The organism is Klenkia sp. AC732, from assembly GCF_979256525.1.
Window position 1 is genome coordinate 1 of record NZ_CEEDOS010000005.1, and the last position, 57,671, is coordinate 57,671.

Below are 57,671 nucleotides of genomic sequence, written 5' to 3' on the forward strand. Positions count from 1 at the left end.
GCCCCGGCCCTGGCTGCCGCGCCGGTCACCCGGCCGGCTCCCCACTCCCCCCGCCGACCGGTCGCCGCCCTCGCGACGGCAGCGGTGGCCCTCGTCGTCGCGGCCGGCACGCTGGCGGTGCTGACCGACCACGGTGGCCGGCGCGACGACCGGGGCCGGGACGAGGGCCGCCCCGCAGCGGCGGCCACGACCCGGACTGTGCCGACGACCGCGTCCTCGACACCGACCACCACGCGCGCACCGCTCACCGCCGCGGCGGCCGGTGACCTGGCCTCGACCAGCGTCGACCCCGGCCGGGACGGTTTCACCGCCCGGGCCGCGTTCGAGGGCATCGTGCTGGAGCCCCGCGCAGTGGGCGCGACCGTCAGCTACCCGCGTCTGGACGTCAGCAGCGACGGCACCACGGGGGTCGCCCACCTGGAGCTCACGACCTGGAACTGCATCACCGCCACTCCCCCGGTGGACCCGGCGGCGGCCGGCTGCACGGCGTCGCTCACCGAGTACGCCGACCTGCCCACCCCCGCGCTGCAGCTGCGCGAGGTGGCGGGCGAGTTCGAGCTCAGCGGTGACTTCGAGACCTACACCCGACCCAACGGGTCCTCGCCGGTGTACACCGGGCGCAGCTACCCCATCACCGTGGAGGCCGGACCCGACGGCCGCGCGGAGGACGGGACGGCGCCGCTGGTGGGCGACCTGGAGCTGGGCACGTCGACCGCCGTTACGACGGCCGACCGGACGGCGAACACGGTCACCGCCGGCGGCTGAGGCCCGCCGAGGAGGCGGTCAGCGACACCAGGGGCCGCCCCGGGGCCTCATCGAGCCCGCCGACCTCCGTCCAGCCCCACCAGGGACGGCGGCCGTCGGGCCCCAGGAGGGTGAGCAGGCCGGCCACGACCCGGTCGCCGTCGCGGACGACGGCGTGCTCCAGGAGCCCGATGGCCGCGTGCGTCCTGACCAGCGCCCGCAGCACCGGCCGGGACCCGCCCGCGGGACGGTGGTCGAGGAAGTCCGGCAACCACTGCTCCAGGGCAGCCGCGTCGCAGGACCGCTGGACCTCACCGACGTCGTCCAGTTCGTCATGCAGGGCCCGGCTGCGGACGGTGGCGAAGGAGGCCCCGGTCCCCAGCCGGGCGGCGAGGGCGGCTGCGGTGGGGTCGCCGAGGGGCAGTCCGGTCAACGCCAGCCGCCAGGGACCGCGGATCGTCGCCACCTCGGCCACCACGGCTGCGGCCAGCTGCCCTGCCGTGTCGGGGTCCGCCGCCAGCAGCCGCCGGGGCGGCCCGCCAGGGGGCGGTGGGGCGGTGCCGTCCCCTAGCAGCCGGACCTCGGTGGTCGCCCCGCGGCGCCGCAACGACAGCAGGGCCGCCCCGGAGGGACGGCCCTGGTGGTGCGCCTCGACGACGACCGCGCGCAGCTGGGGCCGGACGAGACCGACCCGCGTGGCGTTCACCGCGGCGGTGAGCCACGGTCCCCGGGCGGTGGCCGGGGTGCAGAGCTGGGACATCAGCGGAGCGGCGGCACGGATCTCCCGCACCACGCGTGCTCGCCCGACGGCGACCCGGCTGGACACACCCGGGAGTCGACCACACGCCGTCGGGCTGCCTGCAGGACCCCGGGGCGCACGCAGCGTGACCGACGGGGCAGGCAGGCCGTCTCAGACGGCGCGGCGGCGCAACCGGCGGCGCTCACGCTCGGACAGGCCGCCCCAGATGCCGAAGCGCTCGTCCTTGCCCAGGGCGTACTCCAGGCACTCGAGCTTGACCTCGCACCCGGTGCAGATCTTCTTGGCCTCGCGGGTCGATCCGCCCTTCTCCGGGAAGAACGCCTCGGGGTCGGTCTCGGCGCACAGGGCGCGCTCCTGCCAGCCCTGCTCGTCCTCCTCCAGACCGGCGGACCAGTCCAGTGCCGACAGCCCGGCCGTGCCCTGACCGAAGCCCGACCCGGAGGTCGGCGCCGCCTGGACACCGTGCTGCTGCTTGTACTCGCTCAACCACGACACCTCTGCCATGACGATGCGTCCCCTCTCGCCTTCGTCACGGTGCGTTACTTTCCGGGCCGATCCCGGGGTGCTGCACCTGGTGACAACGAGGGAATTACACGCGTGTCGTTGTGCTGGGGTCAAGTCGGTCCGGTGTAACGCGGAGTACCACGAGTCACAGGCGTCACGGAGGGTCTCGACAGGGTCACGAAAGCCCAGGACACGCCGCACCCCTGCACAACTTCTGCCGTCGGTACCCCGGGAGTTGGTGCAGATCATTCCCGCCAGAATCCGGTGGGGACCACGGGTCTTGCCATCGGGCACCCTGGTGTGCATGCGGATCGTGGTGGTGGCCGGCGGCGTCGGCGGGGCGCGCTTCCTCCGCGGCGTCCTCGCCGCGGAGCCCGGTGCCGAGGTCACCGCCGTGGTCAACACCGGCGACGACGTCACGATGCACGGCCTGCGGGTCTGTCCCGACCTGGACACCGTGATGTACACGCTCGGTGACGGGATCGACCCCGACCGGGGCTGGGGCCGGCGCGACGAGACCTGGACCGTGAAGAGCGAACTCGCCGCTTACGGGGCCGAGCCGACCTGGTTCGGACTCGGTGACCGCGACCTCGCGACGCACCTCGTGCGCACCCGGATGCTCGACGCCGGTTACCCCCTGTCGCAGGTGACCGCGGCCCTCGCCGAGCGGTGGCAGCCCGGGGTGACCCTGCTGCCGATGTCCGACCAGCGGGTGGAGACCCACGTCGTGGTCACCGACCCCGACACGGGACGCCCGCAGGCCATCCACTTCCAGGAGTGGTGGGTCCGCCACCGCGCCGCCCTCGACGCCTCGGCCTTCGTGCAGGTGGGCGTCGACGAGGCCCGCCCCGCGCCGGGCGTCCTGGAGGCCTTCGCCGCCGCGGACGCCGTCCTGCTCGCCCCGTCCAACCCCGTCGTGTCCGTGGGCACCGTGCTGGGGGTGCCCGGCCTGCGGGAGGGGCTGCTCGCCTCCCCCGCGCGTGTCGTCGGGCTCTCGCCGATCGTGGGCGGCGACGTCGTCCGCGGGATGGCCGACCGCTGCCTGCCCGTCGTGGGGGTCGAGGTCAGCGCCGAGGGCGTCGGCCGGCACTACGGCTCCCGGGCGGACGGCGGCCTGCTCGACGCGTGGCTGGTGCACGAGACCGACCGCGCCGACGTGCCCGGTGTCGACGTCCGCGCGGTCCCGCTGCTCATGGACTCCCCCGAGGCGACCGCGGCCATGGCCCGGGCCGCGCTCGACGCGGCCGGAGTCTGAGCCCAACGGTGTCTGAGCCCACCGGTGTCTGAGCCCACCGGCATCCGGGTCCTCCCGGTCCACGGGCTGCCCGAGTTCGCACCCGGCGACGACCTGGCCGGTGCGCTGGCCACGGCCGCGCCCTGGCTGGCCGACGGGGACGTCGTCGTCGTCACCTCCAAGGTCGTCTCCAAGGTCGAGGGCGCGCTCGTCCGGGTGCCGCCGGGCGCGGACCGGGAGGCGGTCCGCCAGGCGGCCATCGACGAGCAGACCGTGCGGGTCGTCGCCCGGCGGGGACCGCTGAAGATCGTGGAGACCCGGCAGGGCTGGGTCGTGGCAGCGGCCGGCATCGACGCCTCCAACGTGGCCACCGACCTGCTCGTGCTGCTGCCAGCCGACGCCGACGCCTCGGCCCGGGCGCTGCGGGCGGCCCTGCGGGAGCGGCTGGGCGTGACCGTGGGGGTCGTCGTCAGCGACACCTTCGGCCGCACCTGGCGGGACGGTCTCACCGACGTCGCCGTCGGCTCGGCCGGGCTCCCCGCACTGGTCGACCACCGGGGCGCGGTCGACGCGTACGGCAACCGGCTGGAGACCACCCAGGTCGCCCTGGTCGACGAGCTGGCCTCGGCGGCGGACCTGGTGAAGGGCAAGCTCGCCGGGGTGCCGGTGGCGGTCGTCCGCGGTCTCGACGTCGCCGAGCCGGCTCACGACGACGGGACCCGGCCGCTGGTGCGCCTGGGCCCCGGCGACCTCTTCGCGTACGGCACGCGCGACCTGGTGGCCTCCCGGGTGCCCGCTCCCGACCTGGTCCCCCGCGACGGCGCGACGCAGGCCGTCGCGACCGCCTTCCGCGTCGCCTCGGCGGCGCTGCCGGAGTTCCCGGTCGTCTTCTCCTACGGCGGCGCGGACGACGGCGTGGTCGACGTGCACCTCACCGACACGGTGACGACGACGACCGCGCTGTCCCTGGGCGCCCTGGTGGGGGCCGCCCTGGTGCACCTGCAGGCGGAGGGATGGGCCACCCGGTGGGAGCCGGTGGGGTCGCCGGGCGGCTCGTCGCTGGTGGGCCGGCTCTGGCTGGGGTCCCGAGCGGGCTGACCGGGGCGACCGGCAGGATGGGGGCATGGAGATCCGTGAGCTGAAGGTGCCCGACAGCTACGTGCTGGACCTGACCCCGCACGGCGACAGCCGCGGCCGTTTCACCGAGTGGTACCGGGCCGACGTGCTCAGCGAGGCCACCGGCTTCGGTCTGACCCTGGCCCAGGCCAACCACTCCGTCTCCGCCCGGGGCGTCTTGCGCGGCGTGCACTTCGCCCTCGTGCCGCCCGGCCAGGCCAAGTACGTCTACTGCCCCAGCGGCAAGATCCTCGACGTCATCGTGGACATCCGGGTGGACTCCCCCACGTTCGGCGCCGTCGACGCCGTGGAGCTCGACAGCGAGGACCCGAAGGCCGTGTACCTGTCCGAGGGCCTCGGGCACGCCTTCGTGTCGCTCGCGGACAACAGCTCGGTCACCTACCTGGTGTCCAGCGGCTACTCCCCCGGCCGGGAGTTCGGCATCAACCCGATGGACCCCGACCTGGGGCTGCCCTGGCCCACCGACGTCGAGTTCGAGCTGTCCGCCAAGGACACCTCCGCCCCGACCCTGGCCGAGGCCCGGGAGCAGGGGCTGCTGCCGACGATGGCGCAGTGCACGGCGCGGTACGACGAGCTGCGGGCTCAGTACCGCCGGTAGTCCGTCGGGGCCATCCGTGGCCCGCGCTTGGGTGGCCGGCTGCCCCCGATCTCCAGCAGCCGGACCACCCGCTGCCGGTGGCCGCGCCAGGGCTCCAGCAGCTCGAGCATGCCGGCGTCGTCGGTCTTGCGGCCGGCCAGTGACCAGCCGACCAGGTTCTTCAGGTGGTAGTCGCCCACGCTGACCTGGTCCGGGCAGCCGATCGCCCGCTGGGCCACCTCCGCCGCCGTCCACACGCCGATGCCGGGCACCGACCGCAGCCGGCGCCGCAGGTCCTCGCAGTCGGTGTGGTCGTCGCACTCCAGCCGGGAGGCGACGCCGGCCACCGCCAGCAGGGCCCGACGGCGCGCGCCGTCCAGGCCACACCGGTGCCACTCCCAGTCGGTGACCGCCCGCACCCGCTCGGCCGAAGGCACCACCCGCATGCCGGCGGGGGCCGGTCCGGACGCCGGCTCACCTGCCAGCAGCAGGAGCTGCCTCCAGGTGCGGTGCGCCTCGATGCCGGTGACCTTCTGTTCCAGCACCCCGGGCACGAGCGCGTCCCAGACCCGGCCGGTACCGCCGATCCGCAACCAGGGCGAGCTCCGGTGCAGCCGCTCGACCAGCGGGTGAAGGGCCGCCCGGAAGTCCTCGGGCCGGTCGTCAGCGCCCAACCACCGGGGGACGACACCCAGGGCCCAGTCGGCCCCCGGCCCCCACGCCTGGGCGTGCACCTCGCCGCCCCGGACGACGATCCGGACGGTCGCGGCGCCGGTGGGTGTGCTGGTCGTGCGCCACACCGCCCCGTCGGGGGCGTACTGCAACGTGGGGTCACTCGTCCCCCGACGGTGGGGGGAGAGCGCACGGCGGACGTCCAGGGGCCAGTCCGGCCGCCAGGACGACTCAAGCGGGGTCTCCACCGTCGCGGTCACGACACAGCCCTCCCCTCAGCACCAGCCCGGCCGGGTGGCACCGGCCGCCCCGACGAGGGTAGGCCCGCGTTCAGCTGTAGCGGCCGGGGAAGCGCTCGTCCGCCGCGGCGAGCAGCTGCTTCACACGCTCGGCGTCGCCCACCGGGCACACCATGGTGACGTCAGCGGTGTGCACCACGACGCTGTCCCGGACGCCGACCAGGGCCACCAGGTGGTCGGGGTCGTCGGACAGGACGACGTTCCCGCTGCTGTCCATCGCCACGACCAGCCCGCGGACTGCGTTGCCCGCCTCGTCGGTGTCGAGCGTGCCGGCCAACGCGACCCACGACCCGACGTCGAGCCACTCCACGTCGAGGTCGACGACCAGCACCCGACCAGGCTCGGCCGCCGCCGGCTCCAGGAGCGCGTAGTCGATGCTGATCTTGGGCAGGGTGGGGAAGACCTCCGCCAGCACCGCCTCGCGATCATCGGCGGCCACGATTCGCCGGAGCCCGTCGGCACTGTCCGGCAGGTGCTCGGCCAGGGCATCCAGGACCGTCTGGGCGCGCCAGACGAACATGCCGGAGTTCCAGACGTACTCCCCCGAGGCGAGGTACCCCTCGGCAGTGGCCCGGTCGGGCTTCTCCCGGAAGGAGGCGGCCTCAGCGGCGCCGGCGACCTCGATCGGGGCGCCCTTCTGGACGTAGCCGAACCCGGTCGCCGGCGAGGTCGGGGTGATGCCCAGCGTGACCAGCGAGCGGGGGCGCACGGCGAGGCAGTCGTAGGCCGTCCGCAGCGCGTCGGCGAACCGTTCTACCGGGCGGATCACGTGGTCGGCGGATACGACCGCGAGCTCGGCGTCGGGGTCGACGTCGGCGACCAGCGCGGCCGCCAGCCCGACGGCGTTGGCCGTGTCTCGCGCGACGGGCTCGAGGATCAACCGGTCGGCCCCGAGCTCGGGCAGCGCCTCCCGCACCATGTCGCCGTAGCGAGCCGCCGTACACACCCAGATCTGCTCTGTCGGCAGCACGGCCTGCAGTCGGGTGAACGCCTCGGCGAGCAGGCTGTGCGCCCCGCCGTCGTCCTCGGCGACGACGTCGAGCAGCTGCTTGGGTCGGGCGGAACGGGACAGCGGCCACAACCGCGTTCCGGACCCACCGGCCATGATCACTGCGTGCCTCACGGGGTCAGCTCCTCGGTGACGGTACGACGGAACCGGGCGCCAGCGGCCACGCGACCGCTGGCGTAGGACACCAGCATCCGGGCCCCCAGCCCGGCCCGGAGCGCTGCGCGCAACGGGGCCTGCCGACGGCGCGGGTACTGGCCGGACAAGTACCGCAGGGCACTGGTGTGGTGGACGCGCTGCATCCGGTGGGGCTCGCGGCGGGTCGAGTGGCCACCCTCGTGGACGACGCCCGCAGAGGGGGCGTACACGTGGAGGTAGCCGGCAGCACCCAGACGCTCGGCCAGGTCCACGTCCTCGAAGTACATGAAGTAGCCGGGATCGAAGCCGCCCACAGCGTGGAAGGCCTCGAGGTCGACCAGGAAGCAGGACCCGGACAGCCAGCCTGCTGGCCGTTCCCGGGGAGCCTCCCGCTCTCGTCGGTAGCGGGTCGTCCAGGGGTTGGACGGCCATGCCCAGCCGACGAGGGCATGGCCGGCCCCGGTCGACAACCGGGGCAGGTCCCGCGCCGAGGGGTACAGCTCTGCCGTGGGCGTCCGGATCGCCGGACCGACCGTGGCGGCCCGCGGCCACCGAGCGGCGACGTCGAGCAGTTCGTCGATGCTGCCGGGATCGAAGACGATGTCGGGGTTGGCCACGAGCGCCCAACCCCGGCGGACGTCGGCCAGACCGGCGTTGGCTGCGGGCCCGTAACCGACGTTGCCGCCGACGCGCAGCAGCCGGACGTCGGGGGCCTGCGCAGCGTTCTCGGGCGCCCCGTCCGTGGAGCCGTTGTCGGCCAACACCACGTCCAACGGCCGTCCGGTCGCAGCCCGCAGGCTGTCCACGAACGACCCCAGGGAGTCCCCGGGAGAGTAGGTGACGACGACGACCCGGAGGAGACCGCTCATGCCGAGGCCGCCCGGTACGTCGCGAGGTGCACCCGGGCGCAGGCGTCCCAGGTGAACAGCGCGGCCCGGGCGCGCCCGGCCTCTCGGAGCCGGGCGAGGCGGTCGGGGTCGGCCAGCAGCGCGCGCAGAGCGGTCTCGAGGGAGTCCACATCCGGGTCGCTGTAGGCGACCGCGTCGCCGCCGACCTCGGGCAGGGACAGCAGCGGTGTGGTCAACACGGCAGCACCGCTGGCCATCGCCTCGAGCACCGGCAGCCCGAACCCCTCGCCCAGGCTCGGGTACACGACGAGTTCCGCACCGCCGAGGAACGCGGCGAGCAGGTCCAGGGGCAGGTATCCGGGCTGGAGGAGGTCGTGGGACGCCGGCACTGTTGCCACTGCGGCGTCGATGGCCTCGTCCCACCCACGCCCGCCCCCCAGCACCAGCGGGGGCGGCCGCTCCAGTCGGGCCCAGGCCTCGATCAGCGCAGGCACGTTCTTCCGAGGCTCCAGCGTGCCGAGGAAGGCGAGGTAACGGTCGGGTACGCCCAGGGCTGCGCGCAGGCGAGCGGTCTCGCCATCGGTGGGTACGTGGAACCGGTCGGCGTCCACCCCCAGGTGCGCGACGTCCACCCGCTCCTCGTCGGCACCGGCGACCCGGACCAGCTCGGCCCGGGTGGCCGCCGACGGCGTCACGCAGCGACGGGCGCGACGGAGCGCGAGCCGGGTCCAGGACCGGAAGAAGCGCGCCTTCACGGGCAGGTGGACGTGCGGCAGGGTGAAGAAGGTGGCGTCGTGCAGGGTCACCACCACTGGCACAGGGCTGAGCAGCGGCAGGGTGTAGTGCGGGCTGTGTACGACATCGGCGCGCACCCGACGGGCCAGCAGCGGCAGGCCGACCTGCTCCCACGCGAGCCGCACCGGGCGCCGGGACACCGCGGCGGGCGCGGCGTGCACCTCGGCGTCCGGGACCAGCTCCCGGTACACCGCCACGTCGCCGGCCTGGGCGACCACGACCAGCTCGACGCCCAGGCGGGACAGGGCCGGCAGCAGTTCGTCCACGTACCTGCCCACCCCGCCACGGTCGGCGGGCACAGCGGTCGCGTCGAGCAGGACGCGAGGGGCCTCGGGCAGGGCGGACTCCAGGGGTGTGGCGGCGGGAACCCGAGCCTACGGATGCCCGGCTCCGAACGGGCGGCAGCCGGCCGCGGATAGGCTGGCCGCATGCGTGGGATCATCCTGGCCGGTGGAAGCGGTACCCGGCTCTACCCGATCACGAAGGGCATCAGCAAGCAGCTGATGCCCATCTACGACAAGCCGATGGTGTACTACCCGCTCGGCCTGCTGATGAACGCCGGGATCCACGAGGTCCTGATCATCACGACACCCGATGACCAGTCGCAGTTCCAGCGCCTGCTGGGGGACGGTTCCGACATCGGGATCGAGATCACCTACGCCGTCCAGCCGCGACCCGAGGGGCTCGCGCAGGCCTTCGTCATCGGTGCGGACTTCATCGGGGACCAACCGGTGGCCCTGGTGCTCGGCGACAACATCTTCTACGGAACCGGCCTGGGCAAGAACCTCCGGGCAAACACCGAACCCGTCGGCGGGCACGTCTTCGCCTACCACGTGGCGAACCCCGAGGACTACGGCGTCGTCGAGTTCGGACGCGACGGCAAGGTGATCTCCATCGAGGAGAAGCCGACCGAGCCCAAGAGCAGCTACGCCGTGCCCGGCCTCTACTTCTACGACAACCGGGTGGTCGAGATCGCCCGGCACATCCAACCGAGCAGCCGGGGCGAGCTGGAGATCACCGCGATCAACGACGAGTACCTCCGTCTGGGCGAACTGACCGTGACGGTGCTGGAGCGCGGGACGGCCTGGCTGGACACCGGGACACACGCCTCGATGATGCAGGCGGCCGAGTTCGTCCGGGTCGTCGAGGAACGCCAGGGCTGGAAGATCGGCTGCATCGAGGAGATCGCCTGGCGGCGGGGCTTCATCGACGACGAGCAACTCGTGGCACTGGCTGCGCCGCTGAAGAAGAGCGGGTACGGCGAGTACCTGCTCCGCCTGCTCGATGACCGCTGAGCACCCGGGTCACGACAGCAGCCGCTCGTAGACCTCCGTGAGCTCCCGCGCCGTACGAGTCCAGCTGTAGCGGGGGGCCCGTGCCGAACCGCGGGCCACCAGCCCCGCCCGGGTGGACGGGTCCTCGATGGCCGCCAAGGCCTCGGCCAGGGCTCCGGGGTCACCGATCGGGCACCGGAGAGTGGCGTCGCCCCCGACCTCGGCCAGCGCCGGGTCGTCCGAGGTCACCACGGGAACGCCGGCAGCCATCGCCTCCAGCACGGGGAGCCCGAACCCCTCCGCGCGGCTCGGCACCACCAGAGCGTGTGCCCGGTGCAGCACCACGGCGAGGTCGGGGTCACTCAGCCGCCCCAGCGCGAGCAGTCGTGCCGGGGCCAGCCCCTCGGCCCGGGCGAGCGAGACCAGATCGACACCACCCCAGCCAGGTTGACCCACGACGACCAGGGGGAGCCCAGGCGCCCGACGGTCCCCGAGCGCCGAGATGAGGACGTCGAGTCCCTTGCGTGGTTCCAGGGTGGCCAGGCTGAGCAGGTAGCGGTCGGGGAGGCCCAAGCGTGCGGCCCGCTCCTGATGGTCGCCAGGCAGCACCAGCCGCCCCGAGACCCCCTCTCCGATGACCGTCATGCGACGGAGTCCGGTCGCTCGTCCCAGGGCGACCTCGACCGCCCGGGTGGGCACCACCACCGCGTCGGCAACCTCGGCCGCCCGCTCCGCCATGGCACGGTGCCATCGCACACCGCGCGCGGTGAGGGTCTCCGGGTGCGTCCAGGGCACCGCGTCGTGGACCGTCACGACCAGCGGACGGCGACCCCGCGGGGGGAACGCCAACGTCGGGGCGTGGACGACGTCCACGCCCCGCGGTCGGGGCCCCCTGCCCAGTTCCCAGGATGCGACGAGGGGACGACGCCCCAGGGCGAGCCGGTGGGGCCCGGCGACCCCGGGGACCCGCGCCGCTCCTACGTCCCGGTGCCATGCCGTCCAGCCCGAGACGACGATCGCCGGTGAGGAGGCGGCCAACGCCGCGGCCACTTCGTGGGCGTAACGGCCGGTGCCTCCCGGGACGGGCGAGAGGACCTGCTCCAAGACGACACCGACACGCATGACAGGAGCCTAGGAGGGCGGACGAGGACCGGCGACCGTCACCCCGACGGCACCACCGTGCACGTCAGGAGGCCGCCCACACTCCCACTTCCCGCAACGGGGACCCCGTAGACGCAGACCCGGTGGACGCCGGGCGACGCCGGGAAGGTCCCGTCGAGGCCGTGCCTAGCCCCGGCACCACGGTAGCCGTCGGCGACGTCGACCCGCACGGCATCTGCCGTGAGCACGGCTGTCCCGACCCCGTCCACGTAGACGTGCACGGTTGCCGGCGCTGCCGGGGCCTCGGTGTCCAACAGCCAACCGGCGACCCGCAGCACGCCCGGCCCCCCGCTCACCTCGTCGACCGAACCGACCAGGCCCGCCGCGAGATCCACGACCCTGCACCCGAGCAGCACGTTCCCACCCCGGCTGCCCGGTGCGTTGATGCCGTAGGCGCAGATCGTGTGACGTCCACCCGCCACCGGGACCGTGATCCCGAACCCGTGGCCGGGTCCGGCCGCGGGGAAGGCCGCGCCGATGTCCGGTCGGTCGACGGACGCGCGGCCGATGCCGGCGCCTCGCCCGTCGACGTACACGTGCACGTCGAGGACGGACCTCGGCGAGTCCGCATCGAGGGTCCACCCGGACAGGGTGACCTCACGCAACCCGCTCACCGCGGCGAGGTCCAGGATGCCCACCGCCCCGAACTGGGGCGTCACCTGTCGGCAGCCCACCTGCGGGTTGGAGACCCCGGGACCGACGTTGATGGCGTAGAGACACAACACGTGCGGGCCCTCCCCGACCTGCACGTCGATGTCGAAGCCGTGCGCCGCCCCTGCAGTCGGGAAGACCGAGGCCACGTCGGTCCTGGTCCGGCCGGCTGTCGTGAGAGCGACGCCCACGCCGTCCACGTAGGCGTGCACCGCGAGCGCGTCGGTCGGCTGGTCTGGGTCGAAGGCCCACCCCGACGTCCGGAAGACACCGGGCGAGGTCTCGACGATCGCGTCCAGCGCACCGACCGGGTCGCGGGAACTGCCCGGTGGAGGGACGTGACCGCCGGGGAAGAGGCGGTACACGACACCGGTCAGGGTCTCGCCACCGTGGGCGTAGGAGAGACCCTGGCTGTACTGGGACAGCGCGACGACCACGAAACGCTGGGTCGACCCGACGACGCCTGTGGTGTGCAGCCGTCGCAATCCCTCTTGGCAGCACATCCACCCCTGCTTGGCGCCCCACGCGCCTCCCGGGAACCCCGAAGGGATGCCGAAGTCCTGCCGGAATCCGTCGGCACCGTTGGTGCTGGACCGGTTCAGCAGGGAGACCAGGTACGAGCGGTCGTCGGGGTGCAGGCCACCGTCCAGCACCCCGTCGTAGAACCTCGCGATGTCGTGTGCGGTGATGATGAACATGCCCCAGTAGCCCGGGGTCGGCGGTGCACCGATCTCCGACAGTCCGTACTTGGCGGCAACCGACGCGACGATCCCGACGCTGCCGTACCGGGAGTAGAGGCTGGACATGGCAGCGTCGTCCGAGGCGATGACCATGGACTCGAGCAACTCCCGGTCTCGCACCGGGAGGACGAACTCACCACGCCGCTGCCGGTCGAGCAGGTTCTCGGCGACCAGCACCTTCACGACGGACGCAGAGCGCATCGGTGTGTGTGCAGCCGCGTTCTCCTCCCACTGTCCCGTCTCCCGGTCCAGGACGACGATGCCGACGTCCTCGGAGCGCCCCGCGGCGTACTGCGAGGCGGTCCGGACGTTCGACGCCTGGTCGAAGGGCGCGGACGCCGCAGCCCCCGTGGCCCCAGCAGTGAACAGATACCCCAGCACGCCGGCCACGAGGGAGGCCAGCAGCAGGGGGACGACAGCACGGCCACGGCCGATCACGCGCACACCCCGGTCAACCGCATCGTCCCCGTCTGCTCGGACGTACCCGCCTCGACGAGGTCCGCGGTCACCGAGAACTCGGCCCCGGTGACCGTGACCTGGGGCGAACGCAACTGCTGGCGCACCTCGATGCCCGGGGCGGACAAGGTGGAGGTCACCCCCGAGGCGTCGAAGACGAGGTCGAGGCTCGAGCCGTCTGCCAGAGCAGCGGTCAGGGCCACGGGGCCGCCCGTCCGGGGACAGGAGCCAACGGCAGAGACGTCGGACAGGGTGACGAGCCCGCTGACCACGATGTCGGCCCTACCGGTCAAGGCAGTGGCCGGCAGACCACCGACCAGGGCGGCCACCTCAGCAGCACCGGGGTCCACCGGCAGTGGCGTCAGCACCTCGTCACCGGGCAGCGCAGTGGCAAGTGGGGCACCCCCGGGGTCCGCGGCCGAGCTCGAGCCCGCACCCGAGGGGGTTGTCGCGCCGACCCCGGCCGTTGACCCTGCACCCGCGTCCACGTCTCCGGTGCAGGCGGCGACTGCACACCAGACCGCAGCGAAGGAGATGATCCGACCCAGCACAGTCCGCATAGGCGCAGAGTGCACACCTCGGCACGCAGAGTCAACGAGGCTGGGCGGAGCGGGCACGTAGCCTGCGCAGGTGACCTCGAGACCACCCACGGCCGACTCCGTCGTCGTCACCGTGGTCGTGGTCACCTGGCAGGGCGCCCACCTGCTCCCGGCGTGCTTGGAGTCCCTCCGCCAGCAGGACACCCCCCATCGCGTCCTGGTCGTCGACAACGCCTCGACGGACGACACAGCCACCCTGCTGGCCCGTGACCACCCGGAGGCAGAGGTCCTCACCCTCCCCACCAACACCGGCTTCGCCGGGGGTGTCCAGGCGGCCCTGCCGCGGGTCCGCACCCCCTACACCGCCCTGCTCAACAACGACGCCGTCGCGGCGCCCGACTGGCTGAGGGCCCTCGTCGCCCACCTCGATCGCTCACCCCACGTGGCTGCCGTCACCTCGCGCATGCTGTTGGCCCGCCGTGACCCACCTGTTCTGAACAACACCGGCGTGCTCCTACGACCCGACGGATACGGGGCCGACAGAGGCCTCGGGGAGGCCCCGGAGGCCTACGCCTCCAGCGGGCCGGTCTTCGGGTTCAGTGGGGGTGCGGCGCTGCTGCGCACCGGTGCGCTCCGGACGGTCGGGGGGTTCCCAGCCCCGTACTTCCTCTACTACGAAGACACCGACACCTCGTGGCGACTGCGCAATGCCGGGTGGGAGATCACCTACGAACCCGCCGCCGTGGTCCACCACGAGCACTCGGCGACGTCGGACCAGACGTCGCCGGCGTTCGCCTTCTACAACGAGCGCAACCGACTGCTCATGCACGTCCGCTGCGCACACCCGGCCGGCGCGCTGGCGGTCTGGTTCCGCTTCCTGCTCACCACGGGCTCCCTGCTCGGCCGACGACTGCTCGGCCAACCCGCACCACGAGCCCACCAGCAGCGGTGGTCGACCCGCTGGCGGGTCCTGCGTTCCGCTACCGGGCTGTTGCCCTGGGCCCTCCGATCGCGCGCAGCCCGACCGTCGAGGTGACGGTCGGGCTGCGTCGGATCAGCGCTTGGACCGGAGGTTCCCGCTGACCAACCGTCCCGCACGGGCCCGGACCTTCCCGGCCAACAGGCGGGGTCCGCCCTCCTTCAGGTAGGTGCCGATGAGAGCGGCGTCCCCCCGGAGTCCCTGCCACGGGGGCGGCACCACGTCGACTGCTCCGGAGGTCCGCAGCACCGCGCCGTTGTCGACGAGGTCGTCGGCCCGTCGGGGGTCGCGGCAGTAGGCCACCAGCGGCGCCAGGACCTGGCTCCACCGGTACTCCGGAACGATGCGGGCGAGCTCCGTCTCACAGGCACGGATCGCGTCCCCGTCCGTCAAGAGAGTGACGAGAGCGGCCGCCAGGGCATCGACATCGGCCGCCGGGACCGTGCGGCCGAGGCCACGCTGTTCGACCAGGGTGGCCAGTGAGTCACCCTGAGTGCAGACGATGGGGAGCGACGTCCACATGTAGTCGAGGATGCGGGTGCGGAAGGAGAAGGCGGTCTCGACGTGGTCGAGGTGGGTGCTCACCCCGACGTCACTCTCCAGCAGGAAGTTCTGCCGCTCCTCGTAGGGCACCCACTCGTAGTTGAAGACCACCGTGCTGCCCAACAGGCCCAGGGACTCTGCGAGGTCCCTCGCCTGGGTGGCCATCCGCATCTCGGGGACCGCGGGGTTGGGGTGCTTGACGCCCATGAACAGCAGCTTGGCCTCGGGCACCTGCTCCCGGACCAGGGCCATCGCCTGGATGAGGGTCAGCGGGTCGAACCAGTTGTAGATCCCCCCGCCCCAGAGGACGACCTTGTCGTCCTCACCGATGCCGGGGATGACGCCCTTGACGGCCCGCTTCGTCGCGACCGGCGGGGCGTCCTCCACTCCGAAGGGGACCACCGAGATCAGGGACCCCAAGGTCTCGTCTCGGTCGTAGACGGAGGGGTTCACCCGCCCCAACGCGGCCATCTGACCGAGCCAGAAGTCACGCTGCTTCTCCGACGCACACAGGAAGAAGTCACCCCGCAGGATCTGCTCGTTGAGCACGGCCGTCGCCGACTGCACGACGTCGCGCCGACGCTCCTCCCCCAGGTCCCGCGCCTGCTCCAGCTGCTCGAGGTGGAACGGGTCGTACATGTCCACCACGATCGGCTTACGACTGGTCCGCAGCACCGGGTACTCGTGCATGAGGTAGCCCTGGAAGACGATGACGTCGGCCCAGGCCTCCAGTTCCGCCATCCGGCGCTGGGAGTCCACCCGGGTGGTCTGGAAGTCCGACCTGTCCAGGCTGTTCAACGAGGTCGTGGCGAGCACGACCTCGTGTTCCTTCGCCAGCGCCTTGGAGATCTGCAGGGCCCGGATGGCCGGGCCGGCCATCCGGGCGGCCAGGGTGTCGCCGGTCAGGACGAGGATCCGCCGACGCCCACGGAAGACCTCGGCCACGTCGAAGACCCGCGCTGCTGTCTCGTGGTCGTCGACGAAGGCCCGGTCGGGGATGTTCGGCTGCAGGGGGCGGCCGAACATGCGGACGATCTCACCGTCGCTGCACACGCGCCCCGCCTGGATCTCGGCGCGCGAGACGGCCAGCGACCCGAGGGACTTCATGAAGGCGTCCACCGCGTAGGCCGAGGCGAGCACCGTCTTGTGCACATCCGTCGTGGCCGGCTCCGCGGGCACGGGGGTGGTCTGCTCGAGGTCGAGCATGGCGGTGTCCGCCTCCCCCAGCAGCACCCCACGACGCACCGCGAGTCCGATGGCAGGCGCCAGCAGCCGAGCGAGGTTCTCGTCATCGTAGTTCTTGTAGATCATCATCAACGCGTTGCGCTCGAGCAGGAACTGCTCACGCCAGGCCCCGAGCTTGGACATGGACGCGTGGTGGCGGTGGTACACGACGGCGGTCGGCACGTACCGGACACGGAAGCCGGCCAGCCACAGACGCCACCCGAGGTCCACGTCCTCGAAGAACATGAAGAAGCGCTCGTCGAAGCCACCGAGCTGCTCGAAGGCGGTCCGCCGCACGACCAGGGCCGACCCGGTGCCGAACAAGACGTCCTTGGCCTCGTCGAACCCCCCGTCGTCCGGGGCCCCCACGTGGAGCTTGAACCCCTGCCCGTACCAGGAGAGGGCGCTGTCGACGAAGTCGACGCGCTCCCCTTCCCAGTCGAGCACCTTGGCGGCCACAGCACCCACGGTGGGATCCGCTCGCAGGACCCTGGTCGCCTCCCGGAGGAAGGCAGCCTCGGGGCGGGCGTCGTTGTTGATGAACGCGAGGTACTCGGTCTCCGCCCCCTGGGCACCGAGGTTGCAGCCACCGGCGAAGCCGAGGTTGCGCTTGGCCGCGACGACGTCGACCCACGGAGCCGCGACCTTGATCCGCGCCACGTCGTCACCGCCACTCGCGTTGTCGACGACGACGACGCGCACGGCGTCCTGGGGCCAGTCGAGTCCCTTGAGCCCCGCGAGGCAGGCGATGGTGTCGTCGGCCCCCTTGTAGTTGACGACGATGACCGTGACGGCCGGCTGGTCGAGGCTCACCCGAGCTTCCCCCTGGTGGTTCGCTTGACGAGAGCTCGCAGACTCGTGTCTGCGAGCTTCTGGTTGAGATCGACGATCTGGTTCTCCAGCGCCTCGTTGCGCTCCCGTAGCTGGATCAGGTGGGCATCGCGGTCGACGACGACCCGCTGAGCGACCACCAACTCCTCGCGAGCCCGTTCCGCTGCCGCTCGGGCCTCCGCGATCTCGGCAGCGTGGGGGGTCAACCGCCTCGACAGGATCGCGCCACCGATGGCGGCGAGGGCGGCGGTGGCCTCAGCGCCCCCCTGGGGGCTCTTGCACGACTCAGCGGCCCGCGCCAGCTCATCGGGACTGCGGGTCCTCGACGCCGCGAAGACCCGGCGGTAGGCAGGCTCGCAGTTGTCGAAGGGGGCCACCGTCTGGTTGTAGAAGGCGTGCAGCTCGGGCAGCTCCGGTAGACCGGTTGCGAGGAGCTCGTGGTGGAACACCATGCCCAGGAGCCAGCGGGGTAGGTAGCCGCTGCCGAAGGAGGCCACCGACCACCCGTCGGAGCCGAGCGCTGCGGCCGTCTCCTCGGCCACGGGCAGGCCGTTGTCCGCGTGCTCCTGCAGGGTCCCGAACACCTCGCCGAAACGCGCCGTCACGAACGACTGGAGGGCCGCCTCGGCCAGAGCGACGTCCTGGGTCGCGTGCGGGGCACTGAGGACGACGACGTCCTTGCTGACCCGCTTGACCTCGGACAGGAAGGCAGCGCGGTGCTGCGGGAAGATGTGCTCGAGCGTGTCCAGGGCCACCACGACGTCGAAGGTCTCGTCGGCGTACGGCAGGGCAGCGCCATCGGCGACCGTGAAGCGTCCCTCGTGCACCCCGAACCGATCCGTGAAGAAGAGATCGGCATCGGCGAAGAAGACCTCGGAGAAACCGGGCGAGGCGCCCATCTCCAGCGTCCGCCCCCGCTCCACCCCCAGGGCCGCGATCAGCTGAGCTGCTCCGGTGTACCGCTGGAACTGGTCGAAGGGCAGCCGCAGGGGGTCGTTCTCCCTCGGCTCCGCCGAATCGTTCGTCATGCTGTCTCCGTCGTGTCTGCGTGCTGGGTCTGCCAGGTCCCTCCGAGGGACACGACACCGAACTGGTCCCTCGGCTCCCCCGGGGTGACGTCGAACCGCAGGACCTTCTCACGGTGGTCGAAGGCGTGGACGAGGCTGTGGTCGTAGGCCGCCACGGTCAGGTCGTAGGTGCCCGGCGTGAGCATCAACCTCGGGACCCGCAGGTCCACGTGCCCCTCCCCCGACAGCACCCCCAACGACAGGTCGCCGTCCCGCGTGTTCGGCCCGGTGACGTGCTGCCCGTCCAGGGTGTGCAGGGCGATCCCGAAGACCGGCTCGGTCACCGGCTCGGTCGTGGCGTAGTGCAAGCGGATGACGACCTCTTCCCCGGTGGCCACACGGGTGACGTGCTCCCCGCCGTGCACGACCTCGGCAGCCACCACGCGCAGCTCGCCGGAGCCCCAGCGCGATCCGCCACCTTCGGCCGGGTCGTCCTCGCGATCCTCGTGCGAGGCACCGACGTAGTCGTCCACCAGGTCGGAGGGACGGCCGACGCCGACCAGCTTCCCGTGGTCGAGCCACGCGACCTCGTCGCACATGGTCCGCATCGTGCCGAGCGCGTGGGAGACGATGACGATGGTCCGGCCCTGGTCGCGGAAGTCCTTGAACTTCTCCATGCACTTGCGCTGGAAGGCCTCGTCCCCCACGGCGAGCACCTCGTCGACCATCAGGATCTCGGGGTCGACGTTGATCGCGACCGAGAACCCGAGGCGCACGTACATCCCCGAGCTGTAGTTCTTGACCGGGGTGTCGATGAAGGTCTCGAGCCCGGCGAAGTCGACGATCTCGTCGAACTGGCTGTCGATCTGCTTGCGCGACATCCCGAGGATGGAGCCGTTCAGGTACACGTTGTCCCGCCCCGACAGCTCGGGGTGGAAGCCGGCCCCGAGCTCCAGGAGGGCTGAGATCTTCCCGTGGGTCGCGAGGCGCCCCTCGTCCGGGACCAGGATCCCCGCCATGCACTTGAGCATCGTGGACTTGCCGGACCCGTTGTGACCGATGAGGCCGTAGGTCTTGCCGGTGGGCACGGACAAGGAGACGTCCCGGAGGGCCCAGAACTCGTCGAACTTCGCGCGGCGTCCGCGCATGAACGCGGCTTTGAGCGACTGGTTGCGCTCGTGGTAGAGCCGGAAGCGCTTGGAGACGCCTTCTGTGGTGACGGCGACGTCAGCCATCGGCGCACCCCCTCTCAGAGTTCTTCGGCCAGGCGCTTCGAGAAGCGGGTGAAGACCGCCCACCCCAGCACCAGGGAGACGACGGCGGACCCGACGACCACGAGGATCGTGGTCAGACCGGGGACCTGGTGCTCGTACAGGAGGTCGCGGAAGGCCTCTACGTAGTGCACCAAGGGGTTCGCCATGTAGAGCGAGTCGACGTGGAACCGGGCCACCAGGGAGTCCGGCGACACGTCCTGGACGAGGGTGATCGGGTAGATCACCGGGGTCGCGTAGAAGAGCACCTGCAGGCCGATGGCCACGAAGTGGGCCGAGTCGCGGAAGTAGACGTTGGCCACCGAGAGCATGAGGCCCAGTCCGGTGGCGAAGACACCCACCAACACCATGAGGAGCAGGGTCGGGAGCACCCACAGCAGCGGGTTGGCCCCGAACACCAGCAGGGCGACCCCCAGCACGGCCATCTCGATGAGGAAGGTGACGAACAGGGCGACGGAGTTGGCCAGGACCAGCAACTGCCGCGGGAAGGCCGTCTTCTTGATCAGGTTGCCGTTCGCGATGAGTGCGCCCATCCCCCCGTTGACGACGCCGCTGAAGTAGTTCCAGGGCAGCAACGCGCACAGCAGGAAGAGCGTGTAGTTCTGCACCCCGTCCGCGCCGACCGTCGGGGTGATCCGCAGGATGGCACCGAAGACGACGGTGAAGATGAGGGTCGAGGCGAGAGGGTTCAGCAGCGACCAGAACCAACCGAGCGCCGTGCCCTTGTACTTGCCCCGGAGCTCGCGCATGACCAAGTTGGACAGGAGCTCGCGGCGCTCGATGACGTCGTGCAGCGCTGAGATGGGTTCCTCCCGAGTTCGCCCCGGTGACGTGGTCGCTCGGGGTCGGCATGAGAGTACATAGCGCGCCGGACACCCCGGGGACCTCACGTACGGTCGGCGGATGCGCTTCGTGCTGGACGCAACGCCGCTGCTGGGGGTGCGGACCGGCATCGGTCGGTACGTCGACGAGCTGCTCCGCCACCTCCCCGGGGCACTCGGACCTGACGACGACGTGGTCGCCACCGCGTTCACGCTGCGGGGAGCGGGGCGGCTGACCGACGCCGTCCCCTCGGGCGTGTCGACGGTGCACCGGCCGGTTCCCGCGCGAGGGCTGATGACGGCGTGGGCCCACGCGGAGCACCCGGTGGTGTCCTTGCTCACCGGCCGGGTCGACCTCTTCCACGGGACCAACTTCGTGCTCCCCCCGCCGGGCGCGGCCGCGGGCGTCGTCACGGTGCACGACCTCACTTACCTGCACGACCCGGACGCGGTGTCCACGGCCTCACGCCGCTACCGCGAGCTGGTCCCCCGGTCTCTCTCCCGCGCTGCGGTGGTGTGTGTCCCCTCCCGCACCGTGGCGGACGAGCTCTCCGCGGCGTACCCGCGGTTGGTGTCCGAGCCGGCAGTCACACCCCTGGGCGTCTCTGGAGCCTGGGCCAGCGCCCGACCCGCGACACCGGCTCGTCTACGCCAGCTCGGGTTGCGACCGGGCTTCGTGGTCGCCGTGGGCACCCTGGAACCACGCAAGGACCTGGACACCGCGGTGGCGGCCGTGCGACTCGCCCACCAGCGAGGCGCCTCGGACGTCCCGCAGCTGGCCATCGCCGGCCCAGCGGGCTGGGGGCCGGGACTCGACCTCGAGGGGCTGCCGGGAGGCGCGATCGTCCGCCTCGGGCGTCTGGAGGACGACGAGCTCCGCGGGGTCGTGGCCGCTGCACGAGCACTGGTGTCGACGTCGCGGTACGAGGGCTTCGGGCTCCCGTTGCTGGAGGCCCTCGCCTGCGGGACGGCGGTCCTGGCCACGGACATCGCCGCGAGCAGGGAGGTGCTCGCCGGGGCCGAGGACCTCGTCGGGTTCTTCGGGGTGGGCGCGGTGGAACAACTGTCCGACGCACTCGTGGGACTCGGGGAGGACGACCCGTCGTCCTCCCACCGCCGGCGCGACCACGCCGCGTCGTGGTCGTGGGACCGGACAGCGAGGTCCACCGTGGCTGCGTGGCGCCGAGCACTGGACTGATCAGCCTCAGCAGCCCCACGGGCACCGCCGGGGACCGTCGGTCCTGTGCGCGTCACCCGCGGGCTGAGAACCTGGACCGGGGGCCGACCTGCGGCCTGTCGGAGGAGGAGGGACCGTGCGCCCTGCAGTGACCCGTGAGACTGCCCCGCCAGACGTGCCGTCGGATCCTGCTCCGGGACCAGTCGAGGGGGCCGCCGCACCCGCCGGCGTGCTGCACCGCCTCCGCGCGCGACTGGCCGGCCAGCTGCCGGTCGACACCACGCCGGTCTGGAACGCCCGGTGGGCACCCTGGGCGCTGGTCCTGGCGGTCGCGGCGGCCGCCGTCCTGCTGCGTTGGCGCTCGGCACCCGGCGCCGACGACGTGATCTGGGCCGAGGACGGGGAGGAGTTCATCCAGGACGAGCTCGACCACCCGACGCTGACCAACCTCTTCCGGCCCTACGCCGGGTACGTCCTCGTCGTCCCCCGACTGCTGACGGCCGTCGTGACTGAGCTTCCGCTGGCCTGGTGGGCTGCCGGCATGGCGGTCGCTGCGGTCGCGGTGCGGGTGGCGTGCGCCGCGTTCGTCTACCGCGCCCTGGCCGCCCACCTCGGTCCGGGGCCGAGACTCGCCATCGCCATCGCCTCGGTCACGCTCCCACTGGCCGGGTTGGAGACGTTGAACAACGTCGCCAACACCCAGTGGTTCATGATCCCTGCCGCGGCAGCAGCCCTCGTCTGGCGTCCCAGCGGCCGGGGAGGTCGCACCTTGGCTGTGCTGGTGGTGCTCGCGGCGGCCACGACCAGCCCCCTGACACTCGTGCTGCTGCCTCTTGCGGTCTGGCGGTTCCTGGTGGTCCGGTCGTGGCGCGAGCACGGGGTCACCGTCGCACTGCTCCTGGGTGCCGTCGTCCAGATCGCCGCGGTGCTCTCATCCCGAGGTCGGACGAGCCCGTCGTCGGCACCACTGGAGGCAGTGTGGGCTTGGGTCTACCGGGTGGTGGGTTCCTGGCCGTTGGGGATCGACTGGGCCCAAGACGTGTTGGACGGCGACCGCCTCGGTGGCCTCGACGGTCCCCTCGCGCTCGCCGCCGTGGGTGGTTCCATCACGGCTCTGGCGCTCGTCGGGGCGCTCGTCACACCCGGCCCCCGACGGCAGCTGGCGGTGCTCTCCGTCCTGGGCAGTTCCCTCGTCTACGGGGCCACCACACGCTTCATGGACGTCGACGACCTCGTCGACGCCACCGGTCGGCCGGCGATCGGGCTCGCCGGCCGGTACGCCGTCGTGTCCATCCTGCTGCTGCTGCCCGCGGTGGCGGCAGGGTGGGAGGGCTGGATGGAACGCCGCCGCACGCGCGGCGTGGCCAACTGGGCCGGGGGCATCGTCGCCGCCGTCTTCGTGGTCGGTGTCCTGCAGGCCTACGGCCAGCCGACCTTCCAGAACACAGCCGCCACGTGGACCGACGCAGCGGCGGCCATCACGGCGGGCTGCGCCTCCGGTGAGGGGGAGTTCGGCGTTGCGGTCGAACCCATCGGGTGGGCGATCCTCGTCCCCTGCTCGGCGGTCGCAGGAGGCTGAGCCCGCCGGGTGCCTCCGGAGCAGCACGGCGCTCGTGCCGTGTCCCCCGGAGGCACCGGGCGCTCACCGCACCGACGCCTGCCGGCAACCGAGCAGCGGGTTCGCCGTCCCAGCGCCGGTGTTGATGGCGTAGACGCAGACCTGGTGCGTCCCGGCGCCCGCCGGCAGGTCGACGGCGTACCCGTGGCCTGGTCCGGCCGCCGGCCACGCTGCACCCAGGTCGGGACGGGACGACGAGGCCGGCAGCTGGGCCACCAGGGCGCCGTCCAGGTAGAAGTGCACCTCGACGGGCGCCGAGGGGGCGTCCGGGTCCACGGCCCAGCCGGTCACCGTCACCACACCCTGCCCGCCGACCGCACTGTCGTAGGACCCCCGGGGGTTGCTGCCGGACTGGTCGCTGACGATCGCCGTCGAACAACCCAGCAGGCTGTTCGCCGTACCCGGACCGGTGTTGAGCGCGTAGACGCAGACCTGGTGGCGGCCCGGGGTGGTGGCGCCGGACCAGCTGTAACCGTGCCGGGAACCGGCCCCGCGCACGGCCGCGGCCACGTCCCGGCGCTCTGCGTCCGCGGTCAGCTCCCCACTGAAGACACCGTCGACGTAGACGTGGACGGTGCTGGGTCCGGACGGGTCGTCCGGGTCCAGCGCCCATCCCGATGCATTGATGACCTGCTGACCGCCGGTCACCGTGTCCAGGGAACCCACCGGGTTCGCCTGGGCGGCCGGGACCGTCGATGCCGACGCGCACCCGAAGAGCGGGTTGGCCGTCCCGTAGCCCGTGTTGATGGCGTACGCACACACCGTGTGCGCTCCCGGCGGGACCGCCTGGCTCCAGGTGAAGCCGTGCCGGGGGCCAGCGCCCTCGACCACACCGGAGACGTCAGGGCGCTGCCCGTCGGCCACCAGACGGACGAGCGCTCCGTCCACGTACAGGTGGATCTCCACCGGCGTGCCGGGCGCGTCCGGGTCGATGGCCCAGCCACCCACCCGCATGGTGCCGCCCGTGCCGACGACGGAGTCCAGCGATCCCACCGGGTTGCGGCTGGCCGGGTCCACCACCAGCACGTCCTGGCAGCCCAAGACCGGGTCTGTGGTGCCGGCCCCCAGGTTCACTGCGGTGACGCAGACCCGCGCAGGGCCGGCCGCGACCGCGGTGGTGATGGTGAATCCGTGAGCCGGGCCGGCTCCGTGGGCAGCCCCCACGTCGGGACGGTCACCGGCTGCGGGTCCGCTCGAGACGACCCGGCCGTCCACCGTCACCCGGACCTGGACGCTGGCGGTCGGGACGTCCCGGTCGAGCGTCCAGCCCGAGACCGTGATGCTGCCCGGCACGGTGCTCACCGAGTCCAAGCTCCCCACGGGCGCCCCGGCGTCCTGGTTGTCCACCGTCCGGCACCCCAGGAGGGGGTTGACGCTCCCGGCGCCGCCGTTGAGCGCGTAGACGCAGACAGATCGGGCTCCCAGGGCCGCCGGGACGGTGACGTCGAACCCGTGGGAGGGTCCGATCCCCGGGTAGGCCGACCCCACGTCGGGCCGGGACGACGACGCCGCGACCTGTCGGACGAGCTGACCGTCGACGTAGACGTGCATGGTCACGGGCGTCGTCGGGAGGTCGGGGTCGAAGGCCCAGCCGCGGATGCCGAGTTGACCGTACGCGGAGGAGACGTCGTCCAGGCTGCCGCGCGGGGACGAGGCGTCTGCCCTGTCCTGCGTGGAGCCGAACCAGTCCGTGTAGTAGAGCCAGAAGTTCCGGTTGCCGTACGCGGAACAGCCGTCACCGGAGCCGTAGCCAGCCGCCAGGGCCGCGGCGTTGGGCTGGTAGGGCGTGTACACGTAGAGGCCGGCGGTGGCCTGGTTCTGGATGAAGACCGGTGCGCTCCCGCACGCCGCGTTCGGTGAGTACCGCACCTGGTTGACGACACCGACGCGGTAGTTGTAGGAGGAGGGACGCGATGCGTAGACGCGGAACTGCCGCGCCGCGCCGTACACCTGGTTGAAGAACCCGTAGTACTGGGTGTCGCAGGCAGCGGTGTCTGGGCACCCCATCCCCATCGCGCTGCGGTACCGGGACGCACTCAACGAGGACCCTGAGTTGGTCACCAGCGACTGCTCCTTCTGCATCATCACCAAGAGGACCCGGGGGTTGATGCCGCAGGCGGCCGCGATCTTCGTGATCATCTGTGCGGCCGACTCCTGGGGCGCACCTTGGTACCCGGTGCACAGACCATCGCTCGCCCTGTTCGGGGTGTCCTGGCGGTAGTCCTTGAGGCAGGGGGTCCCGTCGGCGCCGGCCCGGCAGGTGGCGCCCTTGGCGTTGATGAAGGCCTGGGTGTCGTACAGCGGCATCCCGCCGCCGTCGAAGAAGACCGAGTCGCTGATGATGTTGCCCGGGTTGAACTGGGAGGGGTCTGCGGCGAGCTCCCAGGGGGCAGGGGGCGTCGAGGGGGTCGGTGAGGTCGGACCCAGCAGGCCGGCGATCAGCGCAAGGGCGGCCAGCGCCAGGACGAGCGCGCGGTGGCGCGAGGAGCGCACGGCCCCAGAGGCGGGGGTCACAGGACCGGCACCTCGACCCGGGTGGTGTCGGAGGACCCGACGACGTCTGCCGAGCGGTAGCTCAGGGTGGCGTCCCAAGCGCCCGGGGTCACCTCAGACCCTCGAACGGCGACCAGCCCGCAGGACGTCGTGCTCGCACCAGCGGTGGCCGGTCCCTCGGCGGTGACCGTCTCGGTCCCGCGGGTGAGGGTGAGCCGGCACGTGCCGCCATCGGCCACCAGTCCGCTCACGAAACCGCTCGCCTGCACCTCGCCGGCCGTGCCGTCCCAGAGCACGTAGGTGAGGGCCACCTCCACCGGGTCCGAGGCGGCGGGCTGCGGGTCGGTCGCGACGGGGACCTCCGCAGTGGTCCCGGAGGCCGGGTCGGACGACGTCGCGCCGCCCGAGGGTGCTCCCGACGGGCCGGTCGACGTGTCGTCGACCTGCGCCCCCGACGAGGCGGAGGGCGAGGGGGCGGCACTGCTCACGGAGGGTGTCTCCCTGGTCGTCTGGGACAGCGCGGACGCGACGACTCCGACCACGAGCAGGGTGGCCGCCGCGAGGGACAGGTTGCGGGTGCGGGGGGACATGACGTGCCTCTCACGGGTGGGACGCATCGGGTGGGCGGGCGGGTACAGCGGTTCAGCCGACGGTCCGGCACCCCAGGGGGACGTTGATCGAGCCGTCGGCGACGCTGATCGCGTAGGCGCAGACCGTGGTGCGCCCCCCGGGGTCGGGGAGGCTGACGTCCAGGCCGTGCGCGCTGCCGGCCGCCGGGTATGCGGCCCCCACGTCCGGCCGGGCGGCGTTGGCCGTCACCGCGGTGCCCACGGGTCCCACGTACACGTGGACCTGGACGGGCCGGGCCGGGTCGTGCTGGTCGATCGACCACCCGCGGACCGCGAGGCGACCACCGCTGCGCGCGACGGAGTCGAGGGAGCCGTAGGCATCGTGGGCCGAGGCCGCGACAGTCGCAGTCCGGCAGCCCATCAACGAGTTGGCGGTGCCCGCACCGGTGTTCATCGCGTAGGCGCAGACCGTGTGGACGCCGGCCGTCGCGCTCACCGAGGAAGCCAGGCCGTGTCGCGAGCCCAGCCCGAAGGCGGCACCCACGTCCTGTCGCACTGCGTCAGCGGCCACGGCGGTCCGGAACGCCCCGTCGACGTACACGTGGACGGAGGTCGGCGTACCCGGGGTGTCGGCATCCAGCGCCCAGCCGGACAACGTCATGTCGACCCCGGAGACGCGGATCGCATCCAGCGAGCCCTGGGGGTTCCACGCTGCGGCCGAGATCGACACGTCCCGGCACCCGAGCATGGGGTTGAGCGCACCGGCACCGCGGTTGAGCGCGTAGACGCAGATCCGGTGGTCGCCCGGGGAAACGGTGAGCGTCGTGTCGAAGCCGTGCGCCGCACCGGTCCCGAAGTCGCTGAAGACCGCACCGATGTCGCCACGCGTGGCGCCGGCAGCCCGCTGGGCGGCGAGGACACCGTCGAGGTAGACGTCGGTCTGCACGGGCGCCGAGGCCTCGTCCGGGTCGATGGCCCAACCCGCGAGGCGCACCTGCCGCCCGGAGACCTCAGCACCGTCGAAGCTGCCCACCGGCTGGCGCGGCGCTGTACCCACCTGCACGATCCGACAACCCAGCTGGGGGTTCACCGCTCCCGCCCCGGTGTTGATGGCGTAGACGCAGACCGAGTGGGCGCCCGGCGAGACCGCGGCGGTGACGGAGTAACCGTGTGCCGCCCCAGCTCCGGGGAAGCCCGCGCCGATGTCGGGCCGGGAACGATCGGCCTTGGCCGTCACGAGTCGCCCGTCCACGTAGACGTGGACGTCCACGGCGGTACTGGGTGCGTCACCGTCCAACGCCCAGCCACCGACACCCACAGCGCCACCCAGCACGACGACCGAGTCCAGCGAGCCGACGGGCGTGGAGACGAAGCCACCGACCTGCGTCGACGCGCAACCCAGCACGGGGTTGACGGTGCCGACGCCCGTGTTGATGGCGTAGACGCACACCGTGTGCGGCCCGGCGGGGGCGGAGAACTGTCCGGAGAAGCCGTGGGAGGCACCGGCGGTGGGGAAGAGGGAGACCACGTCGGGTCGGGACCTGTCCGCCACGAGCTCGCCGACCATGGCCCCATCGACGTACACGTGGATGGCCAGGCCCTGGCGAGGGGTGTCCATGTCGACGGCCCACCCGGCCACCGAGACCGTGCCGAAACCACCGCGCACCGAGTCCAGCGACCCCGACGGCGTGGAGAAGGCGGGGCGCAGAGAACTCACCTGGGCCCGGATCTGGTCCAGCGTCGAGTACCCGTACTGGCCGGGACACGAGGTGTTGCCCACGTCGCGGTGCCCGAACACGGTGGGCAAGGTGACCACGGTGCCGGCGGGGTACTTGGCGGTCCCGCCCCCTCCCGACGTCAACTGCGTCGTGCCGTAGGGGTCGACGCCGAAGAGGGAGAACTTCCACGCGATGATCGCCGAGACCGCGTCAACGGTCGCCTGGCTGGGCCGAACCAGGTCGTAGTTGCCCAGCATGGAGACGCCGAAGGTGCCGCTGTTGAAGCCGCCCGCGTGGGCGCCGACGACCGTGCTGGCCAGACCTCCGTAGCGGCCCTCCCACGTCCGGCCGAACTTGTCGACGATCACGTTGTAGCCGATGTCCCCCCAGCCGCGGCTGAGGGTGTGGAAGGCGTAGATCGACCGCATCATCGCGGGGACCTGGTCGGCGGTGTAGTCGTTGGTGTCAGCCGTGTGGTGGATGGTGGCCGCCTTGATGGTCGGCGCGTACTGCGGGTCCCACGTGCGGATGCCCTCGTCGGCCCCCCACTGGGCGCGCGTGACGACCGCGGGCATCGCCGAGGCGGCGTGTGCCTGGTCCAGGGGTGCGGCGGCGTCGATCGCGCTGTCGGCGGCACTGGTCCCCGGGTCGATCAGCTGGGTCCGCACGTCGGCCGGCGAAGAACCGTCAAGGGCCTGGACCACGACCTCGATGCCGGTCGCCGGGCCGGTGAAGTACGGCGCCGTGCCGTCGCGGACCTCTGCTCCGGGCACCGGGGTGCCGGTCTGTTCGATGTCGTCCTGGGCCAAGGTCGTCCACTCGCCCCAGGTGCCGTCGGCGCCCTGGACCCGGAGGCGGACCACGACGGACGTCACTGCCGGGTCGTGGGCCCAGGTGACGCCGACGGCCGAGAAGTCCGTGACCTCGGGCTGCGAGACGCTGAGCGCCGGCGCACCGGCGACCTCCGCACCGGAGACGGCCACCTGCGCGTCGGGGGCGGGGACCGGGTCGCCGCTGGCCTGCGGAGCCGTGGGGTCGGCAGGCGTCTCGTCCGTGACATCGGGCACCTCGGTCGGTCCGACGTCGGGTGACCCGTCGGCCGTGGCGCCCGGGCTCAGCACCTCACCAGGCCGGACCCCGGCGTCGGCCCCGGCTGCGAGGACCTCACCGTCCGTGCTCACGACGGCCTCGTCGGCAGGCGCCTGGAACGACCCCATCTCCACCTCGGCGATGGAGGGCTCGACGGCTTCTGCAGCCGGGACAGGGGCTGCGTAGACGGGCAGCACCAGCAACGTCCCGGTCAGGACGAAGAAGGCGGCAGAGCCCGCGATGATGCGGCGCACGAGTGGTCCTCCGATGACGACGAACAGGGGCCCACCTGAGGAGGCTGGGCCAGTTACGTCAGGGTCATCGTCACGAGGGACACGGAGCTTGAGGGGCGACCCCTCCAAGAGATGACGAACAGGCCGGGCGGATTGCGCACGACCTGCCCGTCACCCGGTCGAGACGGAGCTAGGAAGCGCGGAACCCGCTGCTCATCGCGACGTGCAGTGCGCTGCGCCAGGACGGTCGGGCCGGCAGGCCGGCAGCGTCCCAGACACCCCCGTCCAAGACGGAGTAGGCCGGGCGGGGGGCCGGACGCACGAAGTCCTGGGACGTCGTCGGCAGCACACGGTCGGGGTCGGCTCCCAGTTCGTCGAACACAGCCTGAGCGAGCCCGTGCCAGCTCACCTGCCCCCCGTTCGTGTAGTGGAGGACCGGGGGAACGGGGTCCAGACGTTCCCCCAGAGCCACCAGCCCGCCAGCGAGGTCCGCTGCCCACGTCGGGGACCCGATCTGGTCGTCCACGACCGAGACCGTCTCACGCTGGGACTCCAGGTTGGTCATCGTGCGCACGAAGTTCCCACCTTGGCGGCCGTACACCCAGGCCGTCCGGACGATCGAGGCGTCGCCGCCCACCTCCAGGACAGCTCGCTCCCCCAGCGCCTTGGTCCGTCCGTAGGCCGACCGAGGCGCCACGGGTGCGTCCACCGGGTAAGGCGACGAGGCTGCGCCGTCGAACACGTAGTCGGTCGAGACGTGCACGAGGCGCGCGCGCCCGGCCAGTTCCTCGGCCATCCACCCAGGCGCGCTCCCGTTCACGAGCGCCGCGGTGTCCTCGTCGGTCTCGGCCGCATCGACCGCGGTGTAGGCAGCTGCGTTCACCAGGACGTACCGGTCTGCCGATGACGTGGCCAGCCAGGTCCTGAGGACCCCCCGGACCGAGGACTCGTCCGTCAGGTCCATCTCCTGCCGACCCACCGCGGTCACCGCGTCTGCGCGGTCGGCGAGCACGGCGAGCAGGTCGTGACCGAGCTGCCCCCGGGCGCCGGTGACGAGCCAGGCGGTGCTCACTGCCGGGCCGTCGCAGCGGCGGCCTTGAGCGGCTCCCACCACGCCCGGTTGTCCCGGTACCACTGCACGGTCATCGCCAGACCGTCCTCGAACGACATCCGGGGGGAGTACCCCAGAGCCCCGGTCTTGGAGTAGTCGACGGAGTACCGCAGGTCGTGACCACCACCACGCGGGTCGACGATCTCCTGGACCGAACTCCAGTCCCGGCCGGTGGCCTCGAGCAGCTTCTCGGTGAGCTCCCGGTTGGTGAGCTCGCGCCCGCCGCCGATGTTGTAGTACTCGCCCGGTGCACCCTTCTCCACCACGAGCTGGATGCCGCGGCAGTGGTCGTCGACGAAGAGCCAGTCCCTGATGTTGGCGCCCGCGCCGTAGAGCGGGACCTTGTGCCCGTCCAGCAGGTTGGTGACGAAGAGCGGGATCACCTTCTCCGGGAAGTGGTAGGGCCCGTAGTTGTTGCTGCACCGGGTGATCGAGATGTTCAGACCGTACGTCTTGGCGTACGCACGGGCGATCAGATCACTGCCGGCCTTGGCCGCGGAGTAGGGGGAGTTCGGCTCGAGGATGTGGTCCTCGACCCACGAGCCCTCGTCGATCGAGCCGTAGACCTCGTCGGTGGACACGTGCACGACCCGTCCCACGCCATGGCGCAACGAGGCCTCGAAGACCTGCTGGGCGCCCAGCACGTTGGTGAGCACGAACTCGGCTGCGCCAGTGATCGAGCGGTCGACGTGGGACTCGGCAGCGAAGTTCACGACGACGTCGTGACCGGGCAGCGCGGCATCCAGGTCCGCCGGGACACAGATGTCGCCCTGCACGAACCGGTAGCGCGGGCTGTCGGCGACCGGGGCCAGGTTCGCGAGGTTGCCGGCGTAGGTCAGCTTGTCGAACACCGTCACCTCGGCGTCCTCGTAGCCCGGGTAACCACCGGAGAGCAGGGTCCGGACGTAGTGGGAACCGATGAAACCGGCGCCGCCGGTGACCAGGATGCGCATCGAGTAGACAGTCCTTCTGGTGGGGTGTGGGACAACACTCTCGGTTGTCCATTCTGGCAGAGGCCGCGGCGGACCCCGGTCAGAGCGACCTCGCGCGGATACAGTCTCGACCACCCCGTGCCGGCCCGACGTGAGGATCCCCGTGGCTCAACGCCCCCTGCCGGCCCTCACGCCCGGGGAGTCCCCCCACCACTCCCGCAGCATCGTCCCGGCTCCGTCGGGGCTCTGTTGCTCGTGAGCTGGCACCTCCACGTCCTGCTCGTGGCCGTGGTCGCGCTGGGCGCGCTCATCTGCGTGGCAACGGCCTGGGCTGTGGCGTTCCGGCCGTGGTGGCGGGGTCGGCCGCACCTGGCGCCTGCGTACGGGTGCATCGGGCTCGCCGTCACCGGCTACGGCCTGTTCTTCCTGTGGCTGGCCGGGCGGACCCTCGGTCTCGTCTCGTCGGTGGGCGTGCTCGTCCTCGCGCTCGCGTCGACCCTGTGTGCCGCGACTGTCCTGCGCCGGCCCTCCCCCCGACGCGGGACGGACTCACCCTCCGCCTCCCGGCGGGGGGACATCGCGCTCGTCGGCGGTCTCGTGGTGAGCGTGCTCGTGCTGCACGGCTCCCTGTTCCTGCTCTGGGACGACCAGGTGGATCTGTACGCACTGGCCCGGGTGCGCTTCAGCCACCCCCTGCCCTGGGACAACCAACTCCCGGAGCTCATCGCCCGCCGTCTGGAACAGGGGCAGGACCCCCGCGGCGCTCTGGAAGGATGGCTCACCAGCGACAGGCCCCCCACGCAGACGGGCCTCCTCCTGCTGCTGGCTCCCCTGGCGGGTCTGCTGCAGACCGACCAGACGACTCTCGCCTCCCTCACGGGGATCCTCGTCCAGCTGGTCTGGGTACCGGGGCTCTTCGCCACGATGCGGACCCTGGGACTCGACCGGAGGGCGGCGACGGTCGGCATGGTCATGGCCGCCCTGGCCGGCACCACCCTGGTGAACACCGTCTTCAGCTGGCCCAAGCTGCTCTCCGCTGGGCTGGTGCTGTGCGGCCTGGCGATCGCTCTCGACGCCCGACACCGGACGACCACCGATCCCAGGGCCCTGGTGCCTGCGGTCGCCGCGGCGGCGGGGTGCGCGATCGCCTTCCTGGCGCACGGGACCGCCGTGTTCGCCGCCCCGCTCGTGCTGTTGGCACTCTGGGCCGGCGGGCAGGGCCTCCGCAGGAGGGCCCGACTGCTCGCTCCGGCAGTCACTGCACTGGCTCTCTACCTCCCGTGGGCGGCCTACCAGCGCGTCGTCGACCCACCCGGGGACAGGCTGCTGCTCTGGCACCTGGCCGGGGTCGTCGAACCGACCGGCGAGAGCCTGCTCGACGCACTCTGGCGGACCTACACCACCCGCCCGTTCGGCGCGATCGTGTCGGACAAGGCCGCGAACGTCGAGCTGCCACTGTCCGGCGCGCCATGGGCTGGGCTGTCCTCGTCCGGCTGGGATGCTGCTGCTCGTCGGTCGGCCGAGTTCTTCACCGTCTCCGGGGCCGTCGGACTGGGAGTCGTCCCCCTGCTGGCGTTCCTGGGGTGGTCGGTCCTGCACCGCGACGAGCTGGACGCCACGACCCGCTGGCTGTTGCGGGGCTCGGCGGCGGTCGCAGCCTGCGTTCTCCTGTGGAGCCTCGTGCTGCACGGCCCCGGCGACACCTGGCTGCACAGCGGCTCCCACGTGCCGGTCTTGACCCTCATCGCCCTGCCGGTCGCCTGGTGGACCGCCGGAGGCCTCCGCTTCCCGCTGGCCCTGTGCGCGGCACAGGCGATCCTGCTCCTGGCGGCTTACGGCCCGGGGGGCACCACCGGCGTCCTGCACAGCGGCGCTCTGGTGGGCGTGGCCGCAGGGCTGGGCGGCCTGGCCGTCTTCGTCTGGACGACGCACCGGGCCGATGCTGGGTCCACCGACCCGCATCAGGCCGTCGGCCCCACCGACCAGGCCGTCGTCGAGCTGATCGGTCCGCCGGTGGACCGCTGACTGCACTCCGTCGGCCATCCTCGACGACAGAGGCCCGGGTTCCCCGCGTACGCGGAGAACCCGGGCCTCTGGAGGGCGGTGCCGGACTAGATGGTGCCGTCCGCGACGGCCTTCTCGATCCACGGGATGACCTCGTCGAGCATGTCCTCGAGGGTCGTGCTCGCCTCGAAGCCGAGCACCCGCTTCGCCTTCTCCGTCGAGGGGACACGCTTGGCCACGTCGTGCTCGAACCCCTCGTCGTGCGCCAGTGCGAGCGGGACGTCAGCGCCCTTGATCTTGCGCCAGATGACCTCGGCCAGCTCCTTCACGGAGTGACCCACCGGCGTGGACAGGTTGAAGTCCTCGTTCAGGGCGGCGGGCTGCTCCACCGCCTCCACGATGCCCCGCGCCAGGTCGCCGCCGTACGTGTAGTGACGGACCTGCTCGCCGTTGCCCAGGACGTGGAGCGGGTCCTGACCCTTGAGGACCTTCTGCACCAGGTCGGGGACCACGTGGCTCATCGCCAGCTTGACGTTGCCCGAGTCGATCTCGACGTCACCCAGGGCGCGTGACTCCCCGATGCCCACACAGTTGAAGGGGCGCAGGATGGTGTAGGGCAGCTTGTACTGGTCCCAAGCAGCCCGCGCGAAGTACTCGACGGACAGCTTCTGGAAGCCGTAGGAGCTCAGCGGCGGGGGGACGATCCGCTCGTCGCCCTCGACCGAGGGCCACCGGTCGGTGGACTCGAAGACCATCGACGACGACAGGTAGGTGACCTTCTGCAAGGTCCCCTTCCCTCCGTCGAACGCCTCGATCGCCGCGTCGCAGGACGAGGCGATGATCTGCTCGTTCTGCGCCAGCAGGTCGTAGGCGTACGTGTGGAAGTAGGAGATCCCACCGATGAGCGCCGCGCCTGCGATGAAGTGGTCGGCGCCTTCGAGCGCCTTCCGCATCGTGTCGGCATCCCGGACGTCGCCTTCGAGGAAGATGTACCTGGGGTCGGAGTCGTACGACTTCTCCACACGCCCGTACTTGGAGTAGTTGTCCACGCCAACGACTTCGTGTCCTCGGCGGAGCAACTCTTCACAGACGTAACCGCCGATGAAACCGGCGGAACCGCTGACCACTACTCGTGCCACGACTTACCTCACGCTCCTGTGTTGACTGTGGGATCCCCGACAGTGACGTGGGCCGAGAAGCCGGTCTCCATCGGGGGCGTACCGGGGGGCTCTGCTGGGCTGCGCTCCTGCAGCTCCGCGAGTTCCAGCTTCGGCCCGTAAGCGAAGCGGTACCAGCGAAGGTACTTCGGGATCCACTGGGCGAGCTTGAAGTTCGACACGCCGGCCTGGCGGTCCAACCAGATGGTGGGGAGCTCTGCGACGGGCAGGCCGAGCCGCCGCGCCTTCGCAGTCAGCTCCAGTCCGATCTCGAAGCCGTGTCGGCTCTCGATGCCGACTCTGCGCACGAAGTCCCGGTCGTAGGCCTTGAAGCTGTTCGTGGCATCTCGTGTGCCGATCCGGGCGAAGACGTACAACGACTTCCCAGCCGCACGAGAGAGCATCGACTTGAACATTGGCCCGCCGACCTGCTGACCACCGGGCATGTACCGGGAGGCCGCAGCCACGACGACTCCCCGTTCGATCAGCCGGGTCAGGTCGTCGATCTGCCGAGGGTCGTCGCATCCGTCCGCCATCGTCACGACGACGGTGTCCGCCGCCGCGGCGTCGATCCCGAACCTGATGGCGTTCGCAGGACCCCGCCCGTAATCGCTCACGACGGTCCGCAGATGAGGGTGCGACTGGGCGTAGCGCGTGAGCGCCGCCACCGTCGTGTCCTCCGGGAAGTCCACGACGACGAGGATCTCGCTGTCCAGCTGCACTGCCTCGAAGACCCGGTCGAGCGCCGGGATGATCGCCTCGCCCTCGTTGTACGCGGGGATGACGACCGACACCCGAGGTGAGCTCACCATCAGACCGTGACGCCCCGACCGAAGAAGTTCCAGACGTCGACGACCGGCTTGTCGGTGACGATGTCCGCGTAGACGGTGTGCGGCGTGGCCAGGACCAGCACGTCACTGTCGGCCAGCACCTTGTCCAACGGGAGCAACCGCGGATCGGTCTTCACGTGGGGATCGGTGGTCAGCACAGAGCCGGCCCGGAAGTCCAGGACCCGGCGGAGCTTGTAGGACAACGACGACCGGACGTCGTCGCTGTCGCCCTTGAACGCCATCCCCAGGATGCCGACGGTCAGGTTCGCCAGGTCGAAGCGCTTCTCCATCTGGGTGACCAGGTACAGCGGGAGCCCCTCGTTCACGAGCATGGCCGCGTGGCCGATGGCGAAGTTGTTGTCGTTGAAGGCGGCCAGCTGCATGGCGTCCTTGAACAGGCACGGACCAGCTGCGAAGCCGGCACCGGGCATGTCCTTGGCCCGCGGGTAGTCCGTCATCAGACCCTGACGGATGCGTTCGAAGTCCAACCCACGGTCGTTGGCCATCATGAAGAACTGGTTCGCCGTGGCGAACTTGATGTACCGCCAGGTGTTGGTGAAGAGCTTGGCGAGCTCGGCCTCTTCCGGCTCGAGGTGGACGATCTGCTCGGTGAGCCGACCGAACAGGTCAGCAGCCCTCGTACGCCCACGATCGGTTCGCGAGGACACGATCTGCGGCAGGGTGAAGAGCTCCTCCATCGCCTTGTGCTCGGCGATCCGCTCGGGACAGAAGGCGACGTCGATGTCGTGCCCCAGCTCACCGACGAGCTTCTCGACGAGCGCAGTCACACCGGGGTAGACGGTGCTGCGGAGAACGAGGAGCTGGCCGTCCCGGAAGTAGGGGCTACAGGTGCCCAGCGCCGCGGGGATGGCCCGGGGATCGGGGTTCAGGTGCTCGTCGACCGGTGTGCCGATGACGACCACGACGTTCTCTGCCCGGCCCACGACCGCTGGGTCCGTGGAGGCGGTCAGCACACCCGCCGCGCGGGCCGCTTCGAGCTTCGGTGCAGCTCCCGGTTCGGCGAAGGGCATGACGGCGTCGTTGACCATCTGCACCGTGGCGTCGTTCACGTCGTACACGGCGACAGTGGCGCCTCGGTCAGCGAGGGCGATGGCCAACGGCAGCCCCACGTGGCCTCCCCCGCCGATCACCACGACGTCGTACTCGAAGGGGGACCCGCTCACGGTGTCCGGCATTGATCGACCTTCCTCTGGCTTCTGGCACCCGATGACAGGTCACCTCGGAACACGAGGACCTTAACCAGTGACCCCCCTGTGGTGACCACCGTCGACACGCCACCGCAGCGCGAGGTGACGGTGAGCTGCAGGGGTCGAACGGGGCTCGTGGGCCTCGTGTGACGGAACGGTTCGGAAGGCGCCTCGACGCGGAGTGCCCGTAGCCCCGGCCAGGGGTCGGCTCGTAGCATCGGATCCATGCCGACCACCCCTTTCCTCCAGCGCTTGCGCGCCAGTTGGCGCGTGCTCGTGAAGGAGTTGAGCGCCTTCGGCATCGTGGGGATCGCGTGTTTCGCCATCGACCTGGGCCTGTTCCAGCTGCTGTACGCGCACGCCGGATGGGGTGCGGTCACGGCGAAGCTCGCCTCGACGGTGGTGTCCATGACGGTGGCCTACTTCGCACACCGGCACTGGTCGTTCGCGCACCGCGCCAGGACCGGCCTCCGCCGGGAGTACACGATCTTCTTCGTGGTCAACGGCCTCACGCTGGCCTTGGGCCTGGCCCTCGTGGCGATCGTCCGTTACCCCCTGGGACAGGAGGGCGCTCTGGTGCTCCAGCTGACCAACGTCGCATCCACGGCCATCGGGACGCTCATCCGTTTCGTCTGCTACCGGAAGTGGGTCTTCGTCCACGAGAACGCCCCTGCGGCGGTGGCCCACCGGCAGAACGTGGAGCGCCGCCAGGCGACACGCAACGCCGCCTGACGCAGGGCGACCGCTCGCGCGCGACCACGGCGCGGGCACGTAGCGTCAGGTCCACTCCGCCGCCGGACGACGACCTGGTGTGTGTGCCGAGGTGCCCAGCCCGACGTGAGGACCTGTCGTGAACAGTTCGCCCCAGGGGCCCGAGACCCCCCGCCCTCTGCCCCCTCGCCTGGACCCTCGGGCCGGACGAGCACCCAGGCAGTCCGCCACGGGTGTCCGGTCAGCCCGGCCGGCTCGCACTGGCGTGACCCGAGCAGCAGTCGCAGCACGTGTCGTGGCCGGACTGCTGTCGGTCGTGCTGCTGGCCACCGGCGGCTGGGGCTGGTACCTCGGCCGCGTGGTGGAGGCCAGCGTCAACCGCACCGACGCCATCCCCACCAGCGGCAACGACGGCGTCGCCGAGGTCGAGGACGCCGGTCAGGCGATGAACCTGCTGCTGGTCGGCAACGACAGCCGGGCCAACGCCACGCCCGAGGAGCTCGCCGAGCTCAGCACCGAGGCCAACGACGGCATCAACACCGACACGATGATCCTGGTGCACGTCCCGGCGGACGGGTCGAAGGCGTCGTTCGTCTCCTTCCCCCGCGACTCCTACGTCGACATCCCCGGCCACGGGATGGACAAGCTCAACGCGGCCTACGCCTACGGCATGCTCGACGCCCCGGACGACGCGACCGACGCGCAGAAGCAGGCGCTGGGCGCCCAGCTGCTGATCCAGACCCTCAGTCAGCTCACCGGGCTGTCGATCGACCACTACGCCGAGGTCGACCTGCTCGGGTTCTTCAACCTGTCCAGCGTCATCGGCGGGGTCGAGGTCAACCTGTGCAACGCCGTGCAGGACTCGTTCTCCGGGGTGGACCTGCCGGCCGGGGTGCAGACCATCAGCGGCTCCGAGGCGCTGTCCTTCGTCCGCCAGCGGCACGGCCTGCCGCGCGGGGACTTCGACCGCATCATCCGTCAGCAGACCTTCATCGCCGGGATGATCCGCAAGATGCTGTCGGACAACGTCCTGCTCGACCTGGGCAAGCAGCGGACGCTGGTGGAGGCAGCGGCGAACTCGTTGACCATCGACCAGACCCTGGACCTGTTCGACCTGGCCGGGCAGATGCAGTCCGTCACGGCGGGCAGCATCGACTTCCAGACGGTGCCCTACGTCGGTGACGACCAGGACGACGCCGGGCGCTACATCCTGCGACTGCAGGACGAGGACGCGCTGCACGCGTTCTTCGCGAACCTGTCTGCCGAGCCGGTCCCGGCCGTCCCCGCCGAGACCACCGCACCCCCGGCGACGACGGAGCCGGGCGAGGTGTCCGTCGCGGTGTTCAACGGGTCCGGCGTCTCCGGTGAGGCCGCGACGGCGGCGGCCCAGCTCGAGGGGGCCGGGTTCGTCGTGGCGAGCACCGGCAACGCCGACAGCGCGCAGTACACCGCCACCGAGATCCGCTACGCCGCCGGCGACGACGCGCTGGCCGCCACGCTGGCCGCCTCGATCCCCGGTGCCACGACCGCGCAGGTCGACGACGTCGAGTCCGGGATCGTCCAGCTGGTCATCGGCTCGGACTTCAACGGGGTCGGCCAGGCACTGAGCACCCCCGAGACCACGGCGGCCGCCCCGGTCGAGGGCGAGGACCCCCGCACCGCCGACGACACGACCTGCATCAACTGATGACGACTCCCCCGGACCTGCTCGCCGGCGCGCTCCGGCGTGACGCCGCCGCGCCCCTGGTCACCCACTACGACGACGCGACCGGTGAGCGGGTCGAGCTCTCGGGCACCACGCTGGCGAACTGGGTCGCCAAGACCGCCAACCTCCTCCAGGACGAGTTCGACGTCGGGCCGGGCAGCACGGTCGCGGTCGCCCTCCCGGTCCACTGGCAGACCGCCGCCGTCCTGCTCGGCGTCTGGTCCTGCGGTGCCGCCGTGCTGGACACCGCCGCCGAGGACGAGGACCGCCTCGACGGCGTGGACGTGGTGCTGGCGGCCCAGGACCGGCTGCCGGCGATCGAGGAGCACGGGCTCGACGAGCTGCTCGGGCTGTCGCTGCACCCGCTGGGCCTGGGCATGACCGGGTACGTGGGCGACGCCCGGGACTTCGCGCTCGAGGTCCGGGTGCACGGCGACCACTTCGCGCCGTACCAGCCGCCGGCGCCGTCGGACCCCGGCCTGCTGCTGGCCGGTCTACAGCTCACCCTCGGTGGCCTGGTCGAGACCGCCGTCGAGCTGGCCGGACGGCTGGGCCTGGTGGCCGGCGACCGGGTGCTGGTCGACGAGCAGGCGGCCACGGAGGCCGGCCCCGTCGCCTGGCTGCTGGCCCCGCTCGCCGCCGGGGCGTCGATCGTGCTGTGCCGCAACGCCCACCCGGGCGGCCTCCAGCACCGGGCGGAGACCGAGGGCGTCACCGCTACGCTCGGCCTCAGGCTCGACGGGATCCGCGAGCTGGGCCGCCCCGCTCGCAGCTGAGCCCGCCCAGCCACTCGATGGACGGTGGATGAGCATGGACAAGGTCGTCTCCAGTGCTGCCGAGGCGGTGGCCGACATCGGCTCAGGCTCGACCCTGGCCGTGGGCGGGTTCGGCCTGTGCGGCGTGCCGATCAAGCTGATCGACGCGCTGCTCGCCCAGGGCGCAGACCGGCTGACCACGATCAGCAACAACTGCGGGGTCGACGACGCCGCCCTCGGCGTGCTGCTCTACGCCGGGCGCATCGCCAAGACGATCTCCTCCTTCGTCGGCGGCAACAAGGAGCTCGCCCGGCTCTACCTGTCCGGTCAGCTGGACGTCGAGCTCACCCCGCAGGGCACCCTCGCCGAGCGGCTGCGGGCCGGCGGCTGCGGCATCCCCGCCTTCTACACCCCGACCGGGGTCGGGACGATGGTCGCCGACGGTGGCATCCCGGTCCGCTACGACGCCGAGGGCACCGTGGTGGAGACCTCGAAGCCCAAGGAGGTCCGCGAGTTCGACGGCGTCCAGTACGTCCTGGAGACCGCGTTGACCGCCGACTTCGGCCTGGTCCGCGCGGCGGTCGGTGACCGGCACGGCAACCTGGTCTTCCACGAGTCGGCGCAGAACTTCAACCCCCTCGCCGGGATGGCCGGGACGGTGACCATCGCGGAGGTCGAGCGACTCGTGGAGCCCGGTGAGATCCCCCCGGAGTCGATCCACCTGCCCGGCGTCTTCGTCCAGCGCGTGGTCGTCGTCGGCCCCGAGGGCAAGGACATCGAGAAGCGCACCACCCGCCCCCGTCCCGTCGCTGCCGAGGAGAACTGACGTGGCACTCACCCGTGACCAGCTCGCCGCCCGCGTCGCCCTGGACCTCGAGGACGGCCAGTACGTGAACCTGGGCATCGGCATGCCGACCCTGGTGCCCAACTTCATCCCCGCCGGCGTGCACGTGGTGCTGCAGTCGGAGAACGGCGTCCTGGGCGTGGGGCCCTACCCCTTCGAGGGCGACGAGGACCCGGACCTGATCAACGCCGGCAAGGAGACGATCACGCTCCAGCCCGGTGCCTCGTTCTTCGACTCGGCGCTGTCGTTCGGGATGATCCGCGGCAAGCACATCGACGTCGCGGTGCTGGGCGCCATGCAGGTCAACCCGCGCGGGGACCTGGCCAACTGGCTCATCCCCGGGAAGATGGTCAACGGCATGGGCGGCGCGATGGACCTGGTCCACGGCGCGCGCCGGGTGGTCCTGATGATGGAGCACGTGGCCCGCGACGGGTCGCCCAAGCTGGTCGAGGAGTGCACGCTCCCGCTGACCGGCAAGGCCTGCGTCGACCGCGTCGTCACCGACCTCGCGGTCGTCGACGTCACCCCGGCCGGGTTCCTCCTCCGGGAGACCGCGCCGGGCGTCAGCATCGAGGACGTGGTCAGAGCGACCGGCGCAGCGCTGAGGATCGCCGACGACGCGCGAGAGATGACCCTCCCTTAATCCTCCGTCCGGTCGGTAGGGGAGCCGCCGACCGGACGGAGGAGGACAGTCAGACGGGTTCAGCCACCAAGAACGACTGAGCGCCGAGCACCTTCCAGGCCAACGGGAACTTCAGGTATGCCTTGACCAGCCCGATGGACTGGGGCAGGCGGCTCTTCGCTGTGTACGGCAGGAATCGATCCACGAGGTGAGTGAGCTTGAACCCAGTCAGGTTGAAGGCCTCGACAAGCGCCCGGTCGTCGACCGGGGTGATGTGGTCGAAGAACATCCAGTAGTCCTTGGCGCAGAACCGGACGTTGGGCTGCAGGATGAGGAACTTGCCGCCCGGGCGGAGCACTCGCCGCACCTCGGTCATGACCTTCAGGATGGTCTCACGGTCGATGTGCTCGAAGAAGTTGCTCACGAAGACGACGTCCACCGAGTCGTCCGGGACCTCGGTCATCTCATCGGCGCGGCCGATGATCGTCCGGACGCCGGGCCCCGCGTGATCGACCAAGGCCGGGTTCAAGTCGATTGCGATCCGCTCGCGCGCTTCGATCGCGTTCACGAAGTCACAGGTGCCCGCAGCCACATCGAGGACGGTGGACGACGGGTCCACCCACTTCTGGAAGAACTCGCGGCACAACAGCGCCCACATGTCCCGCCGGAATGCGTCCTCTCCCGAGAATCGTTCTCCGTACAGCGCGCGCATCTGCTCGCCCTGGTCGCTGGTCGTCACGGGTGGAACCTTTCGTCGCGGTCAGGTGCACGGTCTACGCAGACCTTAGACACGAGCCCGGCGCCTCGGTGGGACGCTGTGGACTGTTCCGTCCCACGCTCACCACGAGCACGCCGAGGAGTCATTCTTCACCTCCGGGCGCCCCTCGTGCGATCAACGCAGGAGGTTCCGCGCGATGACCATCCGCTGGATCTGGTTGGTGCCCTCGTAGATCTGCGTGATCTTGGCGTCGCGCATCATGCGCTCGACCGGGAAGTCCTGGGTGTAGCCGGCGCCACCGAAGAGCTGGACGGCATCCGTGGTGACCTGCATGGCCACGTCGGAGGCGAACGCCTTGGAGGACGCGGACACCATGGTCAGGTCAGGTCCGCCGGTCTCCCCGCGGGCGGCTGCGACGTAGACCAGGTGGCGGGCCGCCTCGATCTTCATCGCCATGTCGGCGAGCATGAACTGCACGCCCTGGAAGTCCGAGGTGCTCTTCCCGAACTGCTTGCGCTCCTTGGTGTAGCCGATCGCCGCGTCCAGCGCACCCTGGGCGACACCGACGGCCTGCGCACCGATCGTGGGCCGGGTGAAGTCCAGCGTCTTGAGGGCGGTCTTGAAGCCCGTGCCGGGCTCGCCGATGATGCGGTCGGCCGGGATGGTGCAGTCGGTGAAGTGCAGCTCGCAGGTGGGCGAGCCCTTGATGCCCATCTTGCGCTCCTTGGCGCCCACCTCGAAGCCCGGGTCGTCGCGGTGGACGACGAAGGCGGAGATGCCGTTGGCACCCTTCTCCGGGTCGGTGACGGCCATGACCGTGTACCACTCGCTGATGCCGGCGTTGGTGATCCAGGCCTTCGCCCCGTTGAGCACCCAGGAACCGCCGTCCAGGCGGGCCCGGGTCTTCATCGCGGCAGCGTCCGAGCCGGCCTCCCGCTCGGAGAGCCCGTAGCTGATCATCGCGTCGCCGGCGGCGATCGAGGGCAGCACCTTCTGCTTGAGCTCCTCCGACGCCGACAGGATCACCGGCACCGACCCGAGCTTGTTCACCGCGGGGATCAACGAGGCGCTGACGTCGACCCGGGCGACCTCCTCGATGACGATGCAGGTCGCGATGGCGTCCGCACCCTCGCCGCCGTACTGCTCCTCGATGTGGGTGGCGTGGAAGCCCGCCGCCGTCAGCGCCTTCTGGGCCTCGATCGGGTAGCGCGACTCGGCGTCGCACTCGGCAGCCCACGGGGCGATCTCCCGCTCGGCGATCTCGCGGACCGCCTCACGGATCGCGACGTGCTCTTCGGTCAGTGCGTACAGCCCGCCGGCGTTGTTACCCACGGGTACAGGTTAGGTGCCGTTCACCTCACGGAGAAGAGAGCCGGTCCTGCAGCTGCGCGTCGCGGGCCTCGACGGATGCCGCGAGGTCGGCCTGGAACCGCTCGACCCGGTCGCGGAGAGCAGCGTCGGAGGCCGCCAAGATGCGGACGGCGAGCAGACCGGCGTTCCGCCCGCCGTCGATGCTGACCGTCGCCACCGGCACCCCGGCCGGCATCTGCACGATGGACAGCAGGCTGTCCACGCCGTCCAGCCGGCCCAGTGCCCTCGGGACGCCGATCACCGGCAGCGGGGTCGCCGCGGCGATCATCCCGGGCAGGTGCGCCGCTCCCCCCGCGCCCGCGACGACCACCCGCAGGCCCCGGCCCGCAGCGGCCTCGGCCCAGTCGAGCATCCGGCGGGGCGTGCGGTGCGCGGAGAGGACGTGCGCCTCCCACGGGACGCCGAACTCCTCCAGCGCACGCGCGGCGGGCTCCATCGTGGGCCAGTCGGAGTCACTGCCCATCACGATGCCGACGATCGGGTCGCTCATCCGGTGCTGCTCCTCGGTGCTCGCGTGCGGGGTGCCGGTCACGGGTCAGTCGTGCTCGGGGAAGGCGAACGCCGGGTCGACGACCCCGTCGGCCAGGTAGCGGGCGGCGGCCACCGCACGGGCGCGGACCTCCTCCAGCTCGGCACCGAGCGCCGTCACGTGACCCAGCTTGCGGCCGCGGCGCTGGCCCTTGCCGTACCAGTGCAGCTTCACGTCGGGCCAGTGCGCCATGAAGTGGTGGATGCGCTCGTCCAGGCCCGGCCCCGCCCAGTCCTCGTCGGCGGCGTCCCCACCCAGGACGTTGGCCATGACGACGACGGGTGCGGTCATCGCCGTCGATCCCAGCGGGTAGTCCAAGACGGCGCGCAGGTGCTGCTCGAACTGGCTGGTCCGCGCGCCCTCGATGGTCCAGTGCCCGGAGTTGTGCGGCCGCATGGCCAGCTCGTTGACCAGCACGCCGTCCGGGGTCTGGAAGAGCTCGACGGCCAGCATCCCGACGACGCCGAGGCGGTCGGCGATCCGGACGGCCATCTCCTGCGCGGCGGTGGCCAGTTCGTCGTCCAGACCGGGGGCGGGGGCGATGGCCTCGTTGCAGACGCCGTCCCGCTGGACGGTCTCGACGACGGGGTAGACCGCGACCTGTCCGAAGGGCGAGCGCGCCACCTGGGCGGCGAGCTCGCGGACCATCTCCACGCGCTCCTCGGCGAGCAGCGGTCCGTGCTCCGTGAGCAGCGCCGCCGCCTCGTCCACCCCGTCCACGACGAAGACGCCGCGACCGTCGTAGCCGCCGCGCGGGGTCTTGAGCACGACCGGCCAGGCGTTCGCCTCGGCGAAGGCCGACACCTCCGCCGGGGTGCGCACCTCGCCCCAGGCGGGTTGCGGCTCCCCCGCCGCGGCCAGTGCGCGCCGGAGCACCAGCTTGTCCTGGGCGTGCACCAGGGCGTCGGGGCCGGGGGCGACCCGGTGCCCGGCCTCCTGGAGTGCGTGCAACAGGTCGGTGGGCACGTGCTCGTGGTCGAACGTGACGACGGTGGCCCCGTCGGCGAGGGCCAGGAGGTCGTCGAGGCTGCGGTGGTCACCCAGCCGGACGTCACCGGCGACGAGGGCTGCGGACTCCGCCGGGTCTGTGGCGAGCACCCGCAGGGACTGTCCGAGGGCGATGGCCGCCTGGTGGGTCATCCGGGACAGCTGGCCGCCCCCGACCATCGCCACGACGGGCAGACCGAGCTCACGTCCACCCGGCCGTGTCGGGGTCCGCTGTTCAGGCATCGGCGGTGGCACTGATTTCCGGCATGCGTGAGCGGCCCATGGTCAGGAGCGACAGGAACACCGAGTTGAAGACGACCTGGAACCCCAGCACGAGACCGATCAGTGCTGCGAGGACGAGCCGGACCTGGTGATCGACCTCGAGTTGCCCCAGGCCGGCCTGGCCCCAGTTGGCGAAGCTCACGACGACACAGACCAGCCCGATCACGACCAGCAGGAGGCCCAGCAGCAGCGATCGCTCCAGGGAGGCCCATCGGACGAATCGGAAGACCCGTTCGTCCTTGGGCAGGAAACCCTCACCCATGGCATACACCTTGAAGAGCAACCAGAACACCACGGCTTGGGAGCCGATCAAGAGAGCAGCCGTGCTCAGACCGAGTGCACCGAGGTCCAACACCACGTCCCCGAGTCGCACCGGGCCGCCGAGCAGTCCCACGACGCCGATGAGACCCACGAGGGCCGCCACGAAGCCCGGGTAGAGGAACACCCATCTCGGGGCGAACATCATGAGAAAGCGGAGATGACGCCACCCGTCGCGGAAGCTGCGCAGGTGCGGGGGCCTGCTGCGGCCATCGCGCGAGAGCGTCGTGGGGACCTCGGAGATCGTGCGCCCCGCCAGCGTGGACCGCACGACGATCTCACTGGCGAACTCCATGCCCGTCGTGTGCAGGTTGAGTTCGAGCAGCGATTGCCGTCGGAACCCTCGGAGCCCGCAGTGGAAGTCACGGATGTCGGTCTTGAAGAACAGGCGACCGACGTAGGACAACACGGGATTGCCGATGTACTTGTGCAGCGCCGGCATCGCCCCGTCTTCGATCCCGCCGGCGAAGCGGTTGCCCATGACCACGTCACTGCCGGCACGCAACTCGTCCAGGAAGGGCTGCAGGGCGGTGAAGTCGTAGCTGTCGTCGGCATCTCCCATGATCACGTAGGTGCCGCGCGACGCTCGCACGCCTCCCAGGAGAGCTCGCCCGTAACCCTTCTCCGGGATGTCCACGACTCGGGCGCCCTCGGCCACCGCTATCGCCTGCGAGCCGTCGTTGCTGCCGTTGTCCGCGATGACGACCTCACCGACCACCCCGGACTCCCGGAGAAAACCACGCGCCTTCCTGATGCACGTGGCCAGCGTCTCAGCCTCATTGAGACACGGCATCACGATGGACAGTTCCACCGTCTGGCCGCTCGTCGTGGGCAAGTCGTCGATCGAAGACACGTGACTCCTCTGAGGACATGAGACTGAGGGTGAGGAGGATGGTTGCGCTGAAGAAGAACAGGAGCAGCAGGAAGACCGGTACCGGCGGTTGCCAGGGGCCGCCGAAGACGTCGAGCGACGAAGTCGGGTCACCCCCCACTGCGTTGCGCCGCAACGCCCAGTAGAACGACGCACCGTGTCCCAGGGTCGCCAGCGCGCTGACAGACCGTCGAACTCGCAGTCGCCACGCGGGCGGAAGACCGATGTCGCCACAGGCCAGGACGGCAAGGACAGGGATGCCGACCACCAGCGGCAGGATGTAACGCCCCTGCCAGACCGGGCCGACGTCGGAGTAACCCCTGGCCTCGAGGACTGCGGGCACAGCCAGGACCAGGGCCACGAGCAGCACGAGGGCGATGACCAGACGTGGAGTGGCCAGCACGACCACGACTGCCAGGACACTCCCCCCCAGCAGGGTCCAGGCCACGAGGGTCACCAGGGGGGCGGGCGTGTCGAGCCACCCGAAGTCGCCTATCAGCTGGTGCAGCCAGTACGGCGTGGAGAAGAAGGCGTACTTGAGCCCCTGCTCGAAGCTGGTCCCCGGGACTCCCGTTCCGTACAGCTCCAGGGATCGCGAGAGGACGGTCCACGACGCCGAGGCCCCGCTCAAGGCAGTGGTGGACACGACCGCCACCCAGAAGGTCTTGCGCGCAAAAAGCGGACGCCACTGTGGCCGCTGGGTCGAGACGAGCGCGATGGCCACGATCAGCAGGAGCCACAACGGCGACAGGGAGCGGGTCGTCACCAGGGCCCCGGCGGCCACCCCGAGAGCCACGAGGTCCCGATTCCGCAAGGTCGCCGAACAGCGCAAGGTGTAGAGGGCGAGGATCCACACCGCGAAGGCGCTGGCGATCTCCACCGAGTTCACGTTCACGGTCCCGCACAGGAAGAAGACCATCGGCGTCAGTGCGGTGATGATCCCGAGGCCGGCGATCTCGGGCCGCACCAGTCGGGTGAGGTAGACGCTCCCCAGCGCCAGCAGAGCCGCGCACATCGCAGCACTGAGCAGCCGCATCGCGTACACCACCGACCAGTCGGCGGAGAAGAGCGTGGGCCAACCCACGAGGAAGTAGTAGACGGGGTTGTACCTGGCCATGCTCTGAGCGACAGCCGGCTCCAGGCGTGGGTCCTCCGTCGGCTCGACGGCACACGCAGCCGTCACCGCCGGCTGGAAGGCGAAGCACCCCACCTGCTCTGCCGCAGCAGCGAGACTGGCAGGCACCGGGATGAGTCCCAACGCGAGATCCGTCCCATCGGCCGGACCGGCGTACCCGTGCGCCACGGACGCGGCCCGGAAGACGTGACCCGTCTCATCGGGCGAGCCGAAGAGGGGCGTTCCGATGGCCCAGGCCGCAGACACCGCCCAGTACAGGATGAAGAACGCGAGGAACGGCCGACGCAGGAGTTGCCTCGCCCCCCGGGCGGACCGGAGGCGGAGCCCCGTCCTCGCGAATGCTGTCACGGCCGCGATCCGGCAGGCGACCGCCGCGCGCATACGACTGCACCGCTCGCGCGCCAGGGTCCGGTGCTGTGGGATCCGGCTGCCACCATGAGTGTGACTTTCTGCTGAGGCGGCCGGGACACAGCGAGAGAGGCTACCGGTTGCGCCGACGGCCCGGACCGCCCCGCTCACGTCGGTGGACGGCAGACGCCCGCTCAGGTGGACCGGGTCCCCTCTCGACGGCCCGGCCCCTCCCCACGGATCAGGGGCATGGACACGGACGAGGTGGCTCCAGGCGCCGTCAGGCCGCCAGCGACGACCCGTCCCGGCCCGCCACCACCTCGACCCGGCTGGGGATCCGCGCCCGGAGCTCCTCCACGTGGCTGATGACCCCCACGGTGCGGCCGCCACGGCGCAGCTCGTCCAGTACACCCATCACCGCGTCCAGGGCGAGCGGGTCGAGGGTGCCGAAGCCCTCGTCGACGAAGAGGGTGTCGATGCGGACGCCGCCGCTCTCGGCGGTGACCACGTCGGCCAGGCCCAGGGCGAGGGCCAGTGAGGCCATGAAGCTCTCCCCGCCGGACAGCGTCTTGGTGGGCCGACGGACGCCGGTGTACTCGTCCAGGACGTCGAGACCCAGTCCGCCGCGGGCGCCGTTGCGGCCGGCCACGTCGCTGTGCAGGAAGGTGTAGCGGCCGCCGGACATGTCCTGCAGCCGGCGGCTCGCGACCTCGGCGACCTGCTCCAGGCGGGCGGCCAGCACGAAGGACTGCAGACGCATCCGCAGCGTGTTCGAGCCCCGGCCGTTGACCAGGTCGGCCAGCGTCCCGACCCGCTCCACCCAGCTGCGGCGTTCATCCAGGTCCACCCGGGCCGCCGTCAGCTCACCGGCCAGCGCCTCCAGCTCGGTGACCCGACGGTGGGCGTCCCGGGCCTCGGCCACGGCGGCCTCCCGTTCGGCGGTCGCGGCCCGGCAGGCCTCCTCGCGGGCCGGCACGTCGGGGCGGGGACCGAGGTCGGCCAGCTCGGGCTCGGCCAGCACGGCCGTGGCCAGGGCCAGCGCCTGGTCGTGGGTCCGCAGCGTGGTGGCCGCACGGGCGGACTCCCCGCGGTCCAGGAGGCCACCCGCGGCCTCGGCGACGTCGGCGAAGCCCTGCTCCCCGGCCCGCTCGTCCAGGCGGGCGGTCGCCTCCAGCAGGGCGGCCCGCGCCGTGACCTCGGCGGTCTGGGCGTCGACGGCTGCCTCGCACAGCTCGGCTGCGCGGGTGTGGTGCCGGAGGGCCGTCGCCAGGTCCGGGTGCCCGTCGGCGGCCGCATCGAGCTGGGTGCGGAGGTCGGTGAGCGCGTCGGCCGCGGTGGCCAGGACCGCACGCTGCCGCTCCAGCCCGGCACGGTCGGCCATGACCTGGTCGGCGGCGACCTCAGCCTCTGCGACCACGTCGGCCAGCAGCTGCCGGGCCCGCCCCAGGGACGACGCGAGTCCACGGGCGACGGCGAGTGCCTCCTCGGCGACCGCCAGCTGAGCCGCCTGGGCCGCCGCCGGGACGTCCCCGGCCAGTGCGGCAGCGGCGGCACGGGTGGTCTCCAGACGCTGCAGCTCCGCCCGGGCGGTCTGCTGCACGGTGTCGGCCGCGGCCACGGCCCGGCCGGCCTGCTCCTCCGCCTCCGCGGTCACCGAGCCCGCCGTGCCGCGGGCCGGCGCCGGGTGCTCGACCGAGCCGCACACCGGGCAGTCCTGACCGTCGACCAGGTCGGCGGCGAGTTCGGCGGCCATCCCGTCCAGCCGGGCGGTCCGCAGGTCCGCGGCGCGCTCCCGGGCATCCAGCCAGGCCGAGCGCGCCGCGGCGAGCCGCTCCTCGGCCGACCGCACACGGGGGGCGGTGGCGTCGACGTCGCGGGCGGCCCGCAGGGACGTCGTCCACCGGGCCACCTCGACCTCCCGGCCCGGGAGCTCGGCCTGCCCCCGCTCCGCAGCGGTCACCGCCGCCTGGGCCGCGGCGCGACGGTCGGGCAGGTCCCGGGCGGCCGCCTCGGACCTCGCGATGCGCTCCTCGAGCTCGGTCACCGCACGGGCCAGCCGCGGTACCTCCCGGCCCAGCCGGTCACAGCGGTCGACGTCGGGCAGCAGGCCGCGCAGCACCGCGGCCTGGTCCCGCAGCGCCCGCACGGTGAGGGTGTCGGCGGGGCGCCCGTCGGAGACGCGCGACCAGGCCCGGGTGGCCCGGGTGGACCGGTCCTCGGCCTGCTGGTGGGCCAGGGCCGCCCGCCCGGCCGCCTCCAGGGCATCGCGCAGGGGCTCGGCCCGCTGGCCCGCCTCCCAGCGCAGGCGCAGCGGCGCGAGCGCCCCCTCCTCGGCGGTCGCCCGGCCCAGGTCGGCCCGGGCCCGGTCGCGGCGGTCGTGCCGGTCGGCTGCCGCACGGGCCGCGGCCAGCTCCCCGTCCGTGGCCGTCACGCCTGCCGCCGCCCGTCCTGCCCGCTCCGCCGCTGCGACGTCCCGGGCCCGGGCAGACCCGCGGACCTGGCCGACCCACCGGTCGGCCCGGACCCCGGCGGCACCGAGCAGGTCGGGGGCCAGCTCCTCGGGCACGTCGACGTCCGCGGTCTGCGCGACGCGGGCCAGCAGGGTGGACAGCTGCGCCCGGGCCACGTCGACGTGCTGCTGGGCCAGTCGGCGCTCCTCGGCCAGCCAGTCCTCGGCGCGGGCGAACCGGTCGACGTCGAAGAGGGTCCGCAGCAGCCTGCTGCGGTCCTCGGGTTCGGCCCGCAGGAACCGCGCGAAGTCTCCCTGCGGCAGCAGCACGACCTGGCAGAACTGCTCGGCGGACAACCCGAGCCGGGTGCGCAGGTGCTTGGACCCCTCGTCGATGCGGGTGCTGACCGGCTCCCACCCGCCCGGGGTGAGGCGCTGGACGAGCAGCTTGGCCTGCTCGGTGGTGACGCCGGCGCCCCGCTTCTTGGGGCGCTGCTGCTCGGGGCTGCGGGTGACCAGCAGCCGCTCCTCCCCCAGCGTCAGCTCGCACCGGACCTCGGTGCGGGTGCCGGCACCGGCGTGGTCGCTGCGCAGGCGCTTCTCCTCCCCGCGCGCCCCGGGGACGGTGCCGTACAGCGCGAAGACGACCGCGTCGAGCAGCGTGGTCTTGCCTGCACCGGTCGGGCCCCACAGCAGGAACAGGCCGTCCCGGCCGACGTCGTCCAGGTCGACGGTGACCGTGTCGGCGAAGGGGCCGAAGGCGCTCACCGACAGCGAGTGCACCCTCATCGGGCTGCCTCGTCCCGGTCCAGCACGGTCAGCGCCCGTCCCAGCAGCTCTTGCTCGGAGGGCAAGGCGCCCACGCCGCGGACGTGTCGCACGAACTCGCCGGCCACCTCGAGGTCCGACCGCCCGCGCATCCGGTCGGTGTAGCTGAGCCCGTCGGCCACCGACCCCGTGCCCGCCCACTCCAGGTGCACGCAGTGCGGGAAGCGGGCCTGCAGCCGGCGCATCGGGTCGGCCGGGCGGACGCCGTCGGTGAGCCGGGCAGAGACGAAGTGGTCCTCGGCCGCGGTGTACGACGGGTCCGCGAGCAGCTCGCCCAGCTCCCCGGTGAGCACGGACAGCTCGCGGGGGACCGGCAGCCCCACCGCCCGGACGTCGGCCAGGCCGCCGGCGTCCAGGTCGACCAGCCACACGGACTTCTGCTGGCCCGCCTCCCCGAAGGAGTAGGCCATCGGTGAACCGCTGTACCGGAGCCGGGGGGTGAGCGTCTGGGGGCGGTGCAGGTGGCCCAGCGCCACGTAGTCCACGCCGTCGAACACCGACGGGCCGACCAGGTCGACCCCGCCCACGGCGATGTCCCGCTCGGAGTCGCTGGGCTCGCCCCCACCGACGAAGGCGTGCGCCAGGACCACCGACCGCGCACCGGGCCGGAAGTAGAGGTCCGACCGCACCCGCTCCATGGCCGCGGACAGCACGGCCTGGTGCGAACGCCCGACGTCCACGCCCAGCTGGTGCCGGGCGACCTCGGGCTCCAGGAAGGGCAGCCCGTAGACGGCGACCTCGCCGTGCTCGTCGACCAGGAGCACGGGCTCGTCCAGGGCCGGCGTCGAGGCGCGGACGTGGACGCCGGAGACGGCCAGCAACCCGGAGGCGAAGCCCAGCCGCCGGGCGGAGTCGTGGTTGCCCGGGGTCAGGACGACCGTCGCGCCCGCGGCGCGCAGCCGCGAGAGCACCCGGTCCAGCACCCCGGTCGCGTCGGCGGAGGGCACGGCGCGGTCGTACACGTCACCGGCGACCAGGACGACGTCCACCCGCTCGGCGCGCACGACGTCGGCGAGCCCGGAGAGCACGGCCTCCTGCTCGGCGAGCAGGTCGGTCCCGTGCAGGGACCGCCCCACGTGCCAGTCCGAGGTGTGCAGCAACCGCATGGCCCCGACGCTAGGCGGACCCTCCGACATTCCTCGACCGGGGCCGGACTCGTGGGGCCGGTGGGGTCAGCGCTGCGGTGGGACCGACCCGGTCTCGCCGCGGTAGTACTGCCCGATGTACCCGGCGCTCTCCTGCGCCCGACGGTCGGCGTCCTCCTCGACCATGTGGTTGAGCAGCTGCTGCACGCCCTCGGAGTCCGGGATGGCGGAGAACACGGTGGAGCCGCCCTCGCCGGCGGTCTCGATGGTCAACGTGCCGGAGTTGATGATCCGGTCCCACAGCGTCTGGCTGTAGGAGACGTCGGTGATCCGGGACAGGCCGAGGTCGCGACCGGTGCGGGACAGGATGCCGACGCGGTAGAGCAGCCGGTGCGTGGTGATCACGTAGTGGGTCGTCCGCCACTTCAGCAGCGGGACGACGACGAACGCGACCCCGAGCACCACGGCGGCCACCACGACCACCAACCGGTACACGCCCTGGTTCGACCCCGCCGGGATCATCGCCGCGCCGAAGGACCCCAGACCCACGAGGACCAGGAACAGCACGACGGGCCAGAAGACGGTCAGCCAGTGCGGGTGCAGGTGCCGGACGACCTCTTCGTCGTCGGCCAGCAGCTTGTCGGGGTACGCCACGGCGACAGGATGACCGACGCGCGCCCCGCCGTCACGACCCGGCGGCGCGCGGCCGCACGTGTCGCACGTCGCCGGCGGCCAGGTCGACCCGGCCCTCGGGGGTCGCGACGACCAGCCGCCCGTCCCAGTCGACGGCCTCGGCCACACCCTGCAGCAGCTGCCCGTCGGGCATCGTCACGGTGACCTCGAGGCCGACCGTGGAGCACCAGGCCAGGTAGTCCCGGGCCAGGCCGGAGGACACCGGGTCCCCGGCGTGCTCGACCCACGTCCGGTAGCGCGCCTCGAACGCGCGCAGGTAGGCCAGCAGGACCGGTCCCCGGTCGACCGCGCGACCGGTGGCCAGGGCCAGCGACGTCCCGGTGTCGGGGAGCTCGTCGGCGCGGGTGGACACGTTGACCCCCACCCCGACGACGACGGCCGGGCCGCTGGCCTCGGACAGGATGCCGGCGAGCTTGCGGCCGTCGGCGGCGAGCAGGTCGTTGGGCCACTTCAGCGAGGTCGGGACGACGTCGGACAGCGACTCGGCCAGCGCCACCCCCGCCAGCAGGGACAGCCAACCCCGCCGGGCCGCGGGGACGTCGGGGCGCAGCAGCACCGACACCGGGATGCCGGCCCGCGGCGGGGAGGTCCAGACCCGGTCCAGGCGACCGCGTCCGGCCTGCTGGTCCTCGGCCACCAGCACCAGGCCCTCGGGCTCGTCGGCGGCGGCCCGGGCGACCAGCTCGGCGTTGGTGGACCCGACCGCGGGCAGCACCTCCACGGTGCGCCACATCGACCCGTCGCGCCGGAGCACCGCGGTGAGTGCGGCGGCGTCCAGTGCGGGGCGGTCCAGGTCGGACCAGCGACCTGTGGAGTTGTCGGACACGTCACCTACGCTACGGCGCTGTGACCACGGCTGAACTCGGCAATGCCGGCGAGGACGTCCCGGCGGACATCGACATGCACACGACCGCCGGCCGGCTGGCCGACTTCGAGCGCCGCCTGGACGAGGCGGCGCACGCGGGCTCCGACCGGGCCGTGGAGAAGCAGCACGCCGCCGGGAAGATGACGGCGCGCGAGCGGATCGAGGCGCTGCTGGACCCGGGCTCGTTCACCGAGCTCGACGAGTTCGCCCGGCACCGGTCGACGAACTTCGGGATGGACGCCAAGCGCCCGTTCGGGGACGGCGTCGTCACCGGCTACGGCACCGTCGACGGCCGCCCGGTCTGCGTCTTCTCCCAGGACGTCACCGTCTTCGGCGGCAGCCTCGGTGAGGTGTACGGGGAGAAGATCGTCAAGGTCCTCGACCTCGCGGTGCGCAACGGCTGCCCGATCATCGGCATCAACGAGGGCGGTGGCGCCCGCATCCAGGAGGGTGTCGTCTCCCTCGGGTTGTACGGCGAGATCTTCCGGCGCAACGTGCACGCCTCGGGCGTCATCCCGCAGATCTCGCTGGTCATGGGCGCCGCGGCCGGTGGGCACGTCTACTCCCCCGCGCTGACCGACTTCATCGTGATGGTCGACGAGACCAGCCAGATGTTCATCACCGGCCCGGACGTCGTGAAGACCGTGACCGGTGAGGAGGTGACGCTGGAGGAGCTGGGCGGCGCCCGCACGCACAACACGAAGTCCGGCGTCGCGCACTACCTGGCCTCCGACGAGGCCGACGCCCTGGACTACGTCAAGGCGCTGCTGTCCTACCTCCCCAGCAACAACCTGGACCCGCTGCCGACCCTGGAGGTCGCGCCGGTCGACGTCGCACTGCCCGAGGCGGTCAGCGACCTGGACGCCGAGCTGGACACGTTCGTCCCGGACTCGGCGAACACGCCCTACGACATGCACACCGTCATCGAGCACGTCGTCGACGACGGCGAGTTCCTCGAGGTGCAGCCGCTCTTCGCGCCCAACATCCTCATCGGCTTCGGCCGGGTCGAGGGCCGCCCGGTCGGCGTCGTGGCCAACCAGCCCACCCAGTTCGCCGGCACGCTGGACATCGACGCCAGCGAGAAGGCCGCCCGGTTCGTCCGCACCTGCGACGCCTTCAACATCCCGGTGCTCACCCTGGTCGACGTGCCCGGCTTCCTGCCCGGCACCTCCCAGGAGTGGGACGGCATCATCCGCCGCGGCGCCAAGCTGATCTACGCCTACGCCGAGGCCACCGTCCCGCTGGTCACCGTCATCACCCGCAAGGCCTACGGCGGCGCCTACGACGTCATGGGCTCCAAGCACCTGGGCGCCGACGTCAACCTGGCCTGGCCCACCGCGCAGATCGCCGTCGTCGGGGCGCAGGGCGCGGTCGGGATCCTCTACCGCAAGGAGCTGGCTGCCTCCGACGACCCGGACGCCCGCCGAGCCGAGCTCATCACCGAGTACGAGGACACCCTCGCCAACCCCTACATCGCCGCCGACCGCGGGTTCATCGACGCGGTCATCCCGCCCTCGCACACCCGGGTGCACGTCACCCGTGCGCTCCGCCTGCTGGCGAACAAGCGCCAGACGCTGCCGCCCAAGAAGCACGGGAACATCCCGCTGTGAGCGAGCCGGTCCGCCCCCTGCTGCGGGTCGTGCGGGGTGAGCCCTCGGCCGAGGAGCTCGCCGCGCTCACCGTCGTGGTCGCGGCGCTCTCCCAGCGCCGCACCCGCAGGCGCCCCGCGCCGGTGGGCGCCTGGGCGTCCCGCCGCGACGTCGTCCGGACGCCGGCGCAGGCCGGTCCGGGCGGCTGGCGCGCCGCGGGACGGCTCTCGTGAGCCGCCGGCTGGTCCTGGGCTCGGCGTCCCCGGCCCGGCTGCAGCTGCTGCGCCAGGCCGGTCTCTCCCCCGAGGTGGTCGTCTCCGGCGTGGACGAGTCGACGATCCGTTCCCCGCGGGTCGGGGAGCTGGTGGCCCTGCTGGCCGCAGCCAAGGCCCAGGCCGTGGCCAGGCAGGAGACCGACGCCCTGGTGATCGGCTGCGACTCGCTGCTGGAGTTCCGTGGCGAGGCCATGGGCAAGCCCGCGGACGCCGCCGACGCCCGGCAGCGGTGGCGCCGGATGGCCGGTCGCAGCGGCACGCTGCACACCGGCCAGGCGCTGCTGGACGTGCGGGCCGGGTCGGTGTCCCGCCGCGACGTCGCCGTCGCCTCCACCACGGTGCACTTCGCGTCGCCGTCGGAGGCGGAGATCGAGGCCTACATCGGGACCGGCGAGCCGCTCCAGGTCGCCGGCGCCTTCACCCTCGACGGGCTGGGCGGTCCGTTCGTCCGGCGGATCGACGGTGACCCCTCGGCCGTCGTCGGGCTGTCGCTGCCGCTGCTGCGCGAGCAGCTGGGCAAGCTCGGGCTGACCGTCGTCGACCTCTGGGACCGCTGAACGACGACCGTCGGGTCTCAGCGCAGGCCGCTGCGGGCCACACCCTCCACGAACTGCCGCTGGAAGACCGCGAACACGGCCAGGATCGGCAGGGTCGACAGCAGTGCCATCCCCATCAGCGCCGGGTAGTCGGTGCCGTACTCCCCCTGCAGGAACGCCAGCCCGATCGGGACGGTGAACAACGCCTGGTCGTTGAGCACGATGAGCGGCCAGGCGAACTCGTTCCAGCGGTACATGAACGTCAGGATCACCAGCACCGCGATCAGCGGCCGGCTCATCGGCAGCACCACCGACCAGAAGACGCGCAGGTGGCCGGCGCCGTCCAGGCGGGCCGCCTCGAGCACCTCGTCGGGGATGCCGAGCATGAACTGCCGGCACAGGAAGATGCCGAAGGCCTCGGCGGCGCGCGGCACGATGACGGCCCAGTAGGAGTCGACCCAGCCCAGCCCGGCCACCAGCTGGAACTGCGGGATCATCACGACCTGCACCGGGATCATCAGGGTCGACAGGATGACCACGAAGACCGCCTGCCGCCCGCGGAACCGGTACTTGGCCAGGACGTAGCCGGCCAACAGGTTCAGCGTCACCGACAGCGCCATCGCCACGACCGCGATGGCCAGCGAGTTCAGGTAGAAGGTGCCGAACGGGAGCAGCTCGAACGCCCGCCGGAACCCGTCGAGGGTGGGCTCCTCGGGCCAGAACCGGAGGGGTCCGCTGGTGAGTGCGCCCCCGCCGGAGAACGCCGTCACCAGCATCCAGTACAGCGGGAACAGCATCACCAGCGCGCCCAGGACGAGGGCGACGGCCCGGCCGGACAGCCAGCCCGCTCCCCCACGCTGGCGCCGTTGGGCAGGCGCCGGGCGGGTGGCCGGGCGGTCCTCGGTGGTGGTCACTGCTCGGCCTCCGTCGCCTTCTGCCGACGCCACCACAGCGCGGTCAGGACGGCGATCACCAGGTAGGTGACCACCCCGATCGTGGCGGCGTAGCCCTGCCGCCGGGCGTCGAAGCCCTCGGCGTAGGCGTAGGTCACCAGCATCTCCGTGGAGTTGCCCGGCCCGCCGCCGGTGAGCACGTAGACGATGTCGAAGACCTGGAAGCTCTCGATGACGCCGAGCACGACCAGGAAGACGGTCGTGGGCTTGAGCAACGGGACGACGACGTACCAGAGCCGCGACCACCGCCCGGCGCCGTCCATCTGCGCCGCCTCCAGGTACTCGGCGGGGATGGACTGCAGCCCGGCCAGGTAGACGACCATGCAGAACCCGACCTTGGTCCACACGCTGATCAGCACCAGCGAGGCCATCGCCGCGGTCCCGTCGGACTGCCAGGCGATGCCGTCCATGCCGACCGAGCGGAGCAGCCGGTTCACCACGCCGACGTTCTCGTTGAAGATCCAGCGCCCGGCGATGGCGATGACGACGCCGCTGATCACGTAGGGGACGTAGTAGACGGCCCGCAGGAAGCCACGACCGCGCAGCGGCTTGTCGATCGCCAGCGCCACCCCGAGCCCGAGGACCAGCGACAGCGGGACCGTGAGCAAGGCGTAGACCCCGGTGTTCAGCGCCGAGCGCCAGAAGGTCGAGTCCCCGGCGAGCTCGGTGTAGTTGTCGGCCCCGACGAACTCGCGGGGACCGAAGCCGGAGGAGCTGTAGAGGGAGAGCCAGACGGTCGCGATCAGCGGCAGCAGCAGGAAGACGCCGAAGACCAGCAGGTTCGGCAACAGCAGACCCCAGGCAGCAGCCGACTCCCGCCAGGCACCGCTGCGTCCCGTCCGGGACCGGGGC

General features: G+C 71.8%; 50 protein-coding genes and 1 pseudogene (1 of these 51 running past the window's edge). 17 read left to right on the forward strand and 34 right to left on the reverse strand.

Going from position 1 to position 57,671, the window contains the following annotated elements; all coding sequences use genetic code 11:
- Nucleotides 1-765, forward strand: a 765-nt coding sequence (locus tag AC0IVP_RS03350; protein WP_471754545.1) for a hypothetical protein, incomplete at its 5' end; no start/stop codon positions are given.
- On the opposite strand, the gene AC0IVP_RS03355 is transcribed toward AC0IVP_RS03350, so the two are convergent.
- Nucleotides 749-1,534, reverse strand: coding sequence for a GNAT family N-acetyltransferase (locus AC0IVP_RS03355; RefSeq protein WP_471754547.1), 786 nt, complete (start codon nucleotides 1,532-1,534; stop codon nucleotides 749-751). The two genes, AC0IVP_RS03350 and AC0IVP_RS03355, sit on opposite strands and share 17 nt — an antisense overlap.
- Nucleotides 1,535-1,654: 120 nt before the next feature.
- Complete coding sequence (locus AC0IVP_RS03360) at nucleotides 1,655-1,912, reverse strand: WhiB family transcriptional regulator (RefSeq protein ID WP_200938699.1); 258 nt, start codon at nucleotides 1,910-1,912, stop codon at nucleotides 1,655-1,657.
- A gap of 400 nt (nucleotides 1,913-2,312) precedes the next feature.
- Here AC0IVP_RS03360 and cofD point away from each other — a divergent pair, with 400 nt between their 5' ends.
- From cofD to AC0IVP_RS03375, 3 genes are read left to right on the forward strand one after another with little or no spacing between them, the layout of a single operon-like run.
- Nucleotides 2,313-3,263 carry a 2-phospho-L-lactate transferase gene (cofD, locus tag AC0IVP_RS03365; RefSeq protein WP_471754549.1) on the forward strand — a complete coding sequence of 317 codons (951 nt, stop codon included), beginning with the start codon at nucleotides 2,313-2,315 and terminating at the stop codon, nucleotides 3,261-3,263.
- A gap of 24 nt (nucleotides 3,264-3,287) precedes the next feature.
- Nucleotides 3,288-4,340 (forward strand): coenzyme F420-0:L-glutamate ligase, encoded by a 1,053-nt coding sequence (locus tag AC0IVP_RS03370; protein ID WP_471754551.1) that lies wholly within the window; start codon nucleotides 3,288-3,290, stop codon nucleotides 4,338-4,340.
- 25 nt (nucleotides 4,341-4,365) lie between these two features.
- On the forward strand, nucleotides 4,366-4,977 hold the full coding sequence (locus tag AC0IVP_RS03375) for a dTDP-4-dehydrorhamnose 3,5-epimerase family protein (protein ID WP_471754553.1): 612 nt from the start codon (nucleotides 4,366-4,368) through the stop codon (nucleotides 4,975-4,977).
- Here the strand turns inward: AC0IVP_RS03375 and AC0IVP_RS03380 are convergent.
- The 4 genes from AC0IVP_RS03380 to AC0IVP_RS03395 form a co-directional block, all read right to left on the reverse strand.
- On the reverse strand, nucleotides 4,962-5,888 hold the full coding sequence (locus AC0IVP_RS03380; protein ID WP_471754555.1) for a DNA-3-methyladenine glycosylase family protein: 927 nt from the start codon (nucleotides 5,886-5,888) through the stop codon (nucleotides 4,962-4,964). The two genes, AC0IVP_RS03375 and AC0IVP_RS03380, sit on opposite strands and share 16 nt — an antisense overlap.
- A 70-nt stretch (nucleotides 5,889-5,958) precedes the next feature.
- On the reverse strand, nucleotides 5,959-7,050 hold the full coding sequence (locus tag AC0IVP_RS03385; RefSeq protein WP_471754557.1) for a mannose-1-phosphate guanylyltransferase: 1,092 nt from the start codon (nucleotides 7,048-7,050) through the stop codon (nucleotides 5,959-5,961).
- A complete protein-coding gene (locus AC0IVP_RS03390; protein WP_471754559.1) occupies nucleotides 7,047-7,940 on the reverse strand; it encodes a glycosyltransferase family 2 protein in 894 nt (297 codons plus the stop codon). The genes AC0IVP_RS03385 and AC0IVP_RS03390 overlap by 4 nt, the downstream gene beginning before the upstream one ends.
- The gene (locus AC0IVP_RS03395) at nucleotides 7,937-8,992 is read right to left on the reverse strand and encodes a glycosyltransferase family 4 protein (protein ID WP_471754561.1); all 1,056 of its coding nucleotides are present in this window, start codon (nucleotides 8,990-8,992) and stop codon (nucleotides 7,937-7,939) included. The genes AC0IVP_RS03390 and AC0IVP_RS03395 overlap by 4 nt, the downstream gene beginning before the upstream one ends.
- A gap of 150 nt (nucleotides 8,993-9,142) precedes the next feature.
- Between AC0IVP_RS03395 and rfbA the strand changes: the two genes are divergently transcribed.
- Complete coding sequence (gene rfbA, locus AC0IVP_RS03400) at nucleotides 9,143-10,009, forward strand: glucose-1-phosphate thymidylyltransferase RfbA (protein ID WP_471754563.1); 867 nt, start codon at nucleotides 9,143-9,145, stop codon at nucleotides 10,007-10,009.
- Between the two features lie 9 nt (nucleotides 10,010-10,018).
- Here the strand turns inward: rfbA and AC0IVP_RS03405 are convergent, their stop codons facing one another.
- The 4 genes and pseudogenes from AC0IVP_RS03405 to AC0IVP_RS03420 form a co-directional block, all read right to left on the reverse strand.
- The gene (locus AC0IVP_RS03405; RefSeq protein WP_471754711.1) at nucleotides 10,019-10,561 is read right to left on the reverse strand and encodes a glycosyltransferase; all 543 of its coding nucleotides are present in this window, start codon (nucleotides 10,559-10,561) and stop codon (nucleotides 10,019-10,021) included.
- 60 nt (nucleotides 10,562-10,621) lie between these two features.
- Nucleotides 10,622-11,110: pseudogene (locus tag AC0IVP_RS03410) on the reverse strand (glycosyltransferase); the annotation flags it as partial.
- A 38-nt stretch (nucleotides 11,111-11,148) separates the two neighbouring features.
- Nucleotides 11,149-12,978 (reverse strand): serine hydrolase, encoded by a 1,830-nt coding sequence (locus AC0IVP_RS03415; protein ID WP_471754565.1) that lies wholly within the window; start codon nucleotides 12,976-12,978, stop codon nucleotides 11,149-11,151.
- Complete coding sequence (locus tag AC0IVP_RS03420; RefSeq protein WP_471754567.1) at nucleotides 12,975-13,364, reverse strand: hypothetical protein; 390 nt, start codon at nucleotides 13,362-13,364, stop codon at nucleotides 12,975-12,977. The genes AC0IVP_RS03415 and AC0IVP_RS03420 overlap by 4 nt, the downstream gene beginning before the upstream one ends.
- A 262-nt stretch (nucleotides 13,365-13,626) precedes the next feature.
- On the opposite strand from AC0IVP_RS03420, the gene AC0IVP_RS03425 reads away from it, so the two are divergent.
- Nucleotides 13,627-14,571: a glycosyltransferase family 2 protein gene (locus tag AC0IVP_RS03425; RefSeq protein WP_471754569.1), complete on the forward strand. Its 945-nt coding sequence runs from the start codon at nucleotides 13,627-13,629 to the stop codon at nucleotides 14,569-14,571.
- Nucleotides 14,572-14,589: 18 nt separating this feature from the next.
- On the opposite strand, the gene AC0IVP_RS03430 is transcribed toward AC0IVP_RS03425, so the two are convergent.
- Genes AC0IVP_RS03430 through AC0IVP_RS03445 form a run of 4 tightly spaced genes read right to left on the reverse strand, consistent with a single transcriptional unit; the run spans nucleotide 14,590 to nucleotide 20,139 of the window.
- The gene (locus AC0IVP_RS03430) at nucleotides 14,590-17,094 is read right to left on the reverse strand and encodes a glycosyltransferase (RefSeq protein WP_471754571.1); all 2,505 of its coding nucleotides are present in this window, start codon (nucleotides 17,092-17,094) and stop codon (nucleotides 14,590-14,592) included.
- Nucleotides 17,091-18,140, reverse strand: coding sequence for a class I SAM-dependent methyltransferase (locus AC0IVP_RS03435; RefSeq protein WP_471754573.1), 1,050 nt, complete (start codon nucleotides 18,138-18,140; stop codon nucleotides 17,091-17,093). Before AC0IVP_RS03435 ends, AC0IVP_RS03430 begins: the two co-directional genes overlap by 4 nt.
- Entirely contained in the window at nucleotides 18,137-19,354 is a 1,218-nt protein-coding gene (locus AC0IVP_RS03440) for an ABC transporter ATP-binding protein (RefSeq protein WP_471754575.1), read from the reverse strand. Before AC0IVP_RS03440 ends, AC0IVP_RS03435 begins: the two co-directional genes overlap by 4 nt.
- 14 nt (nucleotides 19,355-19,368) lie before the next feature.
- Nucleotides 19,369-20,139: an ABC transporter permease gene (locus tag AC0IVP_RS03445; RefSeq protein WP_471754577.1), complete on the reverse strand. Its 771-nt coding sequence runs from the start codon at nucleotides 20,137-20,139 to the stop codon at nucleotides 19,369-19,371.
- 154 nt (nucleotides 20,140-20,293) lie between these two features.
- Between AC0IVP_RS03445 and AC0IVP_RS03450 the strand changes: the two genes are divergently transcribed.
- A complete protein-coding gene (locus tag AC0IVP_RS03450) occupies nucleotides 20,294-21,409 on the forward strand; it encodes a glycosyltransferase family 4 protein (RefSeq protein WP_471754579.1) in 1,116 nt (371 codons plus the stop codon).
- Between the two features lie 208 nt (nucleotides 21,410-21,617).
- Nucleotides 21,618-22,967 carry a hypothetical protein gene (locus tag AC0IVP_RS03455; protein WP_471754581.1) on the forward strand — a complete coding sequence of 450 codons (1,350 nt, stop codon included), beginning with the start codon at nucleotides 21,618-21,620 and terminating at the stop codon, nucleotides 22,965-22,967.
- A gap of 63 nt (nucleotides 22,968-23,030) precedes the next feature.
- Here the strand turns inward: AC0IVP_RS03455 and AC0IVP_RS03460 are convergent, their stop codons facing one another.
- The 5 genes from AC0IVP_RS03460 to rfbB all read right to left on the reverse strand — a co-directional run bounded on the left by AC0IVP_RS03460 (nucleotide 23,031) and on the right by rfbB (nucleotide 31,172).
- Nucleotides 23,031-25,520 (reverse strand): hypothetical protein, encoded by a 2,490-nt coding sequence (locus AC0IVP_RS03460; protein ID WP_471754583.1) that lies wholly within the window; start codon nucleotides 25,518-25,520, stop codon nucleotides 23,031-23,033.
- Nucleotides 25,517-26,089 (reverse strand): hypothetical protein, encoded by a 573-nt coding sequence (locus tag AC0IVP_RS03465; protein ID WP_471754585.1) that lies wholly within the window; start codon nucleotides 26,087-26,089, stop codon nucleotides 25,517-25,519. The genes AC0IVP_RS03460 and AC0IVP_RS03465 overlap by 4 nt, the downstream gene beginning before the upstream one ends.
- Nucleotides 26,090-26,141: 52 nt before the next feature.
- Nucleotides 26,142-29,129, reverse strand: coding sequence for an N-acetylmuramoyl-L-alanine amidase (locus AC0IVP_RS03470; protein ID WP_471754587.1), 2,988 nt, complete (start codon nucleotides 29,127-29,129; stop codon nucleotides 26,142-26,144).
- A 169-nt stretch (nucleotides 29,130-29,298) separates the two neighbouring features.
- On the reverse strand, nucleotides 29,299-30,180 hold the full coding sequence (gene rfbD, locus AC0IVP_RS03475) for a dTDP-4-dehydrorhamnose reductase (RefSeq protein ID WP_471754589.1): 882 nt from the start codon (nucleotides 30,178-30,180) through the stop codon (nucleotides 29,299-29,301).
- Nucleotides 30,177-31,172, reverse strand: a complete 996-nt coding sequence (rfbB, locus tag AC0IVP_RS03480; RefSeq protein WP_471754591.1) for a dTDP-glucose 4,6-dehydratase — start codon at nucleotides 31,170-31,172, stop codon at nucleotides 30,177-30,179. The genes rfbD and rfbB overlap by 4 nt, the downstream gene beginning before the upstream one ends.
- 234 nt (nucleotides 31,173-31,406) lie before the next feature.
- Between rfbB and AC0IVP_RS03485 the strand changes: the two genes are divergently transcribed.
- A complete protein-coding gene (locus AC0IVP_RS03485; protein WP_471754593.1) occupies nucleotides 31,407-33,176 on the forward strand; it encodes a hypothetical protein in 1,770 nt (589 codons plus the stop codon).
- An 86-nt stretch (nucleotides 33,177-33,262) separates the two neighbouring features.
- Here the strand turns inward: AC0IVP_RS03485 and AC0IVP_RS03490 are convergent, their stop codons facing one another.
- The 3 genes from AC0IVP_RS03490 to AC0IVP_RS03500 are packed head-to-tail and all read right to left on the reverse strand — an operon-like array spanning nucleotide 33,263 to nucleotide 36,338.
- Nucleotides 33,263-34,294: an NAD-dependent epimerase/dehydratase family protein gene (locus AC0IVP_RS03490; RefSeq protein ID WP_471754595.1), complete on the reverse strand. Its 1,032-nt coding sequence runs from the start codon at nucleotides 34,292-34,294 to the stop codon at nucleotides 33,263-33,265.
- Between the two features lie 8 nt (nucleotides 34,295-34,302).
- Nucleotides 34,303-35,106, reverse strand: coding sequence for a glycosyltransferase family 2 protein (locus tag AC0IVP_RS03495; protein WP_471754597.1), 804 nt, complete (start codon nucleotides 35,104-35,106; stop codon nucleotides 34,303-34,305).
- A gap of 17 nt (nucleotides 35,107-35,123) precedes the next feature.
- Nucleotides 35,124-36,338, reverse strand: coding sequence for a nucleotide sugar dehydrogenase (locus tag AC0IVP_RS03500; RefSeq protein ID WP_471754599.1), 1,215 nt, complete (start codon nucleotides 36,336-36,338; stop codon nucleotides 35,124-35,126).
- Between the two features lie 264 nt (nucleotides 36,339-36,602).
- Between AC0IVP_RS03500 and AC0IVP_RS03505 the strand changes: the two genes are divergently transcribed.
- From AC0IVP_RS03505 to AC0IVP_RS03525, 5 genes are all read left to right on the forward strand, one after another.
- Nucleotides 36,603-37,082 (forward strand): GtrA family protein, encoded by a 480-nt coding sequence (locus tag AC0IVP_RS03505; protein ID WP_471754601.1) that lies wholly within the window; start codon nucleotides 36,603-36,605, stop codon nucleotides 37,080-37,082.
- 274 nt (nucleotides 37,083-37,356) lie between these two features.
- Complete coding sequence (locus AC0IVP_RS03510) at nucleotides 37,357-38,748, forward strand: LCP family protein (RefSeq protein WP_471754603.1); 1,392 nt, start codon at nucleotides 37,357-37,359, stop codon at nucleotides 38,746-38,748.
- Nucleotides 38,748-39,542: a TIGR03089 family protein gene (locus AC0IVP_RS03515; protein WP_471754605.1), complete on the forward strand. Its 795-nt coding sequence runs from the start codon at nucleotides 38,748-38,750 to the stop codon at nucleotides 39,540-39,542. The genes AC0IVP_RS03510 and AC0IVP_RS03515 overlap by 1 nt, the downstream gene beginning before the upstream one ends.
- Before the next feature lie 28 nt (nucleotides 39,543-39,570).
- Entirely contained in the window at nucleotides 39,571-40,347 is a 777-nt protein-coding gene (locus tag AC0IVP_RS03520; RefSeq protein WP_471754607.1) for a CoA transferase subunit A, read from the forward strand.
- Between the two features lies 1 nt (nucleotide 40,348).
- The gene (locus tag AC0IVP_RS03525) at nucleotides 40,349-41,008 is read left to right on the forward strand and encodes a CoA transferase subunit B (RefSeq protein WP_471754609.1); all 660 of its coding nucleotides are present in this window, start codon (nucleotides 40,349-40,351) and stop codon (nucleotides 41,006-41,008) included.
- A 49-nt stretch (nucleotides 41,009-41,057) separates the two neighbouring features.
- Here the strand turns inward: AC0IVP_RS03525 and AC0IVP_RS03530 are convergent, their stop codons facing one another.
- From AC0IVP_RS03530 to AC0IVP_RS03575, 10 genes are all read right to left on the reverse strand, one after another.
- Nucleotides 41,058-41,726 carry a class I SAM-dependent methyltransferase gene (locus tag AC0IVP_RS03530; protein WP_471754611.1) on the reverse strand — a complete coding sequence of 223 codons (669 nt, stop codon included), beginning with the start codon at nucleotides 41,724-41,726 and terminating at the stop codon, nucleotides 41,058-41,060.
- Between the two features lie 153 nt (nucleotides 41,727-41,879).
- A complete protein-coding gene (locus tag AC0IVP_RS03535) occupies nucleotides 41,880-43,037 on the reverse strand; it encodes an acyl-CoA dehydrogenase family protein (RefSeq protein WP_471754613.1) in 1,158 nt (385 codons plus the stop codon).
- A 25-nt stretch (nucleotides 43,038-43,062) separates the two neighbouring features.
- Entirely contained in the window at nucleotides 43,063-43,608 is a 546-nt protein-coding gene (purE, locus tag AC0IVP_RS03540) for a 5-(carboxyamino)imidazole ribonucleotide mutase (protein ID WP_471754615.1), read from the reverse strand.
- Between the two features lie 3 nt (nucleotides 43,609-43,611).
- A complete protein-coding gene (locus AC0IVP_RS03545; RefSeq protein WP_471754617.1) occupies nucleotides 43,612-44,835 on the reverse strand; it encodes a 5-(carboxyamino)imidazole ribonucleotide synthase in 1,224 nt (407 codons plus the stop codon).
- Nucleotides 44,828-46,045, reverse strand: a complete 1,218-nt coding sequence (locus AC0IVP_RS03550; RefSeq protein ID WP_471754619.1) for a glycosyltransferase family 2 protein — start codon at nucleotides 46,043-46,045, stop codon at nucleotides 44,828-44,830. The genes AC0IVP_RS03545 and AC0IVP_RS03550 overlap by 8 nt, the downstream gene beginning before the upstream one ends.
- Nucleotides 45,969-47,579 (reverse strand): DUF2142 domain-containing protein, encoded by a 1,611-nt coding sequence (locus AC0IVP_RS03555; RefSeq protein ID WP_471754621.1) that lies wholly within the window; start codon nucleotides 47,577-47,579, stop codon nucleotides 45,969-45,971. The genes AC0IVP_RS03550 and AC0IVP_RS03555 overlap by 77 nt, the downstream gene beginning before the upstream one ends.
- A 247-nt stretch (nucleotides 47,580-47,826) precedes the next feature.
- Complete coding sequence (locus tag AC0IVP_RS03560; protein WP_471754623.1) at nucleotides 47,827-50,784, reverse strand: AAA family ATPase; 2,958 nt, start codon at nucleotides 50,782-50,784, stop codon at nucleotides 47,827-47,829.
- On the reverse strand, nucleotides 50,781-51,929 hold the full coding sequence (locus AC0IVP_RS03565) for an exonuclease SbcCD subunit D (protein WP_471754625.1): 1,149 nt from the start codon (nucleotides 51,927-51,929) through the stop codon (nucleotides 50,781-50,783). Before AC0IVP_RS03565 ends, AC0IVP_RS03560 begins: the two co-directional genes overlap by 4 nt.
- A gap of 66 nt (nucleotides 51,930-51,995) precedes the next feature.
- Nucleotides 51,996-52,562 (reverse strand): PH domain-containing protein, encoded by a 567-nt coding sequence (locus AC0IVP_RS03570; protein WP_471754627.1) that lies wholly within the window; start codon nucleotides 52,560-52,562, stop codon nucleotides 51,996-51,998.
- A 31-nt stretch (nucleotides 52,563-52,593) separates the two neighbouring features.
- On the reverse strand, nucleotides 52,594-53,427 hold the full coding sequence (locus AC0IVP_RS03575; protein WP_056288886.1) for a biotin--[acetyl-CoA-carboxylase] ligase: 834 nt from the start codon (nucleotides 53,425-53,427) through the stop codon (nucleotides 52,594-52,596).
- Nucleotides 53,428-53,447: 20 nt separating this feature from the next.
- Between AC0IVP_RS03575 and AC0IVP_RS03580 the strand changes: the two genes are divergently transcribed.
- From AC0IVP_RS03580 to AC0IVP_RS03590, 3 genes are read left to right on the forward strand one after another with little or no spacing between them, the layout of a single operon-like run.
- Nucleotides 53,448-55,076, forward strand: a complete 1,629-nt coding sequence (locus AC0IVP_RS03580) for an acyl-CoA carboxylase subunit beta (RefSeq protein ID WP_235564361.1) — start codon at nucleotides 53,448-53,450, stop codon at nucleotides 55,074-55,076.
- Nucleotides 55,073-55,288, forward strand: a complete 216-nt coding sequence (locus AC0IVP_RS03585) for an acyl-CoA carboxylase subunit epsilon (RefSeq protein WP_471754629.1) — start codon at nucleotides 55,073-55,075, stop codon at nucleotides 55,286-55,288. The genes AC0IVP_RS03580 and AC0IVP_RS03585 overlap by 4 nt, the downstream gene beginning before the upstream one ends.
- Nucleotides 55,285-55,887 carry a Maf family protein gene (locus AC0IVP_RS03590; protein ID WP_471754631.1) on the forward strand — a complete coding sequence of 201 codons (603 nt, stop codon included), beginning with the start codon at nucleotides 55,285-55,287 and terminating at the stop codon, nucleotides 55,885-55,887. The genes AC0IVP_RS03585 and AC0IVP_RS03590 overlap by 4 nt, the downstream gene beginning before the upstream one ends.
- Nucleotides 55,888-55,904: 17 nt before the next feature.
- On the opposite strand, the gene AC0IVP_RS03595 is transcribed toward AC0IVP_RS03590, so the two are convergent.
- The gene (locus AC0IVP_RS03595) at nucleotides 55,905-56,780 is read right to left on the reverse strand and encodes a carbohydrate ABC transporter permease (protein ID WP_056288897.1); all 876 of its coding nucleotides are present in this window, start codon (nucleotides 56,778-56,780) and stop codon (nucleotides 55,905-55,907) included.
- Nucleotides 56,777-57,671, reverse strand: the 3' portion of a protein-coding gene (locus tag AC0IVP_RS03600) for a carbohydrate ABC transporter permease (protein WP_471754633.1). 47 nt of this gene lie beyond the right edge of the window; only the last 895 of its 942 coding nucleotides appear in the window; the start codon falls outside the window, past its right edge — the gene reads right to left on this strand; its stop codon occupies nucleotides 56,777-56,779. Before AC0IVP_RS03600 ends, AC0IVP_RS03595 begins: the two co-directional genes overlap by 4 nt.

Bases quoted from the DNA above. Each gene is read 5' to 3' on its own strand.
- AC0IVP_RS03375 (WP_471754553.1), top strand. From the start codon at position 4,366: ATGGAGATCCGTGAGCTGAAGGTGCCCGACAGCTACGTGCTGGACCTG.
- rfbB (WP_471754591.1), bottom strand. From the start codon at position 31,172: ATGCGCATCCTGGTCACCGGCGGCGCCGGTTTCATCGGTTCCCACTAC.
- AC0IVP_RS03565 (WP_471754625.1), bottom strand. From the start codon at position 51,929: ATGCGGTTGCTGCACACCTCGGACTGGCACGTGGGGCGGTCCCTGCAC.
- AC0IVP_RS03390 (WP_471754559.1), bottom strand. From the start codon at position 7,940: ATGAGCGGTCTCCTCCGGGTCGTCGTCGTCACCTACTCTCCCGGGGAC.
- AC0IVP_RS03500 (WP_471754599.1), bottom strand. From the start codon at position 36,338: ATGCCGGACACCGTGAGCGGGTCCCCCTTCGAGTACGACGTCGTGGTG.
- AC0IVP_RS03465 (WP_471754585.1), bottom strand. From the start codon at position 26,089: ATGTCCCCCCGCACCCGCAACCTGTCCCTCGCGGCGGCCACCCTGCTC.
- AC0IVP_RS03520 (WP_471754607.1), top strand. From the start codon at position 39,571: ATGAGCATGGACAAGGTCGTCTCCAGTGCTGCCGAGGCGGTGGCCGAC.
- AC0IVP_RS03450 (WP_471754579.1), top strand. From the start codon at position 20,294: ATGCGCTTCGTGCTGGACGCAACGCCGCTGCTGGGGGTGCGGACCGGC.
- cofD (WP_471754549.1), top strand. From the start codon at position 2,313: ATGCGGATCGTGGTGGTGGCCGGCGGCGTCGGCGGGGCGCGCTTCCTC.
- AC0IVP_RS03560 (WP_471754623.1), bottom strand. From the start codon at position 50,784: ATGAGGGTGCACTCGCTGTCGGTGAGCGCCTTCGGCCCCTTCGCCGAC.
- AC0IVP_RS03545 (WP_471754617.1), bottom strand. From the start codon at position 44,835: ATGCCTGAACAGCGGACCCCGACACGGCCGGGTGGACGTGAGCTCGGT.
- AC0IVP_RS03445 (WP_471754577.1), bottom strand. From the start codon at position 20,139: ATGCGCGAGCTCCGGGGCAAGTACAAGGGCACGGCGCTCGGTTGGTTC.
- AC0IVP_RS03555 (WP_471754621.1), bottom strand. From the start codon at position 47,579: ATGCGCGCGGCGGTCGCCTGCCGGATCGCGGCCGTGACAGCATTCGCG.
- AC0IVP_RS03440 (WP_471754575.1), bottom strand. From the start codon at position 19,354: ATGGCTGACGTCGCCGTCACCACAGAAGGCGTCTCCAAGCGCTTCCGG.
- AC0IVP_RS03515 (WP_471754605.1), top strand. From the start codon at position 38,748: ATGACGACTCCCCCGGACCTGCTCGCCGGCGCGCTCCGGCGTGACGCC.
- AC0IVP_RS03435 (WP_471754573.1), bottom strand. From the start codon at position 18,140: ATGACGAACGATTCGGCGGAGCCGAGGGAGAACGACCCCCTGCGGCTG.
- rfbA (WP_471754563.1), top strand. From the start codon at position 9,143: ATGCGTGGGATCATCCTGGCCGGTGGAAGCGGTACCCGGCTCTACCCG.